The organism is Pseudoalteromonas sp. SWN166, assembly GCF_015864485.1.
Lineage (GTDB): Bacteria > Pseudomonadota > Gammaproteobacteria > Enterobacterales > Alteromonadaceae > Pseudoalteromonas.
The window spans coordinates 1-42,508 of record NZ_JADYXB010000035.1; the positions used below are offsets into that span (position 1 = coordinate 1).

Consider the following 42,508-nt stretch of genomic DNA (forward strand, 5'->3'; position numbering starts at 1 on the left):
GAACGAGTGAAACGTTATATTCTTCCAGAAAAAAGAAAACGGCCCAAAAGTAGGACCGTTCGAATTTCAAAAACTCGGTACACCATTAAGTCAAAACATGCTTAACTGAATGGTGTTAACCGATTAGGTGGCTTTTGTATTTTTAATGCTTTGTGCCATGTTTGGTGCTTAAAATGTCATTTCTATTTTGCCGTACACGTAGCGTCCGTTAAATCCGTATGGTGAGAAGCTAGAGTAAGCAAATAAACGTGAGAAGGTTGTTACATCGTCAACATTTTCACGGGTTGCATCTGGGTAAACATCAAAAATGTTATTTGCACCTACGCTCAGCGATACGTTTTCAGTAAGCGAGTAGGCGACATCTAGGTCGGTGATCCATTTTGGTTTTAGCACTTCATTTAGTTCAGCCGTTGATGATGGATCTTGAGTTTCACCGTAACGCGTAGTTCTAAGCGTGGTACGTATATCGTCGTTAGTCCATATTGCGCTTAAGTTGTACTTATTACGTGGTGTGCTTACTTCAAAACGACGCAACTCAGTGCCTGAAAACAAGTTGTCTTGATCGAACCCTGCGCCTTGTAGCTCAGCTGGTGGATCGATGATATTGGTTACTTCATTTTTACCGTAGTTATAACCTAAGTTAAAGGCTATATCGCCGTAACCATCAGTTGCCACATTATAAGAGGCAACCACATCTACACCACGTGTTTTACTGTCAATTGCATTTAAGAAGAAACGACCTTGGTTAGCGCCTGTTCCTTGAAGTAAATCGGCAATTGCAGCACCCGATAAGTTGTTTGATAACACAATGCGATCATCAATTAATATTTGGTAGTAATCAACCGATAAGCTGAAGTTAAAGTCGGTAGACCATGTAAAACCAACGCCGTAGTTAGTGGCTTCCTCTGCATCAAGACCAGGTGAGCCCAGTGCTTTGGCTACATCGCTACCCGGTGCAAAAGTGCCGGTTTCGGTTGGTTCGCCATCAACAAATACAGTGGCTACTGAGGTAAAGTATTGCTGCTGCAAAGAAGGTGCTCTAAAACCTGTCGATGCCGATGCACGAATGGCTAAATCTTCAGTGAGCGAATATCGCGTTGCAATTTTACCATTGAGCGTATCGCCAAAATCAGAGTAATCCTCGTAACGCGCTGCAACAGCTATGTTCCAATCATCTGTGAGGTAAGTTTCTAAATCTATGTAAAAGCTAACATTGTGGCGGCTGTTGTCACCTTCAGATTCTGGGGTAAAGCCTGGAAATACTTGTGCGCCGGCAGCGCCAAATGGGCCATCCTCACCAGTAACCACGCCACCAGGGCCAAATGATCCTTGTGCGTATGAAGCTTCTTCGCCGGCATCTATTTGATAGCCTTCACGACGATACTCAGCACCTACAGCGACATTTACCGAGCTTTCTAAAAAGCTGACGTCTACTTCGCGATTAAAATCTACGTTTAAAGTAAGCTGATCGTAAGTCAGGGTACCGGCATCAAAGCTTGTTTGGCTAGTCGGGCCGTATGATGTATTTAAGCTATTTATAACACCAAACTCAAACGCATCTTGACCATACACTGCCGATACATCGTAATTCCATTCACTTACAAAACCTTTAACGCCAAGCGCTAATGAAAAGTCGTTTATGTCTGAGGTGATCACAGGTAAAAAGCCATCAGGATAAACTTCTTCTATGTTTCGGCTGTCGCTTGCACGGCGATAAAAGCCACCGCCTTCACCTTCACGTTTAGAATAAGAACCAAATGAATAGAGTTCAGCATCGGTAGTGAGTTGTAGAGCTGAGTTATAAAAAACAGAGAAATCTTCTACATCACCATTACCAAAGTTATGATTGTAACGGTTTACTGTGAGTTCACGAGGGTCGAGTGAGCCATCCTCTAATCGAGCGTAGTTTTCACGTTGGTCATAGTCTGAACGGTTTGTAGAGTGGCGGTCGCGGTATTCGGTCGAAATGTTTAAAAAGCCATTTTCACCCAGTTCAAAACCCATATTACCTTGTAGCGTTAAAGTTTGACCGTCGGTTAATGAACGATCGCCCCCTTCGGTAAAGGCTAAATTACCATCACTGCCTTCAGATACTGATTTTAGCTGTGGCACACCGTCCATTTCGGTTACGTTAGCGCCATATATAGCCGCCACTGAGCCACCGCTGCTGGCACTTTTAAGCACAATATTAATAACACCGGCTATAGCGTCAGAACCATACTGGGCTGCTGCACCATCACGTAATACTTCAATGCGGGCAATAGCATTTGCAGGTATCGCATTTAAGTCAACCGATGATGAACCACGACCCGTTGAGCCATTTAAGTTAAGTAATGCGTTGCTGTGGCGGCGCTTACCATTAACAAGCACTAAGGTGTGATCGGGTGCTAAGCCACGAAGCTGAGCGGGGCGTACATGATCGCTGCCATCAGTAAGTGATGCTTGTGGGAAGTTAAAGCTGGGTAATAAACTGCTAAGCAGGGCATTCGTTTCAGTAAAGCCTGAGTTTTTAAGTGCATCTGCACCAATTATATCGATGGGTACTGCGCTGTCTTCTACTGTACGGCCTAATCGGCGAGAGCCAATTACGCTTATTTGTTCGATGTTTTCTTCTGCTTTAGTGTCTTGCTCTGCAGCATTTACGCAGAGCGAACCAAGTAGTGCAGCAGACGCGCTCATTGCGAGTAATATTTGTGGTACCGATTGCTGTAATTTAAATAACGGTTTTCTATTCATGCTGTATTTCCCCATACCCATTGAATTATTTTAGTTTTGTACAAAAAAATTAAATTTTTTGTTACCTCAAACATATACTTAATTAACAAAGTCAGTCAATTGAATAACATTCAATTAATTTAGGTGTTTTTATAATTACATTTGATTGTTTTTTATAATGACCATTGTTTTAGTTATATAGCGAAGGTGATTGCTAAGTAATTGATGGGTAATGAATTATATTCAAAAGTTAAATTTAACGTTTAATTAACTGGTAAGATGAGATTGATGGTTTTAACTAATTACGAGTATGAAGGCGTTTCTATTGGGCTGTGACTAGGTAGGTATTAAGTTACAAGTATTACTAAAAAAGAAAAAGATAAAGCCACTCATCAAATGTTAATTAAATTAACATTTTATGGGCGTTTTATATTTTATGTCCTATTTATTAGAACCTATACTTTAAAACATGAAACAATTTTGTTTTTATAAGCAATTGGTATAAAAAAAGAGTGCTAAAAATAGTGTTAAAATTTAATTTTTCCAACAAGCATATCTTTAAACATTACCCAATCTCCCCATAAACTGTAAAAAGGGTGTTTAAAAGTAGCAGGGCGGTTTTTTTCAAAAAAGAAATGCCCGATCCACGCAAACCCATATCCAATAACAGGTAATAGCCACAATAGACTGTATTGTTGTTTTATTAATGCTATTGCGATTACAGCAAGAACAAGTGTACTTCCTATAAAATGTAAGCGGCGGCAAATCACGTTGCGGTGCTCTTTTAAATAATAAGGGTAGAAGGCTTTAAAGCTTTTAAACGTGAGGTTTGTACTTTGCATAGTGTGCTCTTTTATTGTTTTTTATTTTAATGAGGGTCGTGCTATTAAAGCGTAAGTTTACATTTGTTTACAGCGATAAATGGTGCTTAACGCATCTAAATAGACAAAAGGGCTAAAAGTTAATAACTTAGGTGCACTATTAATAAATAAGAATGGAACTCAGGATGTTTAAACACACTCTAGCATGTGCTGTAATTGTAGCGCTTAGCGGCTGTTCAGAGCCAACTAATACGGTAACTCAAGAAGAAGTAAAAGCACCAATGAAGCAAGTTAACGCAGTTATATACCCAGAAACAAAAAAAGGCGATATCGTAGACACCTACTTTGAAGAAGCGGTTAGCGACCCATATCGTTGGCTTGAAGATGACATGAGCAGCGAAACTGCCGATTGGGTTAAAACGCAAAACAATTTAACGTTTTCTTATTTAGAACAAATACCTTATCGCGATAAGTTAAAGCAGCGCCTTGAAAAACTAATGAACTACGAAAAAATAGGCGCTCCTTTTACTGAAGGCGATTACACCTATTTTTATAAAAACGATGGCCTGCAAAATCAATATGTTTTGTACCGCAGTAAAGATGGCGGCGACGTTGAAGTATTTTTAGATCCAAACAAGTTTAGTGACGATGGCACGACGTCTATGTCGGGTTTATCGTTTTCAAAAGATGGGTCATTACTCGCGTATCAAATATCTGAAGGTGGTAGCGACTGGCGTAAAATTATTGTTATTGATGTACATACCAAAGAGCAAGTTGAAGAAGCGCTTGTTGACGTTAAATTTAGTGGCATAGAGTGGCTTGGCAACGAAGGTTTTTATTATTCAAGTTACGAAAAACCTAAAGGGAGTGAACTTTCGGCTAAAACAGATCAGCATAAAGCGTATTACCATAAGCTAGGTACTGCACAGTCTGCTGATAGTGTTGTATTTGGTGAAACTGATGAGCAAAAACATCGCTATGTAGGCGCTGATGTAACCCATGACGGCCACTACCTACTTATTTCGGCAAGTACGTCTACCTCAGGCAATAAGCTGTTTATAAAAGATCTAACAAAAGAAAACAGTGAGTTTGTAACGGTTGTTGGAAATACTGATTCAGATACATCAGTTATTGATAACGAAGGCAGCAAGCTGTTTTTAGTTACTAACCTCAATGCACCAAACAAAAAAGTAGTGACGGTTGATGCAAGTAACCCAAGCCCTGAAAATTGGGAAGATTTAATTCCTGAAACCAAAAACGTACTAAACCTTACAAAAGGTGGCGATACCTTTTTTGCCAACTACATGGTTGATGCGATTTCGCAGGTAAAACAGTACAACAAAAAAGGTGAGCTAATTCGCGAAATTACATTACCAGGCGTGGGTACTGCACGTGGTTTTGGCGGTAAAAAAGATCAAACAACGCTTTATTATTCGTTCACTAACTACAAAACACCAGGTACTACTTATACGTTTGATGTAGCTACGGGTGAATCGGGTGTTTATCGTAAGTCGGCTATTGATTTTAATAGCGATGATTACACGTCTGAGCAAGTGTTTTACACCTCAAAAGACGGTACTAAAATACCGATGGTAATTACCTATAAAACAGGCATTAAGCTTGATGGTTCAAACCCTACTATTTTATACGGTTACGGTGGTTTTAATATTAGTTTAACGCCAAGCTTTAGCCCCGTTAATGCAGTATGGCTTGAGCAAGGTGGTGTGTACGCCGTTGCTAATATTCGCGGTGGTGGTGAGTACGGTAAAGACTGGCACAATGCCGGCACTAAATTGCAAAAGCAAAATGTGTTTGACGACTTTATTGCGGCTGCTGAGTATTTAAAAGATAAAAAGTACACGTCTAAAAAGCGCTTAGCACTTCGCGGTGGATCTAATGGTGGCTTGTTAGTTGGTGCAGTGATGACGCAGCGCCCAGACTTATTTCAGGTGGCTCTACCTGCTGTAGGCGTACTTGATATGCTACGCTACCATACATTCACTGCGGGCGCTGGTTGGGCATACGACTACGGTACCAGTGAGCAAAGCAAAGAAATGTTTGAATACATTAAAGGTTATTCACCACTTCATAATGTAAAAGCAGGTGTTGAGTATCCAGCTACTATGATCACAACTGGCGATCATGATGACCGCGTTGTCCCTTCACATTCGTTTAAGTTTGCAGCTGAGCTTCAAGCAAAGCAAACAGGTAATAATCCAACGCTTATTCGCATAGAAACTAATGCGGGGCATGGCGCAGGTACACCAACGAGTAAAACGATTGAGCAGTACGCTGATATATTTGGTTTTACCTTATATAACATGGGCGTAGAGTCATTATAAAAACATTTAACTAACTATTTAAAATTACATAGTTAAAGAAAAAAGGCCGAGTAAATTAAATTTACTCGGCCTTTTTAATGTTTGCTAGTTAGCTACTGCATAGGTGAAAACAATCGTTGATATGTTTTATAGGCGTATTCGTCGGTCATTCCGCTTAAATAATCGCAAATTATACGCATCCCTTGATTTTGTTTTTCGGCTTCTATGTATTGTGCTTGTGTGGTTTCGGGCAATAAACGCAGCGGATCGCTCGCAAATGCTGTAAATAACTCTATTAGTAAATTTTGGCCTTTAAACTCAATTTGTTGCATTTCGGGGTCGCGTATTAAACGTTGAAACACAAAATGCTTAAGTATTTGCAATACACTGTCGTATTGGGCATCTAATTTAGCGGTGTACTTTAAAATAGGGCATTCAAAGGCATCATTTTGAATATCCAAATGTATATGAATAATAAAGGTATTAACCAGCTCACCTATGGCATCTTTTCGCTCAAAGTCATTTTTTGAAAACAAACGCAGAGTGAGCGATTCAAGCATGGTGTTTAACCAGTCAAAGTTAAGCGCTTTTAAATGAGGTAGAGCATGAGTTTGCCAATCGTCTAATGTAAGTACATGGGTTGCAATGGCATCTTCTAAGTCGTGTACCGCATACGCTATATCGTCGGCGTGTTCCATTATGGCGCTGTCGAGCGATTTATACGTTGTTTTAGCGCGGTACTTATCAATAGCGGCATGTTTACCTAACAATGTTTTATCGTTTTGACTTAGTGGTTCTACTATCCAATTGAATATGGCTGTATCGTCGTTGTACAACCCTTTGGCAGGTCGCCAATCATCTGCTTTTATAAATGCACGACCGGTTGTATCGTTGGGAATGGTATGCCAAAGCGTATTAATAAACGCGGGGTATTTTATAAAACCTAATAAAGTACGACGAGTTAGGTTCATACCGTGCCCGTTACTGTAGGGCTCAAGTTTTGCAACTATGCGCAGTGTTTGTGCGTTACCTTCAAAACCACCGTGATCGCGCATCATGTAATTTAGCGCTATTTCACCACCATGGCCAAAGGGTGGATGGCCAATATCGTGCGCCAAACACAGTGTTTCTAGCAGTCCGGTTGATGGAAAGTGCGTAAAGTCGCTATGTTGCGCTTTTAAGTGGCGCAATATGCCAGTACCAATTTGCGATACTTCTAAAGAGTGGGTAAGGCGAGTGCGATAAAAGTCGTTTAGGCCAATACCCATAATTTGGGTTTTTGCTTGCAAACGCCTAAATGCAGCGGCATGAATAATACGCGAACGATCGACCTGCCACGGCGAGCGATTATCGTTAGGACGATGTTTATATTGCTCTATTATTCGGCTTTGCCATTGTTTATCCATACTGCTTACTCACACATAGTTAATATTATTAAACTTTGCTCAGTATACCCATGGACTTATAAATTGCGAATGAACAAATGCACTATATAGGCTCTGTTTTATCTAAAATTCAAATACACTGCTGAAAACTCAACCGTAAAAGGTCATCAAACCCCAGTTATTCGCGTTTATAAAGTGGCTTAGGTATAATGCGCCTTCGTATGCTTGTGTATAAACCATGCATAGTTGTTGTTTCAAAGAGAGAATACATGTTAAAAACGATTTTTAAACTTTTACTAACCGTGTTTTTCGTATGGGCACTTGCGTATCCGTTTATGCAAAGTGACGACGTTGATCAGGATGAGCAAACGTCAGAGCAAACAACAAAAGTGAAGAAAAAAGAAAAACCATTACATAATGTAAAACTGCCAAAGTTTTCAGAATTTAGTGATGTAAAAGAAAAAAAACATGCATTTTTTAGCTTTATTCGTCCGCACGTTGAAGCCGAAAATAAAAAAATACTACAGCAACGCGCTAAGCTCGAAATAGCACGCATGATGCTACAAAACGAATTACCTTTAGAAAAAAAGCAAAGCAAAGATATTGCTAAAATTTTAAAGTCGTATGACTTACCAACCACGGTTGATACGCTAATACTTACGCAAGCATTGCGCCGTGTTGATATAATTCCTAAAGAATTAGCGCTTATGCAAGCTGCAAATGAATCTGCGTGGGGCACATCACGTTTTGCACGTATTGGCCTTAACTTTTTTGGTCAGTGGTGTTACACAAAAGGTTGTGGCATGGTGCCAAAACGCCGTAATAGCGGGGCTGCGCACGAAGTTGCTGCGTTTAAATCGGTAAGAGCTGCTATAAACTCTTACTTTAAAAACATAAATACGCATCCTGCTTATAAAGATTTGCGCGCAATACGTGAAAACTTACGTCTTGAGCAAAAACCAATTTTAGCGACTGAACTTACACATGGTTTAATGTCTTACTCTGAGCGCGGTGAAGCGTATATAGAAGAGTTAAACACAATGATTAGCCAAAATAGAGCCTACTTTGATGAATAAATACATTTTTAATTCTACCAACGCTATTGTGTTAGTACTGCTGAGCATTAGTGCGTTTAATGTAAATGCGAGAGAATTTGTGATGTCGTATGACGGTTTTTACGACCGCTTAAAAATTGTTAACAAAGGTGACTTTCAATATGCGCGAGTTAACTTTTACATTAGTGATATTGGTACTAATGAAACATGTGCGATTAAAAGCGGTACTATTTTAACCGAAAGAAACGAGTATCCACTTAACTTTACCGATAAAGCACAATTACTATTGCCGTTCGATAAGCAGCTTGATACAGATAAAGCGGTCATTGTAGTAGAGCCGCAAAACCCTGTACACGATTGCCAATTAAAGTTACAAATAGAAGCAAACGAACTTGAAGGTTTAGCGTTTTCAAAGCAGTCGTTATATACCATTAACGAAGAACTTGATGAGTTGTTAACTGATTTGTCGGGCTTTTTTGTAAGCAAGTTAATGTGGTTTTTATTACCAGAGCAAAAGGGCGTAGCAGTTACATTTAAAAGCCCAATGCAATTTGATGATAAAAGCATAACGTGTGAAAAGTCAGTGTGTTATTTTGCAGTTGAAGATAGCTGGGAAGATGATAGCGCAGTGCTTGGCGATATATCGAACGTTATTAAAGTAACGCCTTGGATTGTTAAGTGATCAGCGTTTAGCTAAGTAGCTTACATATAAAAAGCGGCATGTAGCCGCTTTTTTTATACCAAATTTAGCACTCAATGTTTAGGGCGTATTGATCTTTGTGGATTGAAATTTGTTCAATCTAGGGACTATTTAATCGCGGCGCGAGGTTTGTAACCTCATGGCTCGGTAACGGCTCCTACGTCCTGCTCACATCTCTTACTTACCTATGCCATCCCGTATAGGCAATAAAGAGTTAATCGTCCCTAGAAAGAACTTAAAGGGCAGCGAATGTTTGGCATTTATGCCGCGTTACCGGCTATTTATGAGGAACAACTACACTACATAGGCCCAGCTTTGCCTAAATACAAAATAGTCTGCTGAAAATTAAACCACCAAAGATCAACATGCCCCAGCCTTCAGTTTTGCATTAATAAGCTTTTCTCATCAAAGGTGACTACTTTGTCTCGGCCTGTTTCTTTGGCAAAGTAAAGGCGTTTATCTGCTTGGGCAAGTAGCTCTTTTATTGTGGCTTCACCATTAAGTGCATTACTCACCCCAGCGCTTACCGAAAGACTTATATGTTGTTCGTCATGGTAAAAAGGCTGGGTACTTATGTTTTTTCTTAGTTGTTCGGCATCATTTTTTGCTGCACTTAGGCTGTAGTCTGGCAGTAAAATAGCAAATTCTTCTCCGCCAATTCGGGCACTAATACCTACACTTAAAAACTGTTCTTTAATATGTTGAGATATCCACTTAATTGCCTGATCGCCTGTTTCGTGGCCAAACTGATCGTTTACACGTTTGAAAAAATCAATATCGAGCAAAATAACAGATACATTTTTGTTTGCATTTTTAGGGTTACTTAGTGCTTCTTTACTCTTTGTAAAAAAGCCACGGCGGTTAAGTAATTTGCTGAGCGTGTCGGTGTTAGCTAGGCTTGAGAGTGTATGTTCGGTATTTGAAGCCAGCAGATACGGTAATATTAGTGCGCTGCAAGTAGCTAAAATTAAATGGCTACTTAAAATAAATTGTAATGATTCAAGGTAATTAGCTGAATTAGCACTAAGGTAAGGAATTGCGAGTAATGCTGTTTGTGTGAGCATTAAAATGGTATGAATTAAAAAGCACACAACAAGCGCTTTTTTCTGCAACGTTGCTACAAAACTCATACTTTTAATAATGTAAGCTGAGTAAAGATACAAGCCCGAAATAATAAAACTAGTTAGCATTTGCCCTGCTGAATAAGGGTATATCGGCAGTAAGGTCAGCGCTGTAAAGCCAAGCAAATAATACAGAGGGACTAAGTTTAATGGTTTGCTGTGTTTGTATTTATGTAATCCAACAATAATTAAAAATGGGCTTAGTAATATAAAAATATCTGCCAAATAGTGCGTAACAAAGGGGAAATCAATCACTAATTTTAAACAAGCTAGTAACTCGGCAAACGCAAATGTAATACATGCTAGGCCAAATAATAAAAATGATGTTTGCTTTTTAAAGTTGTGTACGGATAAAAAAAACAACCCTATTAGTACGTTAAGAATGAAAGAGAGACTGATCACTGTAGGCAGGTGTAGCATTTAAGGTTCTCTTTTATTAAAGGTAGGCATAGTCGGGGTGGAAAACTTGCTAATTATTATGTATTAATGTTCAAAGGTAAATATGGGTAAAAAGTAGTAATTTACCCATATACTTAATTTGGAAAGGATTTTAACTTAACAATTATTAACGTCCGCTAAACCAAACTCTCTAAAGCTGATTTAATATCAGGATGGTGAAAGCGATAATCATGAGCTTGCGCCTTATTTGGGACTACAAATTGCCCCGTTGTTAATAAGTCTGACATTTCACCCATTAATAGTTTAAGTACAGCGGTGGGCATAGTAATAAATGCAGGGCGAGATAAGGCCTCGCCTAAACTTTTACTAAATTGAGCATTGCTCACAGGGTTTGGCGCAGTTGCGTTAACAGGACCAGATATTTCAGGGTGCTTAATAATAAAGAGTATTAGCTGAATCATATCTTCGATGTGTATCCACGACATACCTTGCTCCCCGTTACCAATTGGGCCGCCTAAACACAATTTAAAAGCAGGTAGCATTTTACTCAATGCTCCCCCTTTTTTGGCTAACACAATACCGGTGCGCAAAAGGCACACTCTAGTTTGTTCTGATTGCGCGAGTAGCGCTGCATTTTCCCAGTCTTTACAAAGCTGGTGGCTAAATTCGTTATGTGAGTTTTTAAAGGTTTCATCAATAGGGTTACTATTTTGTCGACCATAAAACCCAACGGCGCTTCCAGATATATAAGTGTGCGGAGCAGTGCTACAAGCTTTAATAGCTTCACTAATTTGTTGTGTAACACCAATACGGCTATCGCGTATTATTTGCTTTTGTTTGTCGCTCCAACGCTTATTTACAATAGGCTCGCCAGCAAGGTTAATAACAATATCAACGGTATTAAAATCTACCTCAGTAATATCGCTTACGGCTTTTACTTTATGACCCAATAATACGTTTGCTTTACTCGGATTACGGCTAAGTACAGTAACGCTATTGTGATGAAGTAAAAAAGGGCATAAGTGCTTACCAATTAACCCAGTCGCGCCAGTAACAAATATATGCATTATTAATCCTTACAATAAAATAGTAGCAAGTGATTAAAAAACATACTCGCCAGCAAACAGCTTTGCAAATTTATACGTGAGATAGGCTTTTATGATCACTTCGTAATTATTTCATTTAATTACCTTTTGCCTTACACTAAAGCGATATAGTTAATAAAAGGATTAATAAATTGGCAAGTTTAACTGGAGTAAATAAAAGCTTAATCGTTTTTGCTTCCTTGGTAGTCGTACTCGCGGGGATAAAAGCGGCAAGTGTCATTATTATTCCGTTTATTTTGGCGGCGTTTATAGCCATTATTTGTAATCCGCTTATCAAATTTTTCGGGCGTTACCGGATCCCCAAAGGCATTGCAGTTATGTTGGTGGTGCTTATTATAGTTGGCTTAGGTGTAAGCCTTGGCGGGCTTGTAGGGCAATCTATAAATGATTTTTCGCAGCAACTTCCTGAGTATAAAACACAACTCAAAGAAGAATTTGTATGGCTGGTAGATTTAGCATCTCAATACAACATACTGATTAATAAAGAACAGTTAATCAATATGTTCGACCCAGGTAAAATGGTTGATGTAGCCACTAATATGCTCACCGGTTTAGGTGGCGTAATGGCAAACATGTTTTTAATTATTTTAACCGTTATTTTTATGTTGTTTGAAGGGCCAATGCTGGGCAAAAAAATACACATGGCACTTGAAGATCCCGATAGCAAAATGAAGCAAATTGACCGCTTTTTAGAGTCTATTAATTCATATTTGGCAATTAAAACACTAGTAAGTTTAGGTACGGGTATTATTGCTGCGTTTTACTTATGGATTTTAGACGTTGACTACTTTGTGCTGTGGGGGGTATTGGCATTTATGTTCAATTACATTCCAAATATTGGGTCAATTATTGCGGCTGTACCGGCTGTATTACTTGCGCTTATTACTCAAGGCCCGTTAATTGCGGGTTTGGTTGCTGCAGGTTATTTAACAATAAATACAGTAATGGGCAATATTGTAGAGCCTAAGTTTTTGGGCAAAGGGCTGGGTCTTTCAACGCTAGTGGTATTTTTATCATTAATATTTTGGGGCTGGTTATTAGGTACTGTGGGTATGCTTTTATCTGTGCCATTAACGATGATTGTAAAAATAGGCTTAGAAGCCAGTGCTGAAGGTAAGTGGGTTGCCACTCTACTAGGCAGTGGCGAAGACGTTGCTAAAAATAACTAGCATTTATAACCATCAAGGGCTGTAAAATTAAAGCCCTTGATGGTTAAGTTATCAGTAAATATAGAGCTATTAATTAACAAACAATTTAATAGCGTCATCCACCGCGTTTATTGCGCCTTCTAAATATCCTGCTTCTTGTTTTGCGAACTCACTCGCTACAAAATGAATATTGAGGTTACTTAATTGCTCATCTAAGCCTGAAAAATCAAATTCTGGGTGCTGCGAAGGTTGAGTTTGATCGTCTCTATTAGCTACAAATTTATCGTTTGCCCAGTCTTTAATAAAATACCCCGTTGCCTTTTCAGCATCTTTACCATAAAAGTAGCTAAGCTGCTGTGCACATGCTTGAATTAATTGCTCTTTAGTTATTTGGTTTCGTGATAAGTAGGGCACACCTATAAAGCCAAATAATGCGGCGTAATTGCCATCTTCAGCACTGGCATCGTGAATTTCGACCATTGGGCCTACGCGACTAAAGCATTGCCCTGATAAGTTTTTATCACGCCAAAATGCATGTTCAAAAGTAGCTATAAATTTGGCTTGTCCTGCCATCCATGTAGGTACACTACTAAGGCGGTTTATGAGCGTTGGAGTCGCCCATAGTTCAGGTGTTAAGTGTGTTGTAATCATACGAGCAGGAATTGCTGAAATTAGTTTTTCAGTAGTAAAGTGTTTTATATTACCCAAGTGATTAACCGTAATTTGCCAGTTATTATCACCTTTTTTAAGCTCAGTGACGCTGTGATCTACCAGCACTGAATCTGGATTAAGTTGCTCATACAAGGCCGTTATTAAGGTATTCATGCCGTGCTTAAGCCTAAATAACTGCATATCTCCAGCACCTGCAATTTGTTGAGGCTGCTTGGCGTTAGGTGCTTGATATAACACATCACCTTTGTTGTATTGCTCAAATATACTTAAGTGGAGTGACTTTACTAAAGTTTGAATTTTTGGCTGGTGGGGGAATATCCACGTAGGACCCAAATCAAAACTAACATCGCTATTTATTTGTGATGGTGCGGCTAAAATTCTGCCGCCTAACTGCGATTTAGCTTCTAGTAATAAATAAGGAATATTAAGTAGTTGCAGCTTGTATGCACTGTATAAGCCAGCAAGCCCGCCACCTATAATAATTACTGGATTAGTCATTTTATTACCTATTAGTTATTTAGCAATCTACTAGTAGATAGTTTGTTTTGATATGAGTATTTTGTCAAGCAGAGCTGAGGGTGTGCAAAACAACTTAGCTAATTGGTTTAGTTAAAATGGGTGTTTTAGTGATTCTGTAAATTGATTTATAAGCTCAATTTCACAGAGTTTATAGCTAATTGCTGCTGATGTCGCATTAGGAAGTTTTATTAAGTAGCGCCATTGGCAGGCACTTTCTAGGTACTTTTCGTTATTTTTAATACTGCGCCGGAATAATGGCAGTACCTGAGTGTTTCCTGTGCTTTCTTCTGATTTTGTTAGCTCAAATTTACGCTTTAATATCCAACTTCCTTGTACTTGCTTTGCTTTATCAATTTGGGCATCTAGGCATTGAATATACCGCTTAGCTTCATCGGTTGTTGCTTTAGCAGCTAAAGTACATGCCTCATCTGCAAAGCTGTACTGGCTTGTAGTTAATAGCACAATGGCAGTTAGTTTTAATAAATAGTTACTTTTTGTCATTGTAATTAAACTCTAAGATAAATTGAGCGCCGGCTAAGTTATCAGCATCGGTAATGGTAAGTGTCCCGTTATACGACTTAACTAAGTCAGATACAATCGCCATGCCTACGCCGTGTCCGCTTTCGTATGTATCGAGGCGAGTACCACGTGTAAGTAAAGATTCACGTTTATCCTCTGGCACGCCGGGGCCATCATCGCTAATTCCAATACACAAAGTTTTACTTTGTATTACTTGTATTACTTGTATTTCTACTTGTGAGCGACACGCTTTACAGGCGTTATCAATCAAGTTACCAAGCAATTCCATTAAATCTGTTTGGTCACCTAAAAAGTAATCTTTTTCGGTGACAGAGCAGTTAAAAATAATATCTTTATCACGATATACTTTGGCCATAGCACTGAGTATTGAATCGAGTACTGGTTTAATAGGCGTTTGTTTTTTCCACGTGTCTGATGCACCTGTTGCAGCACGTTTTAATTGGTGCTCGATCATCACATTAATGCGGTCGAGTTGTTCTTGTGCATCGGCATCGTTTGCCAATGGACTTGATTTTAATACCGCAAGCGGTGTTTTAAGTGCATGAGCAAGGTCGCTTAATGAGGCTCTGTAGCGTTCCTTTTGGCGCTGTTGCGACTCTAACAATAAGTTTAGATCTGCTTTTATTGTTTGCAGCTCTACAGGGTAGAGGCCTTTAATTTCTTGAATATCACCCGATTCAATCGCTTTTATTTCTTTATCGAGTCGTTGGAGTGGGCGAGCGCTCCAAATGAAACCAATCGCCATCAGGCCTGCAATTGCAATCCCCATGATAAACATCCAATCTACAAGGGTTTGCTTAAAGCCATCCATTAAACGAAGTAGCGCGTCGTTACGTTTAACTAATATGAAGCGGGCTTGTTCTGATTGATCTATGTTGTTTAAAATTACAGTCAGGCTAAGTTGCCAGTACGCGGTATTATTATACTCCACGCGCCTGAAGTCGGCGGCACCTGCCTTGGCTTCTATTTGCTGTGGTACATAGTTTAAATTTACAGCCGACTCTGAATTCCAAATAGGATCGTCGTCACGATAAATCATTGCGTAGGTATCTGAATTTAATCTGTTTAACTCAGGCGCTAAGATAGTGCTGGGCATAATAATACCATGCTCAGTAAAGTCGATTTCAGATATTAGCGAGTAAAGCTGTGCTTCGAGGGTTTTTTCTGTCGCATCAACAAGTGAAGCGTAATACGCTTTGCCAATTGAATAAAATAAGATAGGGAGTGCGACTAATAAAACAAAGACAAGGATAAATCCTTGCCTTATTTTTAACGATATTTGCGGTATTACCACTGGCTTTTAAGCCTGTAACCACGCCCACGTAGTGTTTCTACTGGGTTTAGTACGCCTTCAGGGTCAAGCTTTTTACGCAAGCGCAGTACAAATACTTCAATTACGTTTGAATCAAGGTCGAAATCTTGGTCGTAAATATGCTCAGTAAGTTCTGATTTAGAAATTACTTTTTGAGGATTTACCATTAAGTATTCAAGTACTTTATATTCGTAAGCTGTAAGGCTAAGTTCTTTATCATCAACCCATACTTGCTGTGAACGTGTATGAATTTTAATTGGACCCGCAGTCATTTCAGGATTTGCTTTACCCGCACTGCGACGAATTAATGCATTACAACGTGCAATGAGTTCTTCAACATGAAATGGTTTTGTAAGGTAGTCATCTGCACCTGCATCTAAACCTTCTACTTTATCCTGCCAGCGATCGCGCGCTGTTAAGATTAAAATAGGGATAGTAATGCCTTGTGCACGTGCTTTATTAATTAGCTCAATACCGTCTATTTTAGGTAAACCTAAATCAACTACGGCCATATCAAGCGGGTATTCTGTAATGTGGAAAAGACCTGCTTCACCGTCGTGGCATAAGTCCACGCTGTAACGTTCTTTTTCTAAAGCATTACGTAGGTTGTCTGCTAAATGTAAATCGTCTTCAATAACTAAAATTCGCATTTTTAATCCTTTTTCACTTCGCCGGTTTTTTTATTTATATGTAAATCAACGACGTGGCCGTCAGATTTAAGTATTCGTACGGTATAAAAATCTGTTTTTTCGGTGATTTTTAAGGTCTTACCACCAATTGTTTTCTTTGCGAGTATTACGGCTTTCTTTTTGTCCACCTGAGCATGAGATGCTTGGGTGGCGGTTGCTGCTTGAGCAAAGTTAGCTAAGCTAACACAAGCAATAAAACCGAGGCTTAATAATATGCGCATAATGGAAAACTCCTAGACCAGACTCACTTAGTTTAATTAACTAAGTTACTAAAATTCAAGTAAAAACGCTAAATTCGCTTTTATCTCAGTAATTTTAATTAAAATCTTGTGAACAAACCCTGAATTACAGTGCAACACACGCTCTTAGGGTTTAATACACTTTTAAGCAGGGAACACCTTTTTAAAAGGTTTAACAACTGTATTTTCATATACGCCAGCGGCAACATATGGATCTGCTGCTGCCCATTCTCGAGCTGCTTCAATTGATTCAAACTCAGCAACAACTAATGAACCGGTAAAACCTGCTTCCTGAGGGTCTTCACTATCAACTGCCGGAAACGGACCTGCGGTAAGTAAACGGTTTTGTGAATCAAGCTCACTAAGGCGTGCTAAATGTGCCGGGCGTGCTGCTTTTCTAAACTCTAAGCTGTTTTCAACGTCTGTTGAGTGAATCATGTACAACATAAGGAATCTCATAAAAATTGTTAAATTTGATTAACGCAATACTATCACAGCGTTGAAAATTGGTGAATTAAAAGCGTATTTACACAGGTTTACACTTCGATTTTATTTTTAAGCTGTAATTGCTTGAAAATCTCTGTGTAACACTGGTAGAGTCGCTGAAATATACAAAATAATAAAAAGGTTTTACGCATGAGCGATAATAGAGAACGATTTAGTTCCCGTCTCGGATTCATAATGGCAGCGGCAGGTTCGGCTGTTGGCATTGGTAATTTAGTTGGTTTTCCGGTTTCTGCTACCAAAAATGGTGGTGGCGCATTTTTATTAATTTACGCTTTATTTGTCGTGTTCATTTGTTTGCCAGTCATGATGGCTGAAATGGCAATGGGTCGTAACGCTCAAAAAGATCCACTTGGTTCGTACAAACTATTATCTAATAACGATAAAAAATGGAAGCTAGCAGGTTTTTTAGCGGTGCTTACACCATTTATGATTGCTGTGTTTTATATGGTAATTACGGTTTGGATTTTTGGTTACTTAACGCAAACAGGCCTCGGTAATTTAGATTTACTTGCAGATCCTGGCCACTTTGGTGTTTTTATTAATAGTTACACTGTGTTTGGCTATATGGCCGTTGTGGTTATTATTGTTAACTTAATTTTGTTAGGTGGTGTTAAACAAGGCATAGAAAAAGCCGCTAAATTTTTAATGCCAGCCTTACTTTTCATGCTACTTGCCTTAGTTACTTATGTATTAACGCTTGATAACGCAATGGCCGGTGTTAAATACTACATTATTCCTGATTTTTCTAAGATGAGTGCAAGTGTACTTAATGGCGCATTAAGCCAAGCGTTTTTCTCGCTATCGCTGGGTATGGGTATATTAATGACTTACGCGTCATACATTTCTAAAAAAGATGACATTGTAAGTAGCGCTAAAATGGTCGCTATTACAGACTCACTCGTTGCGTTTGTAGCGGGCCTAATGGTGTTGCCCGCTATATTTAGCTTTGATCCAAACACAGACCCATCAGCACTTTCTGACTCGTCTGTATCAATGATTTTTGTATACCTACCTAAAATATTACTAGCACTGCAAAATGATATTGGCTATGTAGGTGCGTCTATTGTTGCGTTCTCATTCTTCTTATTAGTATTTTTTGCAGCGATTACTTCACTTGTTTCAATAGTAGAAGTACCGACAGCAACACTAAGTGACCGTAAAGGTATTAGCCGTAAAAAAGCATTGGGCATCCTTACACTTTCAACCGGTGTACTTACTATTTTATGTACAATGTCGTTTGGTATGATTGACAGCCTTACTTCGTTCACCAGTTATGGCGGCGTTAATAAGAGCTTTTTTGATATTATTGTTGATGTATTTTACGACACAATTTTACCGCTTAATGGCTTAATGGTGTGTTTGTTTGTAATGTACCGCTGGAAAAAAGCACGCTTAACGCAAGAGCTAAGCTTAGGTTCGCCTAATTATGCGGGAAGCTTGATGGAAAAGTACGTTAACTTTTCACTTTCAACGTTTATTCCTGTCATTCTAGCTGTGATATTTATAAATACAGTGGCGACTAAGTTTTTTGATTTAAAAATATTTGGTTTTTAAATAGACCTCTTTAAAAGCTTATTGAATAATATAATGCCGCTCAGTTAAGCTTAGCGGCATTTTTTATGAGCGTTTTTTTCAGGTATCTGGTAACTATTATACCAACCTGCATAAATCTTTGATCAATTTAACGAATTAAATTGCACTATAACGTCGTTAAAAATTTTTTATTTACGACTGCATGGATGCAGGAGGTAGAGCAATGCAGGGAGCAATTGCCGAGAACAACTAGATACAAAAATTTTTGCCTAGTTCTAGCGTAATTTTCTNGAACAACTAGATACAAAAATTTTTGCCTAGTTCTAGCGTAATTTTCTCAACGTTAAATAGACCCCATATATAAGCAGATTGGTATTAAAGGGATTTAAAGTGAATAAGATTATTATTGCTTTTGCTATTTCATCATTTGGCGCATTTGCACAAAGCGCTGATGATTGGCCTGAAGGCGGTGCAATGTACACTGGCATTACTTATAATTTAGAGGGCAATAGATACAAAACTAAAATCAGTAAAATGATGGATGAAATCTACCTACAACTAAACGACGATTACCAAGTAGATGCCGTTAAAGCGCAAATAACAGCATGGGAGCACTATATAGATGCTACATGTAATGTTGTTGGAATAGCAACAGGCGCCGGTGGCTCTTGGCCCTCAACGTATAGTGTTAAATGCGAACGAAGCCTAAGTTACGATAGATACTTTGCAACTAAAAATGCGCTTAAGTGTGTTAATAGATTGAGTAAAGAAGAATTTGTAGGACGTAGCGAAAAGTTAAATTGTTTAATTCAAACATTAAATATAAAAATATTTTAAGGTCTACATAGCGCTACAGCTAAATTATACAGTTAGCTGTAGCATTTTAGGCTTTATAACACCTCAATACTTTATAAAAACTCAATACTGACTGTTGCGCCTTTTTCGATATTGCCGCTTTGTGCTGGCACTACAATTAAGCAGTTCGCTTTACTAAGCGACGAAAGTACACCCGAGCCCTGTTTATTAAACGGGGCAACTACTAAGTCACCTTGCTCGTTAATTGTTGCAGTACCTCGCTGAAAATCAGCTCTTCCTGGGCGCTTTTTAATAACGGATGTAGTAACAGCGTTAAAGCGCATTTTAGGGTTTACTTCGCCATGACCAGAGAGCTTTTGCAGTGCAGGCTCTACCAACTGATTAAACGTCACAGCAGCCGACACAGGGTTACCTGGCAAGCCAAAAAAGTAACTATTACTTAATTTACCAAAGGCAAAAGGTTTGCCTGGTTTCATGGCTATTTTCCAAAAGTGAATGTCGCCAATTTCGTTAAGCACTTCTTTAGTAAAGTCGGCTTCACCAACTGATACACCGCCTGAGCTTATTACGGCATCGGCAAGTTCGTTTGCTTTTAAAAATGCATTGGTAATGAGTTCTTTGTTATCAGGGATAATCCCTAAATCAATCACGTCGATATTTTTTTGTTGCATGGCGCTGATAATAACAGCGCGGTTGCTTTCAAAAATAGCGCCTTGTTTAAGAGGCTGACCAGGTTCTATTAGCTCATCGCCTGTAGAAAGCACGGCTATTTTTAGGGTTCTTACCACGTCTATATTGGCAATTCCCAAAGATGCAAGTAACCCCACATCAACGGCTTTTAATTTATCACCTGCTTTTAAAATAATATCGTCGATTGCAATATCTTCGCCAGCAAAACGCACGTTTTCATTTAGCTCAGGTTGCGCAGTAAACGTAATTTTATCGCCATCAACCGAGGCGCTTTCTTGCATTGCAACGCCGTTAGCGCCTGGTGCAATGGCGGCGCCGGTCATTATTCTTACGCATTGCCCTGGGGTAAGCGTTTCTTCAAAAACTTGACCCGCAAACACGCTACCTACTTGTGTATAGGTTAAGCTTTTATCTGAAATACACAGCGCATAGCCATCCATTGCAGAGTTGTTATGAGCGGGTACGTTTATAGTTGATTTAACATCGCTCGCTAAAACGCGATCAACGCTTTGCATTATAGTGATGGTTTCAACGTCTTTAACAGGTGTTATTACGCTAAGTATATTTTGTATTGCAGTTTCAATTGGCAATAAACCGGGTGCATTGCAAACATCGTTCATATATATTGCTTACTTAAATCATTTTATTTTGAAACAATACTTATAATGTCAAAGCTTTACAATACATGGTTGGGTTATTTTTTGTGTGTGGTATGCATGCTTTCGTGCAGCGTAAACGCAAAAGAAACGCTGCAAGTAGCCGTAGCGAGTAATTTTAAAACTGTATTGCAAACCCTGCTAAAAAACTCTCCATTACCTAATGTCGACGTTAAAATATCAGCCGCTTCTAGCGGTGTTTTATATTCGCAAATAGTGCATGGCGCACCATTTGATGTGTTTTTATCGGCTGACGATTTTCGACCGCAATCGCTTATTAAAGAAGGCTATGCCGAGCAAAGTAGCTTAATCACTTACGCGTTAGGCGAACTTGCTTTGTGGCAACCCAAAGCTGAAAAAGTAAATGATAAAGTAGCCATTGCTAATCCTCGTTTTTCACCATACGGGCGTGCCTCAGAGCACTATGCGAATAACCATTTTAAAAAGCCAGTAAATTATGTGTACGGTAATAATATTACGCATGCTTTTCAATTTGTTGAAAGTGGTAATGTAGGAATAGGGCTGGTGGCTGTTTCATCACTAAAGGCAGCGTACAGTAACACGCAAGATCAAAAATATTTAGATTACACCGTGCTGCCTACAAATCAATATCCCGATATAATTCAACAAGGTGTTATTATTAAGTCGACTAAAAAACTCGCTAGCGCTAAGCAACTTATGCAATTTTTAATGACGCAGGCTACGCAGCAGCAGTTAATTGAATTAGGTTACAGAATAAAGGACAACAATGCTTCAAAGTGATTTAAGCGCGCTGTGGTTAACTATAAAACTTGCCTTTATAACCGCAGTACTCCTTCTAGTTTTTTGTATTCCGGTGGCTTACAAGCTCGCTGGCTATAACGGTAAATTTAAACCATTTTTAGAGGCATTAATTGCAATGCCTTTAGTGCTACCGCCTACGTTATTAGGGTTTTATTTACTTGTTTTATTTTCGCCTGATCACGCTTTTGGGCAGTTTTGGTTTTGGCTAACGGGTACACAGCTTGCGTTTAGTTTTCAGGGCGTGGTTATTGGCTCGCTTTTTTACTCACTGCCTTTTGTAATGCAGCCACTTGTGGCTGGGTTTAAGCATATTAATCAAACTTACAACGAAGCGGCAATTGCGCTTGGGTTAAGCCCGTTTAAACGCTTTGTGCATTTAATTATTCCGCTTTTAAAACCCAGTATTGGTAGCGCATTTGCTTTAGGTTTTGCGCATACATTGGGTGAGTTTGGTTTGGTATTAATGATTGGCGGTAATATTCAGGGACAAACACAGGTGGTGTCTATTGCGCTTTACGACCATGTTGAATCGTTAAATTATACGGCGGCGCATCAGCTTTCACTTATTTTACTGGCTATTTCGTTTGCCTGTTTAGTGCTGTTATTTAAGTTTAATAAAAGCATTGTAGGGGTTAAGCAATAACATGATTAAGTTAAGCCTTTTTAAAACACTCAATAATTTTGATTTAGATATAAACCTTGAGCTTGAGTCGTTTAATGTTCTCGGTGTTTACGGACCTTCTGGCTCGGGTAAGTCAACATTACTGCGTTGTATTAGTGGTTTAGAGCCTGCAAAAAGTGTTTATATAAATAATCAGCCAGTGCATGAGCTGCCAAGCGATAAACGCGGTATAACGCTTCAGTTGCAATCGTGCCCGTTGTTTCCTCACTTAGATGTGGCAGGTAATTTAGCGTTTACACAAAAACACTGCGGTAATAAACAAACCAGCTTAACGCTACAATACGTTGTTAAAACGCTTGAATTACAAGACCTACTAAACCGCGATGTACAAAGCTTATCGGGCGGCGAACGCCAACGTGTAGTATTTGCGCGCACTTTACTTGCCGGTCAAAAATTTATAATGCTTGATGAGCCTTTTAGCGCGCTTGATTGGTCATTGCGTTTTAAAACACTCACTAAGCTTAATGAGATTGCCGTTAAGTTTAATATTAAATTTATAGTTGTAAGTCACTCATTAAAAGAGCTGCTATTTTGCTGCGATACCCTTATTCAGCTAGATAAAGGTAAGGTGATAAACCAAGGTGCGAGTGCACACGTTGCAAAAGCTATTTATGCAAACGATAGGCAAACACCGCTGAGCTTAATTAATTACGATGTGGTTAAATTTGATGAAGACTACGGACTATATCAACTGCAATTACTAAATAGTGAGCAGCTACTTTATGTGCTCCCCGCACTTGTAGATAGCAGTAATAAGCTAATTATAGAAAGTGAGCAAATGTCGTTTAGTGCGTTAAAGCCTGAGCAAACAACGCACAGTAATGTTTTAAGGTCGGTGTTAACTCAGGCTGAGCTTATTAATAATAAGTGGCAGTTAACGCTTAATGTAGATGGGCAAACACTGTATTGCCTGGCATCAAGGCGAGTGTGGGACAAAAACGACTTTAAAGTGGGTGATGTGCTTTATACAACAATCCATAATTTAGAATAACTAAACGTTGCACACCGCACATTGACTGTTTTTAGCTATTTTAAAACGATTAAATTCCATGCTTAAACCATCCACCAGCAATAAATGATTGTCTAAACCACTTGGCAAACCAGCAAGCATTTTTAGCGTTTCAGTCGCCTGAATACTCCCAATTAGCCCCACAATAGGGGAGAGCACGCCAGATTCAGAGCAGCTTTGTGTTTGTTCACTAAAAAATTGCGATAAACAACCATAGCAATGGCTGTTTCCATCCATAGTAAAACACGCGACTTGTCCTTCCATACGTATTGCAGAGCCCGAAACCAACGGTACTTTAGCGTTAAAACACGCGCTATTTAGTGCATTGCGCGTTGCTAGGTTATCTGAGCAATCAATTACTATATCAATGTTATTAAATAGAGGATAGATAGACGTATTTTCATCAAAAAATTCCTCAATGGTATTTATGTCTATTTCACTATTAAGCGCGCTGAGCTGTTTTTTAGCGGCACTGCATTTTGAGCTACCGATATCACTTTCTTTATACAGTATTTGCCTTTGCAGGTTGGTTACGTCTATTTCATCGTTATCAACTAAGGTAAGCGTGCCAACGCCAGATGCCGCTAAGTACTGACTCACCGCACACCCAAGCCCTCCTACACCAATAATTAAAGCATGCGATTGCCATATTTTCTCTTGTCCGTCTATATCAAGCTGCGGGAGCATAATGTGCCGAGAGTAGCGCAGTTGCTGCTGGTAAGTTAACGGTGATTTTTGCATTTTTTAGCTTCTCATACTTTTTATAAACAATACCAATTTGTTAAATCCAAGAGCAAGTGGTAACGCTTTTTATTTGCACTCTAACAACCCAGAGCCTCTCACTCATATAGTGCAACTATAACGTATCAAAACAGTAAATACCTATAACCAACTGAAAATTATGGTTTTTAATTAGTGGCTCAGTAATTGCTAAGTTGGGTTAACTAAAATTTAACAAACATTGGGCCACTACTCATATAAAAGGGTGGGGCATTAGTAAAACAATAATACGTTTACGAGGAAAATAAACATGCAACCGAGTTCTGGGTTTAACCTAATATCCTTTAAAGGAAAAATGAAAGTATTACATCTAAGTTGGATGGTCTTTTTTGTGTCATTTTTTGTATGGTTTAACCATGCTCCTTTGTTAGGTGCTATAGCAGGTTCGCTTGGGATCACCATGGCGCAAGTTAAAACATTATTAATTTTGAATGTCGCGTTAACTATTCCAGCGCGTGTTGTAGTGGGTATGCTAACCGATAAATTTGGTCCGCGTATTGTTTATGCGGCACTACTTATTAGCTGTAGTATTCCGTGTTTTATGTTTGCTATGGCAACCACATTTGAGCAAGCCGCAATAGCGCGTTTTGCGCTAGGTTTTATTGGCGCTGGTTTTGTTGTGGGAATTCGAATGGTGAGCGAATGGTTTCCTGCTAATGAGCTGGGTATAGCTGAAGGTATTTATGGCGGTTGGGGTAATTTTGGCTCAGCAGCAGCGGCTATGTTACTACCAATTATTGCACTTATGTTTGGTGGCGAAGATGGTTGGCGTTATGCGATAGGTTTAACGGGTGTATTAAGCGTTATATTTGGTGTTATTTGGTACATAAATGTAACCGACACACCAAAGGGCGGCACATACTTTAAACCTAAAAAAGTAGGCGCAATGGAAGTTACCAGTAAAGGCGACTTTGTATTACTGCTTATTATGAAAATCCCTATGTACGGCGCATTAGCATTACTTACTTGGAAGCTTTCACCAACGGGTGCTAACTTAATTTCGGCTAATTTTGTACTTGCTGTGTATGCTTTTTTAGTTCTACTTTATATTTACGAAGTGTATAAAACCTTTGATGTAAATGGTCATATTTTTAAAGAACCGGTACCTGAGTCGCATCGTTATGAGTTTAAGCAAGTAGCTGTTTTAAATATTTTATATTTTACAACATTTGGTTCTGAGCTTGCGGTTGTCTCTATGTTGCCGCTGTTTTTTATTGATGTGTTTGGTCTTGATATGGTGTACGCAGGTATTTTAGCCTCTGCTTATGCATTTATGAACTTAGCATCTCGCCCTGGTGGCGGTTGGATTTCAGATAAATTAGGTCGCCGTATAACACTTATTGTACTTACGATGGGGCTTGCAGTTGGTTACTTTGTAATGGGCTTGGTAGACGCATCGTGGCCTTTATGGCTTGCCGTTGTAGCAGCTATGGCGTGTTCGTTCTTTGTGCAAGCAGGTGAAGGCGCAGTATTTGCTGCAGTGCCGCTAATTAAACGCCGTTTAACAGGGCAAATTGCAGGTATGACTGGCGCTTACGGTAATGTTGGTGCAGTGGTTTACTTAACGGCATTGTCGCTTGTTGACTATAAAACCTTCTTTTTCATTATAGCAGGCAGTGCATTACTTGGCTTAGGCGCGCTGTTTTTTATGAAAGAACCAGACGGACATATTACCGAAGTAAATGAAGACGGCACCGTAGAACTTATTTCAGTAACTTAAGGCATTATTGATTATGTTTGATGAAACACTCCAAGCAAAAGCACTTAAAAATGAACTCAATGTTTCATTTGGCGGCCACAGCGCTAAAGGGTTAAAAGCAGAAAACCAAGATGCGTTTGCTGCTCTTAACACCAAAGCGCAAGAAAAAGAGTCTAAAGGCGTTATTGCCTGCTTAGCAGATGGGTGTTCATCAGCAAAAAATGCGAAACAAGCGTCTCAACTTTCGGTTACTCATTTTATAAATGAGTATTTAAATACTCCCGAAAGTTGGGCGGTTAAAAAGTCAGTGTCGAAAGTGTTAGCGAGTTTAAATCAGTGGCTTTATTCGCAATCGGTTAATTATAATCATCTTGGTCAGCGCCAAGCTGATTGGATGACCACTTTTACAGCGCTTATTTTAAAGTCGGCAACGGGTTATATTTTTCACTTAGGTGATACGCGTATTACCCGCCTGCGCGACAGTAAAATAGAGGCGATAACACGGGATCACAAAGTAAACGATACGCTAACCCGTGCACTTGGCGCACAACTTCATCAAGAAATAGATGTTTACGAAGTTGACCTAAAAACCGACGATATTTATATATTAACCTGCGACGGTGTACACGATGTACTGCCAAGCAGCGACATAGCTAAATTAATTAACGAGCACGCTAATTTAGAGCATGCAGCTAACGCAATTACCGAACTTGCATTAGCGCGAGGCAGTGACGACAACGTAAGTTGTTTACTGGTAAAAGTAGAAAATATTGCCGAGCAAAAGTTAGATGAGCTTTATCACTCGCTAACACGACGAAAAATTCCACCCGCACTTAATGTTGGGCAAAAAATTGATGGCTACACGGTTATTCGTAAATTACATGCCAGTAGTCGCTCGCATATTTATTTAGTGCAGCAAGCGCCCGATATACCGCCAGTGGTTTTAAAAGCACCTTCGGTTAATTTTGAAGACGATGTGCACTACCTTCAAGGCTTTATAAGAGAAGGTTGGGTAGGGCAACGCATAAACCATTTAAATGTGATGAAAGTACTGAGTACGCAATCGCAAAGTCGTTTTTTGTATCATATTTGTGAGTACATGGACGGGCAAACACTCAGTGATTGGAAACACGACGTGCCGCACCCAGAAATAACCCAAGTACGCAGTATTATTGAACAAATAGTACATGCGCTAAGGGCGTTTCAGCGACTCGATATGGTACATCGTGATTTAAAACTCGATAACGTAATGATAGATGCGCACGGTAAAGTAACGCTCATTGATTACGGCACAGTAAGTGTTGCGGCTATGGACGAGTCGGTTAAACAAATTGCGGATGATTGCCCGCAAGGCACTGCCGATTATACTGCACCCGAAACACTCATTACTATGCACGCCGATTTCAAAAGTGATTTGTTTTCACTTGGCGTGATTGCTTACGAGTTATTGTGCTCAAAATTGCCTTACAAACCACTGCCGCTTAACCACGTAGCGCCAAAAGATTACAGCCATTGGCACTACACAAGTATTCGTAAATACAGAGCCGATATTCCGTTTTGGTTAGATCAAGCCCTTATGAAGGCGCTTGCACCTAAACCCGAGCTCAGATACCAAGCTTTTTCTGAGTTTATAAACGATATCAACAAACCTAACCCTTATTTAGAAAGTACCGCCAATAAAAGCTCAATACTAAAACGCGATCCAGTGATGGTCTGGAAATGTATTTCGCTATGTTTATTTATTGCTTTGGTGTGTGTATTAATAATTAAAACCTAGAGAACCAAAATGCTTAACTATAAGAACAACTTACCTATTATTTTTATACTGGGTTGCTTCACTGCGCCTTCAATAAGCCAAGCTTCGCAAACCGATCTTGATTTTAGACTACGTTTTGAAAGCGTCGATCAAGAAAATTCCTTAAAAGATGCAAGCGGCTTAACACTCAGAACCCGCTTAACGCATCAAACAGATGAGGTGAATGGTTTTTCAGCCCTTATTGAAGTAGAAGACACTCGCAGCCTATTTGGCGTAGACGATTACAACAACACCGTGGGTAAAAATACCGATTACTCAGTTATTGCCGACCCCGAAACCACTGAAATTGACCAAGGCTTTGTTAAATATGCCCGCGATGGTTTCTCGCTAAAAGTAGGACGCCAAGTAATTGCACTTGATGGGCAACGCTTTGTTGGGCACGTAGGTTGGCGCCAAGACAGGCAAACCTTTGATGCAGCAACCATTAACTACGCATTTAATAACATAGATTTACAGTACAGTTATTTAAATAAGCGTAACCGTATATTTTCTGACGATAAAGACATTAAATCGTCCGATCATCTTATTAATGCCAGCTTTAAAACAGACTTCGGTAAAGTGGTTTTATACAGTTACTTATTAAGTGACGATGCAATACAAGACGACAGCTTAGACACTTATGGCGTTTCTTTTAACGGTAATAAAACCCTAAACGACATAACGTTTTATTACAAAGCGGAGTATGCAACGCAGTCTGCTTCAACAAGTGTGAGTGATTTTGATACAGACTACTATGCACTTGAAGGAGGTGTTGATATTAATGGGTTGGGCAGTGAGCCCATAATATTAAAAGTTGGCATCGAGTCACTCGGCTCTGACAGTGGCGATTACGGGTTTGCAGCACCGCTTGCCACAATGCATAAATTTAATGGTTGGGCAGATATGTTTTTGAGCACACCCACACAAGGTTTGGATGACACTTACATAAGCCTAAATGGTAAAGCATTTGACGGTAAATGGCTGATGACATATCACAGTTTTGATGCCAATGAGCAATCAAATGGGGTTGACGATTTAGGTCGTGAGCTGAACGTACAATACGTTAAACCGATTAATAAAACCTACACGGTGGGTGCTAAATATGCTGATTATTCAGCGGGCGATACTGCTGCAAATAAAGTCGATACTCAAAAATTATGGGTATGGATGAGGGCTAAGTTTTAATACCTTGTTGTATTTAATTTCCCTTCTTATTTTCTTCATTAATTTATAGCGATACAAGATGGTGCAACTGCACCATCTTGTGGGGATTTACACTTTCAACCTCTGCACCAATGTAGGCAACCAACTGATTTTTAATGATTATATATTTGGCTTACATATTGCTATAACAATCCTATAACAAATCATTCGATTTCAATTTTAGTTAATTACTAAAGTAGATATCATTTTAAGGTGAGTAAATGCGAAGTAAGCAGCGTGTTGTAGTGGTAGGAAACGGAATGGTGGGGCATCATTTTGTGCAGCAGCTAGTTTCTCAAAATCAGGCTGATAACCCATTTGAAATTACGGTATTAAGTGGAGAAGACCGCTTAGCGTATGACCGCGTGCAACTATCGTCTTTTTTTAAAGGTAAAACCGCAGACGACCTCGCTCTTACATGTAATAAAACCTATGACGATTGGCAAGTACGCTTTCATATTCACTCTAAAGTGGTTGATATAAATCGTGATGCGCAAACAGTAACAACCGCTAAAGGGGAGCTGTTTGAATACGACAAACTTGTGCTTGCTACCGGTTCATTCCCATTTGTGCCGCCTATACCGGGTAAGGACCGTGAACATTGCCTTGTGTATCGCACTATTAACGATTTACACGCAATAAAAAACTCAGCTCACGGTAGTAAAGTAGGCGTGGTAATTGGTGGTGGTTTATTAGGGCTTGAGGCTGCAAACGCATTAAAGCAACTGGGTTTACATACTCACGTAATAGAATTTGCACCGCAACTTATGGGCGTACAAGTTGATGCGGGTGGCGGTCGGCTACTAAAAAATAAAATTACCGATTTAGGCGTTACTGTACATACATCGGTGGCAACCGAGGAAATAGTAGAAGGTGAAAACTGCCGTTACAAAATGTGTTTTAAAGGCGGTAAAACCCTTGAAACCGACATGATTGTATTTTCTGCGGGGATTCGCCCTTATGATAATTTAGCCCGCGAGTTTAATTTAGAGTTAGGTGAGCGCGGCGGTATTGTAATTAATAACCACTGCCAAACGAGCGACAAAAACATATACGCTATTGGCGAATGTGCACTGTGGAATAACTTTATTTTTGGCTTAGTGGCACCCGGTTACGCCATGGCTAAAATAGCCGTTGGGCATATTTTACAACAGACCCAGCAAGGTTCATTGCAAAGTACTGGCTCAGACAATAAAGCAGATGAATTTAGCGGTGCAGATATGAGCACCAAGCTTAAATTAATGGGTGTTGAAGTGGGCTCTATTGGCGACGCACATGCACGCAGCGAAGGTGCAATAAGTTATTATTTTGAAGACCAAGCCAATGGGATTTATAAAAAAATAGTTACTAATTCACAAAGCAATAAGCTGATTGGCGCCGTACTTGTTGGCGATACCAGCGATTACGATAATTTACTGCAATATCATTTAAACGACATTGAACTTACCACCGCGCCTGAAGCGCTCATTATGCCCCTTGCCGGCGACATAGCAGAGCTAAGCGCGGATGACTTGCCTGATGACGCCATTATTTGCGCTTGTCATAAAGTAACTAAACACACCATTGAACAATCAGTCGCTAAAGGCTGTATAGATCTGGCAAGTGTGCAGCAAAACACCAAAGCCAGTACCGGTTGTGGTGGCTGTGAAAAACTCGTTCAAAACGTAATAAGCAGCGCACTTGCTAAAGCAAGTAACACTATTAACGTAGTTACGCTTAATGAGCCTGTAAAACAGCCCGCATAAATTAAAGCACACTAATTAAAGCACATTAAAAGAGAGCAGTATGGCAACCGCAAATACGTCACCAACTATAAATAAAACGAGTTTAAAACAAACAACATGTGCTTACTGTGGTGTAGGGTGCGGTGTTGATATTTCACTTTTTAATAATGTGCCAACCAAGCTAGAAGGTATGCGAGAGCATCCCGCAAACTTTGGTCGTTTATGTGTAAAAGGCACGCATTTGCTCGACACAACAGGCAGTGATAATCGCTTAACGTCGCCCCTTATTAATAATAAAGCAGCCTCGTGGGATGAAGCCACCGATCATGTTGCCAATAAATTTAACGACATAATACAAAAGCACGGACCTGACGCGGTCGCATTTTATGTGTCTGGGCAGTTACTTACCGAAGATTATTACATCGCGAATAAATTAATGAAAGGCTACATAGGCTCAGGCAATATTGATACAAATTCGCGCCTGTGTATGTCGTCTGCTGTAGCTGGTTATAAACGCGCTTTTGGTGAAGACGTGGTGCCGTGTACCTACGAGGATTTAGAACAAACTGAGCTGCTTATTTTAATTGGCTCTAATGCCGCATGGACGCATCCGGTTTTGTATCAGCGAATGGAGCGTGCAAAGCAGCTAAACCTAAATATGAAAGTGGTGGTTATTGATCCGCGTAAAACCGACACTGCTGAGCTTGCCGACACATTTTTAAATATAAAACCAGGCAGCGATGCTGCACTTTATAACGGCTTACTTAATTATCTACATGAGCATAACCACCTCGACACGCAATTTATTGCTCAGCACACAAACGGCTTTGAAAGCGCACTGCAAGAGGCACAAAAGTGGAGCTGTGAGGCAGTTAGCGACTTTTGCGATATAGCAATTGAGCAAGTAACTGAGTTTTACGCGCTATTTGCTAACAGCCCAAGCGCAATTAGCTTTTACTCAATGGGGATAAATCAATCAAGCTCGGGTGTAGATAAATGCAACGCCATTATTAATGCACATTTAGCCTCAGGTAAATTACTTAAACCAGGTAGCGGTCCGTTTTCGATTACTGGGCAGCCCAATGCGATGGGCGGGCGCGAAGTCGGTGGTTTGGCTAATCAATTGGCAGCGCACTTAGATATTGAAAACGCAGCGCATCAATCACTTGTGCAACGTTTTTGGCTCTCGCCAACTATCGCTAAAAAAGCAGGCAGTAATGCTATTGATATGTTTGATGAAATAGCTGCAGGCAAAATAAAAGCAGTGTGGGTAATGGCTACAAACCCTATGGTGAGCTTGCCCAATAACGCCGCTATTAAAAAAGCATTAGAGACTTGCGAGCTGGTGGTTGTTTCTGACTGTATTGCAAAAAGTGATACGTTAAAATTTGCCGATGTTGCTTTTCCATCAACCGGATGGGGCGAAAAAAACGGCACAGTAACTAACTCAGAACGCAGAATATCAAGGCAGCGCCCGTTGGTTGCACCTTACTCTGGTGCTAAAAACGATTGGCAAATTATGTGCGACGTTGCTAAAAAAATGGGCTTTAAAGGGTTTGATTTTACAGATCCCAGTGGCATTTTTGAAGAATGGGCACAATTAACCGACTTTGAAAATAACGGTAGCCGATTATTAAACCTCTCTGGTTTAGTTGGGCTCACAAAAAGCCAGTACGATAATTTAAAACCCATTATGTGGCCTGTTGTTAAAAATCAGCCTTATAAAAACGGCCAGGTTTTTACAGATAACCAATTTAGCACCGCTGATAAAAAAGCACGTTTTATACCTATAGCGCCGCAATTACCTGTGCAAAAAACATCAAGCGACTATCCGTTTGTAATGAACTCGGGTCGTATACGCGACCAATGGCATACCATGAGCCGCACAGGTAAAAGCACTGCGCTTTCATCGCATATTACACGCCCGTATATTGAAATTAATCCGCTTGATGCCAGTAAATTAGCAATTAAGCAAAACGATTTAATAAGTGCGATTGCCCAAACTGGGCAGGTTACCGCGCATGCCAAAGTAACCGATGCCGTGCGCAAAGGTGAATGCTTTATGCCTATTCATTGGAACAAGCAATTTGCATCATCTGCTACAGTAAGTGGGCTGTATCAATCGGTAGTTGATCCGATATCTGGTCAGGCTGAGTGTAAACACGGCGCTGTTAATATAGTTAAAGCACCCTTTGTGCAATATATGCAGCTGTTTGCTAAAAGCGAACTTGTTATAAACAGTGATTTTTGGCTCAAAGTTAATGCAAGTAATTGCTTTAATTATCAATTGGCGCTTAATGAACCACAAAGTGATTTACTGTATTACTGCCAAACCTTGACTGGTTTACAAGGGCAGTGGTCGGCTATGAGTACGGCAAAAGCCATGCATGTGCAGTGTATTCAAAACGATCAACTAGCGTTTGTTGGTGTTATTTCTAACGAGCAGAAAGAAATATCACTCGAATGGATAAATCATCTATTTGCAGAGCCGTTACTGACTTTTACACAGTTACAGTCACTGCTTTATGCAACTCTCGATGAAGAATTTACCCAAGGTGCACAAGTGTGTAGCTGCTTTAAAGTAAGAGAGCAACCAATTATAAACGCCATTAAAAACGGTGCAAACACAGTCGAGCAATTGGGGTCTGAACTTAAATGTGGAACGAACTGTGGTTCGTGTAAAACACAATTGAGCCAATTAATAAAACAACATTACAAAGCAGGTTCTAGCAGCATTGATGTTGCGGTTGTAATGTAAAGAAAAAAGGAAGCATATGCTTAATGATCAATTTGGTCGGCAGTTTAACTATTTGCGCCTCTCAATAACCGATGTATGTAATTTTAGTTGTAGTTATTGTTTACCAAACGGGTATCAGTGCGATACGCCGCGTAATTTTTTAAATAAAAACGAAATTAGCACCTTAGTAAATGCGTTTGCAGAGCTAGGTACCAAAAAAGTGCGTATTACAGGTGGCGAGCCATGCTTACGGAACGACGTCACCGATATTATAAAGCTCTGTAAAAATACGCCTGGTATAGAAAAAGTAGCCATGACTACCAACGGGTTTAATTTATTAAATAAAATAGACGAATTTGCCGACGCAGGGCTCGATGCACTTAATGTAAGTATTGATAGCTTAAATCCGAGTATGTTTAAACTCATAACAGGGCACGACAAACTTAACCTTATTTTAAAAGGCATTGAGCGCGCTGTAGAGCTGGGCATAAAAGACATAAAAATAAATGCAGTGCTTGCCAAGCAGTTTAATAAAAACCAATTGAAGGATTTTTTAGCGTGGGTAAAGCACCACAAAGTTACGGTGCGCTTTATAGAATTAATGGAAACAGGTGACGGCGCAACCTTTTTTGAAGAAAATCACTTAAGTGGGCAAACGGTTAAAGCACAGTTACTCGACCAAGGTTGGTTACAAGTCGTTAGGGGGAAATTAAATGGACCCGCTGAAGAGTTTTGTCACCCTGATTACGATGGTCGTATTGGTTTAATAATGCCGTACAGCAAAGATTTTTGTAAAAGCTGCAATCGATTAAGGGTGTCGGCACTAGGTAAATTACACTTATGCTTATTTGCAGAGCAAGGTATAGATTTACGCGAGCTACTAAACGAGGATGATACTGCAGCGACCGTAAAGGCAATTCGAGCTGCTATGGGCAATAAAGAAATAAGTCATGAGCTAGATAAACGCTTAACAGGTGCGACAACTCACTTAGCCATGTTAGGTGGCTAATATGAGTGCTTGTAACGGAGCTAATACAGGTTCGAATATAAAAGCTCAACACGATTTTACAGGCGTTGTACTTGCTGGTGGTAAGTCATCAAGAATGGGCACAGATAAAGCCGATTTAGTTTTAAAAAATAAAACGCTATTGCAAAATGCGTGTGATTTATTAAAAGACGCAGGTGCTAAAAATATACTAATAAGCCGTAATGTTACAAATTCAGCCAAGTCATCTAGCCATTATTCACCGAGCGATTATCCCTCAGAAAAGTACGTTAAAGATATATACCCAAATAGCGGTCCCCTTGGCGGAATTTACTCCACATTAATAGCCACCGAGCACGACTTACTTATTACTGCGGTAGATATGCCACTACTTACTAGCAGTTTGTTAAGCACAATAGTGCTGGCTTCGCAGTCAAATAGCGTACAAAGTGTGAGCAATCAATTAAATCAGTCACAAATACATGCTTGGCACTTTGAAAATGAACCGCTACCGCTGTATATTCGTAATACAAGCAGTGTAAAAAATCATTTAAAACACATACTCACAAACGCAAACAGTCATAAATCAATAAAACAGTTTACCCAAAGCATTGGTGTGCAAACGCTTTTATGTAATAAAGCGCACGCATTAATAAACACCAACACACCGGCGCAATTTAAAGCTGTAAATGAGCATTTTGACCAAAGCATTAATCAATTAAGAAGAACATTATGAGCCACACAAGCGATACACAAATACCTTTAAACATTGCAGTACTAACAGTAAGCGACACGCGCGATGCGATTACCGACACGTCTGGTCATTACTTAATTAAAGCATTAACTGAGGCGGGTCATCACCTAGCCGATAAAGAAATTGTAAAAGATGATGTTTACCAGATGCGCGCCATTGCATCGCAGTGGATAGCCGATGACACCATTCACGCTATTTTAGTGACTGGCGGTACAGGTTTTACTGAACGCGATTCAACACCTGAGGCATTTGCACCGCTGTTTGATAAAAGCGTAGACGGCTTTGGTGAGCTATTTAGACATATATCGTACGGTGAAATTGGTAATTCAACTATTCAATCTCGTGCGTTGGCAGGACTTGCTAACAACACCGTTATTTTTTGTATGCCAGGCTCTACAGGTGCGTGTAAAACAGCGTGGACAGGCATTATAAAAGATCAACTTAATTCAATGCATAAACCGTGTAACTTTGTACCGCACATTACCATTGGTAAAAAGTGTGAATCGCGTGAGCAATAGTATGTTGAGCCACGTAGACGAAAACGGCCAAGCGAATATGGTTGATGTATCGCTCAAAGACGTAACCCTGCGTGATGCCTCAGCTGAAGCATTTATTAGCATGAGCAAGGTTGCTTTTGAGCAAGTAATGCTTAATCAAAATAAAAAAGGCGATGTGTTAGGCGTGGCACGTATTGCAGGTATTCAAGGCGCTAAAAAGTGCGCCGATTTAATCCCGCTTTGCCATCCGCTTGCATTGAGTAAAGTAGCTGTTGATTTTGAACTTGATGAAGCTAACAGCCAAATTAAAATAACCAGCTACTGCAAACTTGCCGGTAAAACTGGGGTCGAAATGGAAGCGTTAACAGCGGTATCTGTTGCTGCGCTTACTTTGTTTGATATGTGTAAAGCAGCCGACCCACTAATGGAAATTAGCGGCATGTGCGTTACTCAAAAAGCAGGGGGCAAAAATGGCAGTTGGCAGCGCGATTAATCCAAACGATGTTTTACCTAGCGCCGGAAAAGTAGAGTTATTGTTTTTTGGGCAACTAAAAGAGCGCTTAAAGTGCAGTAAATTAAGTCTTGAGATTAGCCAACCACTTAGTATTTCAGAACTTAAATTAAAATTAGTGAGTCAATACCCACATTGGCAACCGTGGCTGGAAGAGCGAGAGCTACTTGCTGCGCTTAACCAAACTATGTCATCAAGTGATGAAATAGTAAAAGTGGGGGATGAGCTTGCCTTTTTTCCGCCAGTTACAGGTGGCTAATGAGCATACATATTCAAGTACAAACCGATGATTTTAATGTAGGTGACGAGCACAATACGCTTTGCAGTAATAATAAAAGCGATGGCGCTGTTGTCACCTTTACAGGTTTGGTAAGAGAGTTCAGCAGTGGCGATAACGTTATTGCACTTGAGCTTGAACACTATCCTGGTATGACAGAGCAACTTCTGCAATCTATAGCAGAGCAAGCACAAACGCGCTGGCAACTGGCGAGAATATGTATTATTCACCGCGTTGGTTATCTAGCACTTGGCGAGCAAATTGTATTTGTTGGCGTAACGTCCCGCCACCGCCAAGCCGCGTTTGAAGGCGCACAATTTATAATGGATTACTTAAAAAACCACGCCACGTTTTGGAAAAAAGAACACTTTAAAGACTCATCAAATTGGGTTGAATTTAAACAAAGTGACAAACAAGCGCTGGGCAAGTGGCAAAAGTAGTTATAAATGTAATGTGTGAATAAAGATGCGTTCAAAATTTATCTCAAAAAGAGAGTCACTAGAGTCCGCTGCGCTTTGGGTAGCAGTCCTATTAATTTTAACTATTATGTTAGAGCTCATAACAGGCTGGTCGATAGGTGGAAAAAGCACTGCTGGTCACTCTATAAATATTGAGCCTGAACAGTTTTGGTTTGAAATAAAATTGCACTGCAGCTTAGTATTATGGTTTATTTTTAGATCTTTTTTTACTTTTCCATTTTTTAGGGCGCAGTACAATAGCTTGCTTAGCTTCAGAGAAAAATACAAAATCATATCAAATATTCTTTTTTATATACTTACTCCCATTTTTGTAGTGTTTCTAATTTTAACTTTATTATATATTAGCGACTTATAAAAATTGTTCAGTTTGTCATCAAGGATGAATGATGAAAATTTACACTCTCTTACTATTAGCTATTTTTTTACAACCGTTCTGTATTTACTTTGCTTTGTATGCCAAAGCAAAATATTCATCAGAAAATAAGCCAATTAATCAACTTGCGTTAGGTGTTACGCCAAGTCTTGCATATCTATCCGCAGAAGGTTTCTGGAATGCATTCGTTTTACTGTTTATTGTTACTGTAGTGTCACTTGTTTTATCGTTGTTGCTAAATTTTAGGTATGTAATAGCTAGAAAAATAAATACTAGCGCTATCCTAACGTCAATAGTTTCATTTCTTTTGATAGCAGGTTTTTTCGACTGGTTAGTTGGTCACTTTATAGTTGAAAACGGGTATGAAAAATTTTGGCCTTCACTTTATTTTCTGGGGTTGATTTTTAGTGCTTTAATTATAAAGGTCATTGAAAGCAAACGAAAAATAAAAGATGGATTGAGTAATATGCTCGTGCTGGCTTTGTGCGTTGCTGCGTCATTTATTCCTGCATTTGGGGATGCATTTATTTTATGTACACTTATTAATATATTTCTACTTATTCCTATAGGTGGCGCTATTGTAAGCAGTGACGTAGATAATACCTCAGCGGGTGGCATCGCCTTTTTTTATGGCTATGTATTTATTATGAGCTTACCTGTTAGTGTGCTGCTGTATTTAGTGTTGAGCTCTTCCTAATCGCTATAAAACGGAAGGTTTAGGTAGTAATATATTTTTAGGCTATTTAAAGTATTCATTAAAGGTTTTATATGAAAATCATCTCGACTAATATCTCTAAAATTAAAACTCTTATTCATAATGGTAAAGAGGTGAAAACGGGAATATTCAAAACCCCAACTAACGAACCTGTAGCGATTGAAAAGCTAAATGTTATAGGTGACGAACAAGCTGATTTAGTTAACCACGGCGGGGCGGATAAAGCAGTATATGCGTTTTCGCAAAATCATTATGAGTATTGGCAGAAGGCTCTTGAAAACGAGAACTTAAGTAGCGGTATATTTGGTGAAAACTTTACAATTTCAGACCTTGATGAGCAAAATATACACATAGGTGACCATATTCGTATTGGTACTGCATTACTTGAAGTAAGCCAGCCGCGTGTGCCGTGCTTTAAATTGGCTATTGCACTTAATAATAAAAACAGCCTTAAACTGTTTACTCAGTATTACCACACCGGTGTTTACTTTAGAGTGCTTGAACAAGGCATTGCTAAAACAGGTGATGCGGTGACCATTGAGAAAAAAGCAACGCATAACATTTCAGTAAAAACGTTGTTTCAGGCGTTTTTTGATAAACAATACCCAGGTTATGAAAGCGTATTACTAGCAGCACTTGAACTACCCGAGCTTGCGCTTGAGTGGCAAATTAAGATTAAAAAGAAGCTCGCAATATAACGCCGTGTGAGTGCTGTTAAACTTTAGCTTTCCAATCACCTTCTTTTAAAAAATGTTGCTGTAAAAGGGTTAGTAAACTTTCAGTAACTGGGCCTGTAGGTTTGCTTCTTGATACCACACAGCCTAAAGGCGTTAGCCAACCACCTTGCTCATGTACTACAGGAAGAGCAACAAGGTCACCTTGTTTAAGTTGTTGTTTTATTGCCAACTCAGGCACCAACGCCCAGCCCACATTTTGTGTTACCAAATCTATAAGTGTTTGATGAGTATTGGCGTACCAAACCTTAGCGCTTATAGCATAGCTAAACCATAACTCTGATTGATTGAGGCTACGGTGAGCACATTGCCTATGTGCTTTTAAGTCACTGCTATTTACTTTATTAAGTTTAGCAAGCGCATGTTGCGGTGACGCAATCGTTAAAAATCGAGCTTGGCCTAGCAAAAAAAAGTCCATATCTACCTTTAATTCACCATCACTATATATGATGCCTATTTGCGCTTTACCTGTTTTTATAAGTTCTTCTACATCAAACGTAGTAGCTGATATTAGCTCAAAGTTTGTAATAGGGTACTGCTGTGCAAGTGGGGCTATTATTTTTAAAATCCCGTGATTACTTATACTCTCGTCAATCGCAATTACTACGTCTTGCTCGTTGTTTTTAGCAAGAGACTCAACTTTTTGATCGAAATAAGTTTGTTGTTGCAGTATTGAATAAGCCACAGGTAGCAGGATTTTTCCACTTTCTGTTAAAGTGGGAGTGTTTTTATTACGGTCAAACAATGTTTGATCTATTGCAATTTCAAGGTTAGAAATAGCTTGGCTAATACCCGACTGCGCACGCTTTAATTTTCGGCCGGTTGCTGAAAAAGAGCCGGTTTCTACTACGGTTACAAATACTTTCAGTTGCTCTAAGCTGTACATTTTATTCTACTTTATCTAGAACTATATACTCATCTTATCACTATAGGTGATAGTTGCTAACTTTTGTAACTAAATAAATCTGTCATTATTACTACACTTAAATATGAATAGATAAAAGAGGACATTATGACAGAGAAAATGGGGGCAACAGAGCGAGTATTTCAGGCAGTTTTGTTTGAGATTTTAGCCGTGTCGTTATCAATTTTAGGTTTAGCACTATTTACAGATCATGCAATTGGGGCTTTATCGGGCACGATGGTAATTGTTGCAACCATTGCTATGTGCTGGAACTTTATTTTCAACTGGTGTTTTGACAAAGTAGCTACCGGTGCAAAAGAGCAACGTTCTGTATTATTCCGTATTTTTCACGTGCTTTTATTTCAAGGCGGGTTACTTGTTTTTACTATCCCCGTGATGGCAATCATTTTAAAAGTAGGCCTATGGGAAGCATTAATAATGGATATAGGCGTAACTTTTTTTATAACCCTTTATGCTTTTACTTTTAACCTAGTGTACGATCACACACGAGCTTATATTTTTCATTCAAAAAATGCTGCATGTTAATGCACTTTTTAAATATGGGATGACTTAACAAAATTTCGTATTTAGCTGCTGGTGTATTTGCCAATACACCAGCATTTTTAGAAGCTTTTATACTACCTGCGTCCGCTTTGTAGTGGCAAAAAAATAACAATGAAGCTTTTATCAAAAATTGAGTAAAGCTAAATATGTACTGTTATTTAGCTTTGAATATTACAATTTTTAATGCTGTGATTAAATCCTCTAAATAAAATCAAAATTTATAGACTACCTAGTAAAAAAAAATAAATCTGCTATACCTAAGGTTATGAATACTATATTTAATATAGTGTTATGCATAAAAATAATAATTAGTAGCTAAAATAGGTGTCGCACATGAATATCTCCAGAAAGTTGATGCTTATTGTCATTTTAACTGCAGCAGAAGTAAGTATTACTATTTATTCAGCTTTTGAAATAGCAAAGGGGGCAAAGTTTCACCAACTTAATTTTCTTCACTTAAAATATGCTCAGCAACTTACCAAGTCAGTTAAAAAAATAGAAAACGATATTCCCATTGATATAAACACTATCGAGTCAGATATATTGTTAATTAGACAACTACCCATTGAGTGTATTGACGAAATAAACCCATTAAATCTTGCCATTATGAAAGCTATTAACACAGATCACATGCTAACAATCTGTCAAAACGATATTAAAATTGCAGATAAAGCTTTATTGTCAGTTGATCAATATAAAAAGGCTGAATTGAGCAGAGATGATTTTTTACTAAACCTAAATGTGTCACTTAATGGCTTTAATATAAGTTCAGAGCTGTTTGAAGAACCAATCAGAAAAACAGTATCGTTTATACTGATGACGCTAATACCCCTTGTTTTGATTATATCTTTTTTCAATATTATTTTTATAACGTATCTTTCTCGCACTATATCTAGCTCTATCCGAAATCTAACCCTGCTTTTATCAAGTAAGCCCGAAAGCAATATTAATCTAGATGATGAACTTGATATTAAAACGTCAGGTGAATTAAAAGCATTAGTGATAGCGGCGAGGCAGCGTATTAAAAATGATCTTTTAAATATTGAAAACAGCATTGAGCTCAAAGAAATTATAAACAGCCAAACGGCTTCTCTGCAGCAAGCAAATGATGAACTTGCTCAGTTTGCTTACCGAGCATCTCATGATCTAAAATCACCATTATCTGGGGCTAAGTCTCTGGCACATTTTGTTATTGAAGATATAAAAGCAGGAGATATTGAAGAGGCGAGTCAAAATGCGCTGATTATTTATCAACAAATGGAGAAGTTAGAAACACTTGTTGTTGATATCTTACTGTTAGCGAAAGCTGAAATTGGTAATGAAGATAGAAACATTATTGACTTTAACCAGTTAATTATTGACATGAAAGAGCGACTTACTTGGCTCATGCAAGATAACCCTTGTACGCTTAAAACAACTATTAATTTATCTGTACCAATAAAATCTGAAAAAGCACGTTTTGCTCAAATTATCGAAAACTTGATATCTAACGGACTTAAATATTACGACAGAGATAAAGATGCACCTTTTGTTCACTGTGATATTTTTAACGAACAGGAAAATTTTATTATTATTGTTACAGATAACGGCATTGGAATACCACAAAAGCATCAAAGTGAAGTGTTTGATATGTTCAAACGATTTCATGCAGACACGAGCAGTGGCTCTGGTTTAGGTATGGCGCTGGTTAAAAAACATATTGAATATTTAAATGGTGAAATATCGCTGCAAAGTTCTGCTGAAGGTACAGCGTTTAAAATAATAATACCAATGGATAAGCTAACATGACAAAAATTAAACCCCCAATATTAATTGTCGATGACAATGAAGTTGATCGCTACATTCTTAAAAGACTAATAAAAGAAGCCGAATTAGAGCTTACAATTTTTGAAAAAAAAGATGGTCAAGAAGCATTAGAATTTTTAGAGAATTATGAAGCTAACAGAAAAGAATACCCTGATGGATTTCCTCCAATACTTATATTTTTAGACATTAATATGCCAAGAGTTAATGGGATCCAATTTTTAGAGAAATTTTCTAAACTAAGAAAGATGATAGAAATCAGCTCTTGTGTGGTTATGATGTTTAGCTCATCTGAAAGAGAAGAAGAAAAAAAGATAATAATGTCACACGATTTTGTTAAAGGTTACCTTGTAAAAGGCACCTTTCAAGCGGCAGATTTGAAAGAGAAGATATTGGCTGTCATCGGTCAGCATTTAAACGAAAACAGCTGATTTGTAGGTAGTGTTTAGAAATCTGTGTCATTTCAGTATTATTAAGAAAACAGGAGTGACACATGACTCAATCTTTCGATTTCAACAAAGCATTAGCTGAACTTCAAGCTGGTAAAGGTCTTACT

General features: G+C 39.0%; 39 protein-coding genes. 25 read left to right on the top strand and 14 right to left on the bottom strand.

Annotation, left to right across the window (positions count from 1 at the left end; genetic code table 11):
* Positions 1 to 168: 168 nt before the first annotated feature.
* Together I6F49_RS16365 and I6F49_RS16370 are read right to left on the bottom strand one after the other, a co-directional pair.
* Positions 169 to 2,736 (bottom strand): TonB-dependent receptor plug domain-containing protein, encoded by a 2,568-nt coding sequence (locus tag I6F49_RS16365; RefSeq protein ID WP_197181336.1) that lies wholly within the window; start codon positions 2,734 to 2,736, stop codon positions 169 to 171.
* A 506-nt stretch (positions 2,737 to 3,242) separates the two neighbouring features.
* Positions 3,243 to 3,557 (bottom strand): DUF962 domain-containing protein, encoded by a 315-nt coding sequence (locus I6F49_RS16370; RefSeq protein ID WP_165727728.1) that lies wholly within the window; start codon positions 3,555 to 3,557, stop codon positions 3,243 to 3,245.
* Between the two features lie 164 nt (positions 3,558 to 3,721).
* Here I6F49_RS16370 and I6F49_RS16375 point away from each other — a divergent pair, with 164 nt between their 5' ends.
* Entirely contained in the window at positions 3,722 to 5,878 is a 2,157-nt protein-coding gene (locus I6F49_RS16375; protein ID WP_197181337.1) for a prolyl oligopeptidase family serine peptidase, read from the top strand.
* A 92-nt stretch (positions 5,879 to 5,970) separates the two neighbouring features.
* Here the strand turns inward: I6F49_RS16375 and I6F49_RS16380 are convergent, their stop codons facing one another.
* The gene (locus I6F49_RS16380; RefSeq protein WP_197181338.1) at positions 5,971 to 7,263 is read right to left on the bottom strand and encodes an anti-phage deoxyguanosine triphosphatase; all 1,293 of its coding nucleotides are present in this window, start codon (positions 7,261 to 7,263) and stop codon (positions 5,971 to 5,973) included.
* Positions 7,264 to 7,511: 248 nt separating this feature from the next.
* On the opposite strand from I6F49_RS16380, the gene I6F49_RS16385 reads away from it, so the two are divergent.
* Both I6F49_RS16385 and I6F49_RS16390 read left to right on the top strand, forming a co-directional pair.
* The gene (locus I6F49_RS16385; protein ID WP_197181339.1) at positions 7,512 to 8,318 is read left to right on the top strand and encodes a glucosaminidase domain-containing protein; all 807 of its coding nucleotides are present in this window, start codon (positions 7,512 to 7,514) and stop codon (positions 8,316 to 8,318) included.
* A complete protein-coding gene (locus I6F49_RS16390; protein ID WP_197181340.1) occupies positions 8,311 to 8,979 on the top strand; it encodes a DUF2987 domain-containing protein in 669 nt (222 codons plus the stop codon). Before I6F49_RS16385 ends, I6F49_RS16390 begins: the two co-directional genes overlap by 8 nt.
* A gap of 395 nt (positions 8,980 to 9,374) precedes the next feature.
* On the opposite strand, the gene I6F49_RS16395 is transcribed toward I6F49_RS16390, so the two are convergent.
* The gene (locus I6F49_RS16395; RefSeq protein ID WP_197181341.1) at positions 9,375 to 10,538 is read right to left on the bottom strand and encodes a GGDEF domain-containing protein; all 1,164 of its coding nucleotides are present in this window, start codon (positions 10,536 to 10,538) and stop codon (positions 9,375 to 9,377) included.
* Positions 10,539 to 10,693: 155 nt separating this feature from the next.
* Positions 10,694 to 11,584 (bottom strand): TIGR01777 family oxidoreductase, encoded by an 891-nt coding sequence (locus I6F49_RS16400; protein WP_197181342.1) that lies wholly within the window; start codon positions 11,582 to 11,584, stop codon positions 10,694 to 10,696.
* Positions 11,585 to 11,754: 170 nt separating this feature from the next.
* Between I6F49_RS16400 and I6F49_RS16405 the strand changes: the two genes are divergently transcribed.
* Positions 11,755 to 12,792 carry an AI-2E family transporter gene (locus tag I6F49_RS16405; RefSeq protein ID WP_197181343.1) on the top strand — a complete coding sequence of 346 codons (1,038 nt, stop codon included), beginning with the start codon at positions 11,755 to 11,757 and terminating at the stop codon, positions 12,790 to 12,792.
* 69 nt (positions 12,793 to 12,861) lie between these two features.
* Here the strand turns inward: I6F49_RS16405 and I6F49_RS16410 are convergent, their stop codons facing one another.
* The 6 genes from I6F49_RS16410 to I6F49_RS16435 form a co-directional block, all read right to left on the bottom strand.
* A complete protein-coding gene (locus tag I6F49_RS16410; protein ID WP_197181344.1) occupies positions 12,862 to 13,941 on the bottom strand; it encodes a flavin monoamine oxidase family protein in 1,080 nt (359 codons plus the stop codon).
* A 111-nt stretch (positions 13,942 to 14,052) separates the two neighbouring features.
* Positions 14,053 to 14,463 (bottom strand): hypothetical protein, encoded by a 411-nt coding sequence (locus I6F49_RS16415; RefSeq protein WP_197181345.1) that lies wholly within the window; start codon positions 14,461 to 14,463, stop codon positions 14,053 to 14,055.
* Positions 14,450 to 15,796, bottom strand: coding sequence for an ATP-binding protein (locus I6F49_RS16420; protein WP_197181346.1), 1,347 nt, complete (start codon positions 15,794 to 15,796; stop codon positions 14,450 to 14,452). Before I6F49_RS16420 ends, I6F49_RS16415 begins: the two co-directional genes overlap by 14 nt.
* Positions 15,790 to 16,464 (bottom strand): response regulator transcription factor, encoded by a 675-nt coding sequence (locus tag I6F49_RS16425; RefSeq protein WP_007375447.1) that lies wholly within the window; start codon positions 16,462 to 16,464, stop codon positions 15,790 to 15,792. Before I6F49_RS16425 ends, I6F49_RS16420 begins: the two co-directional genes overlap by 7 nt.
* 2 nt (positions 16,465 to 16,466) lie before the next feature.
* Positions 16,467 to 16,724 carry a PepSY domain-containing protein gene (locus I6F49_RS16430; RefSeq protein ID WP_197181347.1) on the bottom strand — a complete coding sequence of 86 codons (258 nt, stop codon included), beginning with the start codon at positions 16,722 to 16,724 and terminating at the stop codon, positions 16,467 to 16,469.
* 162 nt (positions 16,725 to 16,886) lie between these two features.
* The gene (locus I6F49_RS16435) at positions 16,887 to 17,189 is read right to left on the bottom strand and encodes a YciI family protein (protein ID WP_197181348.1); all 303 of its coding nucleotides are present in this window, start codon (positions 17,187 to 17,189) and stop codon (positions 16,887 to 16,889) included.
* Between the two features lie 189 nt (positions 17,190 to 17,378).
* Here I6F49_RS16435 and I6F49_RS16440 point away from each other — a divergent pair, with 189 nt between their 5' ends.
* On the top strand, positions 17,379 to 18,803 hold the full coding sequence (locus I6F49_RS16440) for a sodium-dependent transporter (RefSeq protein WP_197181349.1): 1,425 nt from the start codon (positions 17,379 to 17,381) through the stop codon (positions 18,801 to 18,803).
* 369 nt (positions 18,804 to 19,172) lie between these two features.
* Positions 19,173 to 19,619 (top strand): hypothetical protein, encoded by a 447-nt coding sequence (locus I6F49_RS16445; protein WP_197181350.1) that lies wholly within the window; start codon positions 19,173 to 19,175, stop codon positions 19,617 to 19,619.
* A gap of 71 nt (positions 19,620 to 19,690) precedes the next feature.
* On the opposite strand, the gene moeA is transcribed toward I6F49_RS16445, so the two are convergent.
* Positions 19,691 to 20,908: a molybdopterin molybdotransferase MoeA gene (gene moeA / locus I6F49_RS16450; protein ID WP_197181351.1), complete on the bottom strand. Its 1,218-nt coding sequence runs from the start codon at positions 20,906 to 20,908 to the stop codon at positions 19,691 to 19,693.
* Between the two features lie 45 nt (positions 20,909 to 20,953).
* Between moeA and modA the strand changes: the two genes are divergently transcribed.
* Genes modA through I6F49_RS16465 form a run of 3 tightly spaced genes read left to right on the top strand, consistent with a single transcriptional unit; the run spans position 20,954 to position 23,400 of the window.
* A complete protein-coding gene (gene modA, locus I6F49_RS16455) occupies positions 20,954 to 21,706 on the top strand; it encodes a molybdate ABC transporter substrate-binding protein (RefSeq protein ID WP_197181352.1) in 753 nt (250 codons plus the stop codon).
* A complete protein-coding gene (gene modB / locus I6F49_RS16460) occupies positions 21,693 to 22,370 on the top strand; it encodes a molybdate ABC transporter permease subunit (RefSeq protein ID WP_197181353.1) in 678 nt (225 codons plus the stop codon). Before modA ends, modB begins: the two co-directional genes overlap by 14 nt.
* A gap of 1 nt (position 22,371) precedes the next feature.
* The gene (locus I6F49_RS16465; RefSeq protein ID WP_197181354.1) at positions 22,372 to 23,400 is read left to right on the top strand and encodes an ATP-binding cassette domain-containing protein; all 1,029 of its coding nucleotides are present in this window, start codon (positions 22,372 to 22,374) and stop codon (positions 23,398 to 23,400) included.
* Here the strand turns inward: I6F49_RS16465 and I6F49_RS16470 are convergent, their stop codons facing one another.
* Positions 23,401 to 24,159, bottom strand: coding sequence for a HesA/MoeB/ThiF family protein (locus tag I6F49_RS16470; protein ID WP_197181355.1), 759 nt, complete (start codon positions 24,157 to 24,159; stop codon positions 23,401 to 23,403).
* A gap of 289 nt (positions 24,160 to 24,448) precedes the next feature.
* On the opposite strand from I6F49_RS16470, the gene I6F49_RS16475 reads away from it, so the two are divergent.
* The 13 genes from I6F49_RS16475 (at position 24,449) to I6F49_RS16535 (ending at position 38,645) form a co-directional block, all read left to right on the top strand.
* Positions 24,449 to 25,918 (top strand): NarK family nitrate/nitrite MFS transporter, encoded by a 1,470-nt coding sequence (locus I6F49_RS16475; RefSeq protein WP_197181356.1) that lies wholly within the window; start codon positions 24,449 to 24,451, stop codon positions 25,916 to 25,918.
* A 13-nt stretch (positions 25,919 to 25,931) separates the two neighbouring features.
* Positions 25,932 to 27,674, top strand: coding sequence for a bifunctional protein-serine/threonine kinase/phosphatase (locus I6F49_RS16480; RefSeq protein WP_197181357.1), 1,743 nt, complete (start codon positions 25,932 to 25,934; stop codon positions 27,672 to 27,674).
* Between the two features lie 9 nt (positions 27,675 to 27,683).
* Positions 27,684 to 28,877 carry an alginate export family protein gene (locus tag I6F49_RS16485; RefSeq protein WP_197181358.1) on the top strand — a complete coding sequence of 398 codons (1,194 nt, stop codon included), beginning with the start codon at positions 27,684 to 27,686 and terminating at the stop codon, positions 28,875 to 28,877.
* Between the two features lie 239 nt (positions 28,878 to 29,116).
* On the top strand, positions 29,117 to 30,640 hold the full coding sequence (locus I6F49_RS16490) for an FAD-dependent oxidoreductase (RefSeq protein WP_197181359.1): 1,524 nt from the start codon (positions 29,117 to 29,119) through the stop codon (positions 30,638 to 30,640).
* Positions 30,641 to 30,680: 40 nt separating this feature from the next.
* Positions 30,681 to 33,377, top strand: a complete 2,697-nt coding sequence (locus I6F49_RS16495; RefSeq protein WP_197181360.1) for a nitrate reductase — start codon at positions 30,681 to 30,683, stop codon at positions 33,375 to 33,377.
* A 16-nt stretch (positions 33,378 to 33,393) separates the two neighbouring features.
* Entirely contained in the window at positions 33,394 to 34,365 is a 972-nt protein-coding gene (gene moaA / locus I6F49_RS16500) for a GTP 3',8-cyclase MoaA (RefSeq protein WP_197181361.1), read from the top strand.
* A gap of 1 nt (position 34,366) precedes the next feature.
* A complete protein-coding gene (gene mobA / locus I6F49_RS16505) occupies positions 34,367 to 35,077 on the top strand; it encodes a molybdenum cofactor guanylyltransferase (RefSeq protein ID WP_197181362.1) in 711 nt (236 codons plus the stop codon).
* Positions 35,074 to 35,613: a molybdenum cofactor biosynthesis protein B gene (gene moaB, locus I6F49_RS16510; RefSeq protein ID WP_007585240.1), complete on the top strand. Its 540-nt coding sequence runs from the start codon at positions 35,074 to 35,076 to the stop codon at positions 35,611 to 35,613. The genes mobA and moaB overlap by 4 nt, the downstream gene beginning before the upstream one ends.
* Position 35,614: 1 nt before the next feature.
* Positions 35,615 to 36,085: a cyclic pyranopterin monophosphate synthase MoaC gene (gene moaC, locus I6F49_RS16515; protein ID WP_197181367.1), complete on the top strand. Its 471-nt coding sequence runs from the start codon at positions 35,615 to 35,617 to the stop codon at positions 36,083 to 36,085.
* Positions 36,063 to 36,362 (top strand): MoaD/ThiS family protein, encoded by a 300-nt coding sequence (locus tag I6F49_RS16520; RefSeq protein ID WP_166420735.1) that lies wholly within the window; start codon positions 36,063 to 36,065, stop codon positions 36,360 to 36,362. The genes moaC and I6F49_RS16520 overlap by 23 nt, the downstream gene beginning before the upstream one ends.
* Positions 36,362 to 36,820 (top strand): molybdopterin synthase catalytic subunit MoaE, encoded by a 459-nt coding sequence (moaE, locus tag I6F49_RS16525; RefSeq protein WP_182779952.1) that lies wholly within the window; start codon positions 36,362 to 36,364, stop codon positions 36,818 to 36,820. Before I6F49_RS16520 ends, moaE begins: the two co-directional genes overlap by 1 nt.
* A gap of 422 nt (positions 36,821 to 37,242) precedes the next feature.
* Positions 37,243 to 37,929 (top strand): hypothetical protein, encoded by a 687-nt coding sequence (locus I6F49_RS16530; RefSeq protein WP_197181363.1) that lies wholly within the window; start codon positions 37,243 to 37,245, stop codon positions 37,927 to 37,929.
* Positions 37,930 to 38,000: 71 nt separating this feature from the next.
* Positions 38,001 to 38,645, top strand: coding sequence for an MOSC domain-containing protein (locus I6F49_RS16535; RefSeq protein ID WP_197181364.1), 645 nt, complete (start codon positions 38,001 to 38,003; stop codon positions 38,643 to 38,645).
* A gap of 16 nt (positions 38,646 to 38,661) precedes the next feature.
* Here I6F49_RS16535 and I6F49_RS16540 read toward each other — a convergent pair whose 3' ends face one another.
* Positions 38,662 to 39,567, bottom strand: a complete 906-nt coding sequence (locus I6F49_RS16540) for a LysR family transcriptional regulator (RefSeq protein ID WP_197181365.1) — start codon at positions 39,565 to 39,567, stop codon at positions 38,662 to 38,664.
* Positions 39,568 to 39,693: 126 nt separating this feature from the next.
* Between I6F49_RS16540 and I6F49_RS16545 the strand changes: the two genes are divergently transcribed.
* From I6F49_RS16545 to I6F49_RS16555, 3 genes are all read left to right on the top strand, one after another.
* Positions 39,694 to 40,131: a PACE efflux transporter gene (locus I6F49_RS16545; protein ID WP_197118774.1), complete on the top strand. Its 438-nt coding sequence runs from the start codon at positions 39,694 to 39,696 to the stop codon at positions 40,129 to 40,131.
* A 351-nt stretch (positions 40,132 to 40,482) separates the two neighbouring features.
* Entirely contained in the window at positions 40,483 to 41,937 is a 1,455-nt protein-coding gene (locus I6F49_RS16550) for a sensor histidine kinase (RefSeq protein WP_197181368.1), read from the top strand.
* The gene (locus tag I6F49_RS16555) at positions 41,934 to 42,383 is read left to right on the top strand and encodes a response regulator (protein ID WP_197181366.1); all 450 of its coding nucleotides are present in this window, start codon (positions 41,934 to 41,936) and stop codon (positions 42,381 to 42,383) included. The genes I6F49_RS16550 and I6F49_RS16555 overlap by 4 nt, the downstream gene beginning before the upstream one ends.
* The last annotated feature ends 125 nt before the right edge of the window (positions 42,384 to 42,508 follow it).

Excerpts from the sequence above, each read along its gene's own strand:
- I6F49_RS16365 (WP_197181336.1), bottom strand. The coding sequence starts at position 2,736 with ATGAATAGAAAACCGTTATTTAAATTACAGCAATCGGTACCACAAATA.
- I6F49_RS16370 (WP_165727728.1), bottom strand. The coding sequence starts at position 3,557 with ATGCAAAGTACAAACCTCACGTTTAAAAGCTTTAAAGCCTTCTACCCT.
- I6F49_RS16375 (WP_197181337.1), top strand. The coding sequence starts at position 3,722 with ATGTTTAAACACACTCTAGCATGTGCTGTAATTGTAGCGCTTAGCGGC.
- I6F49_RS16380 (WP_197181338.1), bottom strand. The coding sequence starts at position 7,263 with ATGGATAAACAATGGCAAAGCCGAATAATAGAGCAATATAAACATCGT.
- I6F49_RS16385 (WP_197181339.1), top strand. The coding sequence starts at position 7,512 with ATGTTAAAAACGATTTTTAAACTTTTACTAACCGTGTTTTTCGTATGG.
- I6F49_RS16390 (WP_197181340.1), top strand. The coding sequence starts at position 8,311 with ATGAATAAATACATTTTTAATTCTACCAACGCTATTGTGTTAGTACTG.
- I6F49_RS16395 (WP_197181341.1), bottom strand. The coding sequence starts at position 10,538 with ATGCTACACCTGCCTACAGTGATCAGTCTCTCTTTCATTCTTAACGTA.
- I6F49_RS16400 (WP_197181342.1), bottom strand. The coding sequence starts at position 11,584 with ATGCATATATTTGTTACTGGCGCGACTGGGTTAATTGGTAAGCACTTA.
- I6F49_RS16410 (WP_197181344.1), bottom strand. The coding sequence starts at position 13,941 with ATGACTAATCCAGTAATTATTATAGGTGGCGGGCTTGCTGGCTTATAC.
- I6F49_RS16415 (WP_197181345.1), bottom strand. The coding sequence starts at position 14,463 with ATGACAAAAAGTAACTATTTATTAAAACTAACTGCCATTGTGCTATTA.
- I6F49_RS16425 (WP_007375447.1), bottom strand. The coding sequence starts at position 16,464 with ATGCGAATTTTAGTTATTGAAGACGATTTACATTTAGCAGACAACCTA.
- I6F49_RS16430 (WP_197181347.1), bottom strand. The coding sequence starts at position 16,724 with ATGCGCATATTATTAAGCCTCGGTTTTATTGCTTGTGTTAGCTTAGCT.
- I6F49_RS16435 (WP_197181348.1), bottom strand. The coding sequence starts at position 17,189 with ATGTTGTACATGATTCACTCAACAGACGTTGAAAACAGCTTAGAGTTT.
- I6F49_RS16440 (WP_197181349.1), top strand. The coding sequence starts at position 17,379 with ATGAGCGATAATAGAGAACGATTTAGTTCCCGTCTCGGATTCATAATG.
- moeA (WP_197181351.1), bottom strand. The coding sequence starts at position 20,908 with ATGAACGATGTTTGCAATGCACCCGGTTTATTGCCAATTGAAACTGCA.
- modA (WP_197181352.1), top strand. The coding sequence starts at position 20,954 with ATGTCAAAGCTTTACAATACATGGTTGGGTTATTTTTTGTGTGTGGTA.
- modB (WP_197181353.1), top strand. The coding sequence starts at position 21,693 with ATGCTTCAAAGTGATTTAAGCGCGCTGTGGTTAACTATAAAACTTGCC.
- I6F49_RS16465 (WP_197181354.1), top strand. The coding sequence starts at position 22,372 with ATGATTAAGTTAAGCCTTTTTAAAACACTCAATAATTTTGATTTAGAT.
- I6F49_RS16470 (WP_197181355.1), bottom strand. The coding sequence starts at position 24,159 with ATGCAAAAATCACCGTTAACTTACCAGCAGCAACTGCGCTACTCTCGG.
- I6F49_RS16475 (WP_197181356.1), top strand. The coding sequence starts at position 24,449 with ATGCAACCGAGTTCTGGGTTTAACCTAATATCCTTTAAAGGAAAAATG.
- I6F49_RS16480 (WP_197181357.1), top strand. The coding sequence starts at position 25,932 with ATGTTTGATGAAACACTCCAAGCAAAAGCACTTAAAAATGAACTCAAT.
- I6F49_RS16485 (WP_197181358.1), top strand. The coding sequence starts at position 27,684 with ATGCTTAACTATAAGAACAACTTACCTATTATTTTTATACTGGGTTGC.
- I6F49_RS16490 (WP_197181359.1), top strand. The coding sequence starts at position 29,117 with ATGCGAAGTAAGCAGCGTGTTGTAGTGGTAGGAAACGGAATGGTGGGG.
- I6F49_RS16495 (WP_197181360.1), top strand. The coding sequence starts at position 30,681 with ATGGCAACCGCAAATACGTCACCAACTATAAATAAAACGAGTTTAAAA.
- moaA (WP_197181361.1), top strand. The coding sequence starts at position 33,394 with ATGCTTAATGATCAATTTGGTCGGCAGTTTAACTATTTGCGCCTCTCA.
- mobA (WP_197181362.1), top strand. The coding sequence starts at position 34,367 with ATGAGTGCTTGTAACGGAGCTAATACAGGTTCGAATATAAAAGCTCAA.
- moaB (WP_007585240.1), top strand. The coding sequence starts at position 35,074 with ATGAGCCACACAAGCGATACACAAATACCTTTAAACATTGCAGTACTA.
- moaC (WP_197181367.1), top strand. The coding sequence starts at position 35,615 with ATGTTGAGCCACGTAGACGAAAACGGCCAAGCGAATATGGTTGATGTA.
- I6F49_RS16520 (WP_166420735.1), top strand. The coding sequence starts at position 36,063 with ATGGCAGTTGGCAGCGCGATTAATCCAAACGATGTTTTACCTAGCGCC.
- moaE (WP_182779952.1), top strand. The coding sequence starts at position 36,362 with ATGAGCATACATATTCAAGTACAAACCGATGATTTTAATGTAGGTGAC.
- I6F49_RS16530 (WP_197181363.1), top strand. The coding sequence starts at position 37,243 with ATGATGAAAATTTACACTCTCTTACTATTAGCTATTTTTTTACAACCG.
- I6F49_RS16535 (WP_197181364.1), top strand. The coding sequence starts at position 38,001 with ATGAAAATCATCTCGACTAATATCTCTAAAATTAAAACTCTTATTCAT.
- I6F49_RS16540 (WP_197181365.1), bottom strand. The coding sequence starts at position 39,567 with ATGTACAGCTTAGAGCAACTGAAAGTATTTGTAACCGTAGTAGAAACC.
- I6F49_RS16545 (WP_197118774.1), top strand. The coding sequence starts at position 39,694 with ATGACAGAGAAAATGGGGGCAACAGAGCGAGTATTTCAGGCAGTTTTG.
- I6F49_RS16550 (WP_197181368.1), top strand. The coding sequence starts at position 40,483 with ATGAATATCTCCAGAAAGTTGATGCTTATTGTCATTTTAACTGCAGCA.
- I6F49_RS16555 (WP_197181366.1), top strand. The coding sequence starts at position 41,934 with ATGACAAAAATTAAACCCCCAATATTAATTGTCGATGACAATGAAGTT.